Genomic DNA, 57,671 nt, shown 5'->3' with positions numbered 1-57,671 from the left:
GAAAAATATAGTGTGTTAAGAGCTCTCAGAGCCATTGAGCGATCAGATGTCGTCCTCTCAGTCATAGACGGTGAAGAAGGAATCATCGAGCAGGACAAGAAAATCGCAGGGTATGCACATGACGCCGGTCGTGCTGTGGTCATTGTCGTGAATAAATGGGACGCCGTGGACAAAGATGAGAAAACCATGAATAAATGGGAAAAGAATATCAGGGAACATTTTCAATTCCTTGACTATGCTCCAATCGTCTTCCTTTCTGCGAAAACAAAGAAGCGCATTCACACATTGCTGCCGATCATCAATACGGCAAGTGAAAATCACGCCATGCGTGTACAATCCAGCGTGCTGAACGAAGTCGTCATGGATGCTGTTGCCATGAATCCGACACCGACTGATAATGGAAAGAGATTACGGATATACTATGCGACACAAGTGGCTGTAAAGCCTCCTACATTCGTTGTGTTTGTCAATGATCCTGAATTAATGCACTTCTCTTATGAACGATTCTTGGAAAATAGAATACGTGATGCATTTGGATTTGAAGGAACCCCTATTCGTATTATTGCGCGTGCTAGAAAATAATAAGGTGGGTGTAAAAATGAAAAGTTCAAAAAAAGTAACGGTAGTCGGAGCAGGAAGCTGGGGTACGGCTCTAGCGATGGTGCTGGCTGATAATGGATTGGAAGTAAGGCTTTGGGGCCACAAAAAAGAACAAATCGATGAAATCAACTCTAAGCATACCAATCAAAAGTATTTGAAAGAAATCGAGCTCCCTGAATCCATTATAGGGCATCATGACCTTGGGGAGTCATTGGATGGCGTTGATACCATCATTCTGGCTGTGCCAACGAAAGCGATCCGCGGGGTCCTGGGGCAGATTCAAGAGGTTCAACGTGCGCCATTGACCGTTGTCCATGTGAGTAAGGGAATTGAACCTGATTCCCTCCTCAGAATTTCAGAATTGATTGAAGATGAAATGTCACCTGAGAATCTACATACAGTAGTGGTGTTATCAGGACCAAGCCACGCTGAAGAAGTGAGCTTAAGGCATCCAACCACTGTGACCGTTTCGTCTAAGGATATGAAGGCGGCTGAAGAAGTTCAGGATCTCTTCATGAACATGAATTTTCGTGTTTACACGAATCCGGATCTCCTTGGTGTTGAAATTGGTGGGGCGTTAAAGAATATCATCGCCCTTGCTGCCGGAATTACTGACGGCTTGGGGTACGGAGATAATGCCAAAGCGGCTCTCATTACACGGGGGCTTGCTGAGATCGCCCGTTTAGGAACGAAAATGGGGGCAAATCCGCTGACGTTTTCAGGGTTAACGGGAATCGGCGACCTCATCGTGACGTGTACAAGTGTGCACTCAAGAAACTGGAGAGCCGGGAATATGCTCGGGAAGGGTCATAATCTGGATGAGGTGCTGGCCAATATGGGCATGGTCGTAGAAGGGGTCCGCACGACGAAAGCTGCCCATCAGCTGGCTGAAAAGTATGAAGTGAATATGCCTATTACCGATGCACTATACGATGTCCTCTTCAATAAAGTTGAAGCGAAAGAAGCGGTTGATCACTTGATGGGTCGTGGGAAAACGAATGAAATGGAAGACCTTGTGAATATTTTGGGTGAACGTTTAACCTGATTTGAGAATATAGACATGCTTGAATGATGATTTTTATCCAATACACAATTATTCCTCAATTTATAGGCATTCGAGGATGCGAACACTGATCGTTCTGCATACACTGTCATGAATATATACAGCTTTGCCTATGGATGGGTAGGTCTCCCTTATTAGAGCTTCTCTTAGTATGTTGACGTCTATGATGTTGAGATACTTGAGAAGCTTTTTTTTGATTTTATCCATAAGCCCCCCTTTGAGGATTGTATCAGATTCTTGAACAACCATTCTTTTCTATTCTTTAATAAAAATCTTATGATATAATACATTCGATAACAGGAGGGATGTACTTTGGATTCGATGATGAAGATGTGGATTTCGTTTGCCTCGATGGGATTCATGTTTTTTGCCATATTGACGATTTATTTCAGCAGATATAAGATTAAGCAGAAATTCCTGCGTTTTATCACAGCTTTCATGGCATACATACTGATGATCGCTGGTGGGCTCATGATGATTTATATAGTATTAAGCGGACCTACCAATTAGGACCGCCCGATTGAAAGGACGTTTTAGATTGAAGCGCTTTAGTATAACAGCACTACTCCTCATATTTACGATGAGCATACTTTCCGGTTGTTTGTATCCGGATGAAGAATTAAGTCAAAATCAGATACCGTATGAAACCCAGGTAAAGGCTGTACAACAAGCAGTGGAAACCTATCAGAAAGATAATAGCGGACTGCTTCCGATTAAGACACGGGATCAGGATACTCCCATCTATCAGAAATATCCGATTGATTTTAGGAAATTATCCCCCAGATACTTACCCGAAATCCCGGGGAACGCCTTTGAAAATGGCGGAATCTTTCAATATGTTCTGGTGAATGTGGAAGAAAAGCCGGAAGTCAAGATATTTGACCTTCGTATGGCTGAACAGATAAGAGAATTGAAAATCAGGATTCAGACCCAAGACTATCCTCCGTTTGATAAAGAGGTAGCGCATAATGTTTATACCCTGAATTATAAGGAGCTTGGCTATGATGAAGAAGTCTACGTGAATAGCCCTTATTCCAATAAAAATCTTCCCCTTGTCATCAACGGGGATGGAGACATTTTTGTGGATTACTCAATGGACTTATTTGAAGAACTCAAATCGGGAGATAAAGAAGTTAAAAAAGGTGAAGATATCCGGCATTTACTTGTAAAAGATACATACTTTGTTCCTGCATATTCTTTACCGTATACGGTCGATGAAAATAACGAACCTGTCTTTATGACAAAATAGGCATAACCCTTTTCTTGCAAAATATATTGTAAGGGAAGGGTTATTATTTTTATGTCATCCTTTATAGGGTTATTTCATCAAAACAAATGATCATAAATGCTAAAGACATAATAAATTTTTCACTTTTCATCATAAGGGGGGAAAAAAAGCATATTAATAGTCATAAGTCATTGGGACAACATCATAAATATAGAATGTGAGACACAGAATACACGGATGAAACATCCCTGGAATATAAGATGGGAGGGAATCTCTTGGAAAGAGTCGATCTATTTAAAGACATTGCCGAAAGAACAGGCGGAGATATCTATTTAGGTGTGGTGGGAGCAGTCAGAACAGGAAAATCAACATTCATCAAGAAATTCATGGAACTTGTGGTCCTTCCTAACATCGCAAGTGAATCAGAACGGGCAAGAGCGCAGGATGAGTTACCTCAAAGTGCGGCTGGCAGGACCATCATGACGACTGAACCGAAATTTGTTCCGAATCAAGCCATCTCAGTTCATGTCGATGAAGGACTCGAAGTGAATATTAGATTGGTAGATTGTGTTGGATATACGGTCCCTGGTGCGAAAGGATATGAAGATGAAAATGGGCCCAGGATGATCAATACTCCATGGTATGAAGAGCCTATACCATTCCATGAAGCAGCAGAGATCGGGACCCGGAAAGTCATCCAGGAGCATTCTACGATCGGAGTGGTTGTGACAACGGACGGCTCCATCGGGGAAATTGGAAGAGGGGACTACATTGAGGCGGAAGAGCGCGTCATCGAGGAACTGAAAGAAGTAGGTAAACCATTTATTATGGTCATTAACTCGGCGAGGCCTCATGCTCCTGAGACAGAAGACCTGAGAGTGAAACTTCAAGTTAAGTATGACATCCCTGTCCTCGCCATGAGTGTGGAGAGCATGAGGGACTCGGATGTTCTCAATGTACTTAGAGAAGCGCTATTTGAATTCCCGGTACTGGAAGTGAATGTCAACCTTCCAAGCTGGGTAATGGTATTAAAGGAAGAGCACTGGTTGAGACAGAACTACCAGGAAGCCGTGAAAGAAACGGTCAAGGATATTAAGCGACTCCGGGATGTCGATCGGGTTGTCCACTACTTCAGTGAATTCGATCATATCGAACGTGCGGGACTTGCCGGTATCGATATGGGTCAAGGGATTGCTGAAATCGACCTTTACGCACCCGATGAACTGTATGACGAAGTTCTGAAGGAAATTGTTGGGGTGGAAATCCGAGGGAAAGATCATCTATTGGAATTAATGCAGGATTTCGCCCATGCGAAAGCCGAATATGATCAAATATCAGATGCGCTGAGAATGGTGAAGCAGACAGGATATGGAATTGCTGCCCCATCACTGAACGATATGAGCCTGGATGAACCTGAAATCATTAGGCAGGGAGCAAGATTCGGTGTCAGTCTGAAAGCGGTGGCCCCATCCATACACATGATCAAAGTGGATGTACAGTCTAAGTTTGAACCGATCATCGGGACGGAAAAACAGAGCGAAGAACTGGTGCGCTACCTGATGCAGGATTTTGAAGATGATCCACTGTCCATCTGGAACTCCGATATTTTCGGGAGAAGCTTGAGTTCCATCGTAAGAGAAGGTATTCAGGCCAAACTCTCCTTGATGCCGGAAAATGCAAGATATAAACTTAAAGATACATTAGAAAGGATCATCAACGAAGGATCGGGTGGATTGATCGCCATTATATTATAAATGTCTTTGACCTTCTTAGGAGGGTCATTTTTTTGTCTTTTCATTTCATAAGCAAATGACCCTCCGGCTGTAGATTTTCGCATTGTATAATTATAAATTTTCAAGAGTCATTAAAAAGTTTTTGAAACTATGATAGATGATGTGAACACTTGGTATATATGGGTTTGTGGAAGGGAATGCTGTAGAGGGATGCCATCTTAAAAGGTATGCAAACCTGATGAGTGAAGGGTATGGATGTTTACGGGATTCCAAGGTTGGGAACTAAAATAGAGTACCTGGCAGATGAGGGTATTGGTTGCAGTCATCCGAAAGAAGTGATAGGTTGATTAGAGTGCGAGAATAAAGGCATGGATGGTGGTTCTATTACATTTGTGTTGCAAATAAGAAAAGATTCCCATTATTTCTTGATTTGTTCTTGCTAAGGTTAATCTATTGTGATAATCTTTTAACAGAATTGTTGTTGAATATTGATTCAGCAACGTTTTCAAGCGTTTTTTTTACACATCATGTATAGAATTCGCTAAAGTTGTTTACTAATGATATTAAAGTAAATGAATCATGACTGAGACATTTCCTTGGGAGGAGGTGAATGGCATGAACAAGACAGAACTTATCAATGCTGTTGCAGAAGCTGCTGAGCTATCTAAGAAGGACGCTACTAAAGCGGTTGACGCTGTTTTCGATACAATTCAAAATTCACTTGCAAACGGTGATAAAGTACAATTAATCGGATTCGGTAACTTCGAAGTACGTGAGCGTGCAGCCCGTAAAGGTCGCAACCCACAAACAGGTGAAGAGATCGAAATCTCAGCTAGCAAAGTACCTGCTTTCAAACCAGGTAAAGCGCTTAAAGAAGCTGTAAAATAATTACATACTTTGAGCGTAACGGGAAGGTCGCATAATTATGCGGCCTTTTTGTTTTTTCACTTTTAGTATGAAATGTTCTCCCGGAAATTATGTATGAATTTTTCTTCTTTTATTGTGTGATTTATATTAATATAAAACTTCTAAAGCACTAGTCTTTGATGACATTATGGGCTTGTGCTAATATTAACAATGTTACTATTTCTTTAGTTATTTTAGGAGGACAACATTATGGCACAAGTCAATCATGGCCAAATAGAAGAAGCAGTTCGATTAATATTAGAAGCTATTGGAGAGAATCCTAATAGAGAAGGCTTATTAGATACGCCAAAGCGAGTGGCGAAAATGTATGCAGAAGTATTTTCAGGTCTTGATCATGATCCGAAAGAATACTTTGAAACCATATTCAGTGAAGAACATGAAGAACTGGTGCTGGTAAAGGATATTCCGTTCTATTCAATGTGCGAGCATCACCTTGTCCCATTCTTCGGAAAGGCACATGTTGCGTATATTCCAAGGGATGGTAAGGTAGCAGGATTAAGTAAACTTGCAAGGGCAGTTGAATCCGTTGCCAAACGCCCTCAGCTTCAAGAAAGAATTACGTCGACAGTAGCGGATACGATCATGGAAACCCTTCTTCCTCACGGTGCCATGGTAGTCGTTGAAGCGGAGCATATGTGCATGACGATGAGGGGCGTGAAGAAGCCGGGTTCAAGTACAGTGACAACAGCTGTAAGAGGGACGTTCAAAGAAAATGCTCAGGCACGAAGTGAAGTTCTTTCTTTTATAAAGAATTAGGAGTGACGACAAATGAATTCAAATGATTATATTGTCATCAAAGCAATTGAAGACGGCGTGAATGTGATCGGACTGACAAGAGGGACGGACACCAGGTTTCATCATTCAGAGAAGCTGGATAAAGGTGAGGTGATGATCGCCCAATTTACGGATCACACATCCGCCATTAAAGTAAGAGGGAAAGCGACGATCGTCACCAGTTACGGCGAGGTTGAGAGTGATAATAAGAAATAATCTTCTATTCTGCTTTTGGCTGATAGAGAAAAATAAAGGAGGGACGGACTAAGGAGTTTTCGGCTTCGTGGTCGTCCCCTTTGTTATACTCTCCTTAAGAGGGATAAGGTCAAGTTCCCTATTGTGGAGTATTTTATGGTATAATATTTATTGCTGAAATTTTTAGACCGATACATAGTAGAAATGGGGATTACAGGGTATGAAATTCATTGATTGTAACCATCAAGCGAATATCATTCATCAATACATAGAAGAGCAGTTGCATCACTCTTATCTAAAGGAATACATCGATCAACCGTATATTGACCGGGACCGGATCTATTTTCTGCTCCTGCCTTTCTTAAGCGAAGGACGGACGATGAGTAAAGAAGTTGTACAGTGGATTTCGACTGCCATGTTATTGCAGATAGCCCTTGATACGCATGAAAAGGTTACAATCTCTGAACGTGATTCCTTGAAGGAAAGGCAACTGACAGTACTCGCTGGAGTATATTTCAGCAGCCTCTATTATAAAATCCTCGCAGAAACAGATGATGTTGAACTGATCTCACATTTAGCAAAAGCGATCAAAGAAATAAATGAAAGCAAAATTTCCATATACAAGGACGAACATAAGAGCATCGCTGAACTCATGAAGAAATTAAAGACGAGAGAATCAGCGATTGTGTCCAACTTCTATCGTTCCTTTGAAGGCAATCAATGGATTGAAATCGTAGAAGAAGCCCTGCTTTACAAGAAGCTCGTTAAGGAGAAAAGCAGTCTCGGGCATTCTCAGTATACGAGCTTTATACGGGCTTTGACCACTTTGTCCAACCGAACCGGCCAGGATGCACCGGACTTCCACTTAACGAAGGAAGAAAAGGGTCATCTGCTGTCTCAAATAGATGAACTCATAGAAGTGACAAAGAGAAAGGTCCAAGCGAAGTTAGAGACCATCGAGCCGGACACGCCCTATTTTAAGAAGCTTATCGTAGAGCTGATACCTTATATGGAGCCTGAACCAATGACCAAACTATACGCGGAAGAAGGGTAAAACGACATGCAGCAGTCGAAAGAACAAAAAGTCCACGGAGTATTTGAAAAAATTTATTCCAATTATGATAAGATGAACTCCGTAATCAGTTTCCAACAGCATATAAAATGGAGAAAAGATACTATGAAGCATATGAATGTGAAGCCCGGCTCCAAGGCTCTTGACGTGTGCTGCGGTACTGCGGACTGGACGCTTGCCATGGGGGAAGAAGTTGGTGATTCCGGCAGTGTGGTTGGTCTTGATTTCAGTCAAAATATGCTTTCGATCGGTAAAGAGAAAGTCGAAGAGTCCCACCTGAATAATATCGAATTGATTCATGGGAACGCCATGGAGCTCCCTTTCGACGATAACACGTTTGATTATGTGACCATTGGCTTCGGCTTACGTAATGTACCCGACTATCTTCACGTCTTGAAGGAAATGAACCGCGTAGTGAAACCTGGAGGGATGGCTGTCTGCCTTGAAACCTCCCAACCGACCATGTTTGGTTTCAAGCAGATGTATTACGCTTATTTCCGTTTTGTGATGCCCGTGTTCGGGAAGATATTTGCCAAGAGCTTTAATGAGTATTCCTGGCTGCAGGAATCTGCCAGGGATTTTCCGGGCATGAAGGAGCTTGCACAGATGTTTGAAGAAGCCGGCTTTAAAGACATACATGTGAAGCCATATAGTGGCGGGGTTGCTGCTATGCATGCCGGCAGAAAGTAAGAAATTCGTAAATTAGGTGGAAAAACTATGAAGCTAAACAGGATGTATTCGTTTCTTAAAACGGATATAGATGAAATTGAAAAGGAATTGGAAGTAGCGATAGAGTCAGAATCCCGGCTTTTACAAGAAGCCTCCCTTCACCTTCTTCAAGCAGGTGGGAAGAGAATCCGGCCGGTGTTTGTATTACTGTCTGCAAAATTTGGACAATATGATATTAATATTGTGAAAAATGTAGCGGTAGCATTAGAGCTGATGCACATGGCTTCCCTCGTACACGACGATGTGATCGACGACGCAGAGTTGAGAAGGGGAAAACCGACGATTAAAGCCCAATGGGATAATCGTATTGCGATGTATACAGGGGATTATATTTTTGCACGGGCCCTTGAATATATGACATCTATAAAAGTTCCTGAAGCACATCAGATTTTATCACACACACTGGTGGAATTATGTAAGGGTGAAATCGCTCAAATCGAAGATAAATATCGATTTGATCAGAACCTGCGGGATTATCTTTTACGGATTAAAAGGAAAACCGCTTTGCTTATTGCCGTAAGCTGCCAGCTTGGTGCTATTTCTTCCGGAGCGCCTGAAGAGATTCACAGACGCCTTTACCGATTTGGTTACAATGTGGGAATGAGTTTCCAAATCACGGATGATATCCTGGACCTTACAGCAAGTGAGGAAGAACTGGGGAAACCTGCGGGAAGTGACTTGTGGCAAGGAAATATCACCCTTCCGATTCTGTATGCCATGGAAAACCCGGAGTTGAAATCAAAGATTGAAAGAGTGACGGAATATACCACCCCCGACGAGATGAAAGAGGTCATATCCTCCATCCTGGCTACCGATGCCATTGACCGGTCCCATGAGCTCAGCAGGATGTATCTTGATAGAGCCTTGAAAGATCTGGAGCACCTTCCATATAACCGTGTAAAGAAAACCCTTAAAAATATCGCAAACTATATCGGCAAGAGAAAATATTAAGAAAATTTAAAATGGAAACGTTGCCAAAACCCCCAATCAGTGTTACTATTTTCGTGGGATGTCCTTAAGAGTTCCATATATACATATTAGGAGTGGGGAAGATGGAAAAGACATTTTTAATGGTAAAGCCGGACGGCGTACAAAGAGGGTTAATCGGTGATATCGTATCACGTTTTGAAAAAAAGGGCTTTCAATTAGTCGGTGCCAAGCTTATGAGCATTTCAAACGAGCTTGCCGAAGAACATTATGGTGAGCATAAGGAAAGACCATTCTTCGGGGAACTTGTTGACTTTATTACTTCAGGACCTGTATTTGCAATGGTTTGGCAGGGTGAAAACGTCATCACTACTGCACGTGGCATGATGGGGGCTACTAATCCTAAAGATGCCGCTCTTGGTACGATTCGCGGTGATTTCGGTCTGACTGTCGGCAAGAACATCATCCACGGTTCTGACTCTGCTGAAAGCGCTGTAAGAGAAATCGGTCTATTCTTCAAAGAAGAAGAACTGGTTGAATATTCCAAGTTAATGAATGAGTGGGTTTACTAATATTCGTAAGCCTTTACAATTTAGAAGCAGGTCGTAATCAGCGGCTTGCTTTTTTCTATGGATAAAGGTTTAACATTTCATTGAAACGTTCGATATAGATAATATAGCTTTATACCTTTATCGCAGCAAAGAGAGTGTGGATCCGAATGTCAAATGATTATAGAGAATTTATTCAAGGGATTAAACGAAAAACGGGTATTGATCTTTCTCTTTATAAAGAAGCACAGATGAAAAGGAGACTGACTGCCCTTTATGAAAAGAAAGGATTTGGAAGCTTTCAGGAATTCTTTGGTGCGTTGAATCGGGATAGAGAGGAAATGGAAGGGTTCCTGGATCGTATGACCATCAACGTGTCAGAATTCTTTCGGAACTACAAGCGTTGGGAAATACTCGAGACAAAGATCCTCCCGAGACTGTTAGATGGGACTGCAACTTTGAAAGTATGGAGCGCAGCATGCTCAACCGGTGAAGAACCTTACACCCTTTCCATGATGCTGTCAAAGTATATTCCCCTTTCTACCGGTTCCATCATCGCCACAGACATAGACAAAAATGCCCTTCAACGGGCCATGAACGGGGTCTATCCGGAAAGGTCACTATCTGAGATTCCGGAAGAAATGAAAAAAATCCATTTCACCCAGGAAGGACCCTTGTTCAAACTGAAGGACAAAGTGAAGAGAACAGTGACCTTTAAGCAGCAAAACCTGCTCTCGGACCAATTCGAAGGAAAATACGACTTGATCGTGTGCAGAAATGTAATGATCTATTTCACAGAAGAGGCCAAACACCTTCTTTACCATAAATTCAATGCCTCACTAAAGCCAGGCGGCGTTCTCTTCGTAGGCAGCACAGAACAAATCTTCAATCCCTCACAATACGGCTTCGAAACAGAAGACACCTTCTTCTACAAGAAAATATAAACAACGACGATGTCAATCCGCATTACTTGAATGCTTTCTTGATCCCTTAAAAGATTAAGAATAGAATTCTAAGAATGCTGGGTTAACATCGTATTTATTTTTAAGAGCTATTATTACTAAGGCTCTATTTTATGGGATTTTTATAAAAATCTTTCTCAGAATAAGTGATTGAAGCGGAAGGTGCTCGACTCCTGCGGGAAAAGCTGGACAGAACGAAAAGCGGAGGCGGCTTGCTCAGGCCCGACAAGCATAAGCTGAATGGGCCTAAGAAGGCGTTTTTTGCCTTCTTGGCCCATTTAGCTTATGACCTCGAGGGACTAGCCGCCGGAGCTGGACAGGTGAGACCCTACAGGCGTAGCCGAGGAGGCTCACCGCCAGCCCCGCGGAAAGCGAGCACCTGGAGCGGAAATCAACCACCACTTGCTAATATTAGTTTGAATAGAACTTCTATATAGGAAAATAGAATATTAGAAAAGTTTTTAAACGTAAGGACTAGGAAAGAATATAAATTCTATGTTATATTGGTACATAATTCTTTAACGAGTTGAAGGGGGAAAGTAAATGAGATACTTAACATCTGGAGAATCACATGGACCACAGTTAACCACCATCATTGAAGGGCTGCCGGCAGGAATGCCGCTTGAAGCTGAAGATATAAATGAAAACCTGGCAAGAAGGCAGAAAGGCTATGGACGCGGACGAAGAATGCAGATTGAAAAGGACCGTGCCTCGATTGTCGGCGGGGTGAGACATGGATATACTCTCGGCTCCCCATTAGGCCTGGTGGTGGAGAATAAAGACTGGACTCACTGGACGAAGGTGATGGGCATCGAGCCCCTTCTTGAGGGCGGAGAAGAAGAAGTAAAGAGAAAGATCTCAAGGCCGAGACCCGGGCATGCGGATCTCGTCGGAGGAATGAAATATGGACATAGAGATCTCAGAAATGTACTGGAACGGTCTTCTGCAAGGGAGACGACTGTAAGAGTGGCAGCAGGAGCTGTTGCCAAGAAGCTATTGAAACTATTGGATATTGAAGTCGTCGGACATGTTCTTGAGATTGGGGGCATTAAAGCCGGGAAGCTTCATTATAATTCTATGAATGAACTGAGAGAGATCACAGAAGAATCTCCTGTTCGCTGTCTGGATGAAGAAGCCGCAGGGAAAATGATGAACCTGATTGATGAAGCGAAGCAGAATGGGGATTCCATAGGCGGAGTGGTGGAAGTCATCGTTGAAGGGATGCCTGCAGGAGTGGGAAGTTACGTTCACTATGATCGTAAGCTTGATGCGAAAATTGCAATGGCGGTCATGAGTATCAATGCATTTAAAGGAGTCGAATTCGGCTTGGGCTTTGAAATGGCCAGAAAGCCTGGTAGCGAAGTGCATGATGAAATAGCATGGAGTGAAGAGCAGGGGTACTACCGGAAAACGAATCGATTAGGTGGATTTGAAGGCGGTATGACAACAGGAATGCCGATACGTGTCAAAGGGGTCATGAAGCCGATCCCTACTTTGTACAAGCCTTTACAGAGCGTGGACATCGAAACGAAGGAACCCTTTAAAGCAAGCATCGAAAGATCGGATAGCTGTGCGGTTCCTGCTGCAAGCGTAGTGGCAGAAGCCGTAGTGGCATGGGAACTTGCTTCTGGCATCGTCGAACAATTCAATAGTGATCAGTTTGAGAAACTTCGTCAGGATATCGATAGACAACGTCAGGATTCAAAGGAGTATTAATGAAATGAAACAGGTAACCATTCAAACTGCTTCCAAGACATATGACGTGAATATTGGAGTGGAGATCACGAATGAGATTGTTTCTTTTATTGAGAAGTCCTTCCCTGATGTATCAAAGCTATGGCTCATTGCCGATGAAGCAGTATATAACCTCCATGGGCAAACATTCTCAGAAGATCTCGGTCAGTCCTTTGATGTAACCATTTATCAGGCTCCCAAAGGGGAAAAAGCGAAGAACTTTGCCACATATGAAGAAGCGATAACCCACGGACTCAAGCATCATGTGGATCGTAAATCCATCGTAATTGCTTTCGGTGGCGGTGCCATAGGTGATCTTGCGGGCTTTATCGCTTCCACCTATATGAGGGGAATCCCTTTCATCAGCGTACCCACAACGATACTGGCCCATGACAGTGCAGTGGGAGGGAAAGTGGCAATCAATCACCCGCTGGGGAAAAATATGGTCGGTCAGTTTTATCAGCCGGAAGGCGTATTCTTTGATTTGAATTACTTTTCAAGCCTCTCCAACACGGAAATTCTATCGGGATTCGCTGAAGTGATCAAACATGCCTTCTTATCGGATCATCATTTCTTACAGAATCTCATGCATTCTTTCCGATCTCCCGCAAAACTGGATGAAAGCTTTTTAACGGATTGCCTGATTAAAGGAATACAGGTAAAGGGTGACATTGTATCAAAGGATGAACGGGAGTCAAATATCCGGGCTTTCTTGAACTTTGGACACACTTACGGGCACGCAGTTGAAAGCGCAAGCGGCTATGGTAATCGGACACACGGGGAATCGGTGATGATCGGGATGGTCTATGCTTTGTATCTCAGTAAACGCTACTGCAACCTCTCATTTGACATGGAGAGTTTCATAGGTTGGATCAAGTCTCTTGGGTACGATCTGAAGGTTCCTTCCACCATCGGTTTTGAAGCATTATATGAAGGGATGAAGCGTGATAAGAAGTCCCTGAACGGCAATCCGGTTTTCGTGTTATTGAAGGATATCGGTGAACCCGTATTGACAGACGTTACGGAGAATGATTTAAAGCAGGCGGATGCATACATTCGGAAGTTATAGATCCCGGCGTTAAAGAATGTATAGAATATCAAGAAAAAAGGGAGAGTGGAAGAATGATCAGGGGAATTCGAGGCGCCACTACAGCAGATCGTGATAATGAAAAGGAAATTCTCCTTTCAACTGAAAGTCTCTTAAAGGAAATGATTTTACATAATAACATTACGGCAGAAAATGTCGCATCCGTTTTTATTTCTGCAACAGATGACATTACAAGCGTGTTTCCAGCCAAAGCATTAAGGGGATTTGAAGAGTGGAAATATGTCCCCGTTATGTGCATGCAGGAATTGGACGTACCTGATGGACTGTCGCGCTGCATCAGAGTGATGATTCACTATAATACCTCAACACCTCAGAGTGACATCCAACATATTTATATGAAAAATGCAGTTAGCCTTCGTCCTGACTTGAATAAGAAATAGGCGGCCATTATGAATACGACTGAAAGGAAGTTAAACATGAAGTGGAAATCCCAGATTCAAAATCTTAAAGCATACCAGCCAGGAAAAACGATGGATGATGTAAAAGAGTTATTCAACCTTGAAAAAGTAGTGAAGCTTGCATCGAATGAAAATCCCTTTGGATGCTCCAGGAACGTTGAAACATATCTGAAAAACAATGCCCTTTCACATGCGCTCTATCCTGACGGTTATGCGAAGGAGTTGCGTTTTAAGGTGGCAGAACATTTATCTGTGGAACCTGGACAATTATTGTTTGGAAATGGCTCGGATGAAGTGATCGAGATCATCTCAAGGGCTTTACTGGATGGAAGTAAAAGCACGGTTATGGCAACCCCTACCTTCCCTCAATATAAGCATAATGCCATCGTTGAAGGAGCAGAGGTCCGTGAAGTTCCCTTGGATGCGGAAGGAAAGCATCAACTGGCCAAAATGCTGGGAGAAATTGATGATACCACTTCGGTCGTCTGGTTATGCTCGCCCAATAACCCAACAGGGGAATATATCCGTAATAGCGAACTCATTTCCTTCTTGGACGCAGTCCCTCCCCATGTCCTTGTCGTATTAGATGAAGCTTATTATGAATATGTAGTAGCGGATGATTATTATGATTCTCTGGAATTGTTAAAGTCATATCCTCAATTATTGATTACACGCACTTTTTCAAAAGCATATGGCCTTGCCGGGTTCAGAGTGGGATTCGGTATCGGCAATAAAGATGTGATCGGGAAACTGGAGCCGATCCGTGAACCTTTCAATAATAATACACTGGCTCAAGGCGCGGCTTCAGCGGCCATCGAAGATCAGACCTTCATCGAGGAATGCAGGAGGGAGAACCGAAAAGGACTAGAGCAGTATTACCGCTTCAGTGAGGAATACGGCCTCGCCTATGTCCCATCTCAAGCGAACTTCGTATTGATCGACTTCGGCGTAAGTGGAGACGAAGTATTTCAATACTTGATGAGCAAGGGCTATATCGTCCGGTCCGGAGAAGCACTTGGATACCCTCATTCTGTCAGGATAACAGTCGGATCCCATGATCAAAATAAAGAAGTCATCGAGAAAATGACGGAATTTCTGCTGCTTCAGAAACAAACATGATGAGCGGTCGGAGGGGCGTTGGTCCTTTCCGGCTTCTTTTAAATAGAAGGCTCTTTTCGTAAACTTTGTTGCTATGTAAGGTAGCGAGTAGTGGTTGATTTCCGCTTCAGGTGCTCGCTTTCCGCGGGGCTGGCGGTGAGCCTCCTCGGCTTCAAGTGGTGTCCTACCCTTGTCCAGCTCCGGCGGCTAGCCCCTCGAGGTCATAAGCTAAATGATCCAAGAAGACAAAAAACGCCTTCTTAGGCCCATTCAGCTTATGCTTGTCGGGGCTGAGCAAGCCGCCTCCGCTTTTCGTAGTTTCCCGCAGGAGTCGAGCACCTTCCGCTACAATCAACTTTATTGGTATGGAGGATTAATCTACTTCTGTACTCCTCTAAAAAACAACATTTTCTATGTGTGGAGTGGTCGATTTTAGCTTGAAAAGTAAATGCTGTTTCATTCACTGGTAAGCTCTGTCACGCTATCTCATATAGATGGGGGGGAACGGCGTAGACTCCTGCGGAAAAACGGGCGAGACAAGACCCCGCAGCGAATGCGAGGAGGCTTGGCCGTTCGTCCGCCGGAAAGCGAAGCCGTTCCCCTCACCATCTATCCATACACACATAGACAGAACCTTAGTAGTTCCTATAGAAAACAACAATCCTTGCGAAAAGAGCTAAATAGAAAAATGGAGGGGAAACGATGAATGGAACAGTGTTGATCATTGGGATGGGGCTGATCGGTGGCTCCCTTTCACTCTGCATAAAAAAAGAACATCCACATGCCACAATCATTGGTCATGATGTGAATCATAAAGAATTAAGGCTGGCAAGATCACTGGGGGTAATCGATGAGATGTCCCTTTCTTTACAGACTGCCGCTGAACAAGCGGATCTCATTGTTATCTCTACACCTGTTTTTCAAACAGAAAAGATACTTACGCAATTTGAGTCCTTTTCCTTGAAAGAAAATGTCTTGATCACCGATACAGGCAGTACAAAGGAACAGATTATGAGATGTTCGGAAAGGCTGACCAAAAACGGAATTCAATTTATCGGGGGCCACCCGATGGCAGGCTCTCACAAGAGCGGTGTGGCAGCTGCGAAAGAAATCTTATTTGAAAATGCCTTCTATATGCTTACGCCGGGATCCGGGGTGGCAGAGGAAAACGTAGGCAGGCTTCAAGACTGGCTGAGGGGAACTCATGCAAAATTCTTAATAGTAGAACCAAGGGAACATGATGAGTTGACGGGTATGATCAGTCACTTTCCTCATATTGTTGCGGCTTCACTGGTTCATCAGGCGAAGGGTTCTTCGACTGAACACCCCTATTTGAGAAGGCTTGCTGCAGGAGGCTTTCGTGATATAACCCGTATAGCCTCATCCAACCCAACGATGTGGAAAGATATCACGATTCAGAACAGAGGGGTCCTGCTTTCCCTCTTAAGGGAGTGGAAAGTGGAGATGGATGAGGTCGTATCACTCATCGAACTGAATGATTCACAGAAAATATACGATTATTTTAACGATGCGAAGACATTCAGGGATGAGCTGCCGATCTTAGAAAAAGGGGCCATTCCTTCATTCTATGATCTATTTGTGGATGTCCCGGATTATCCAGGGGTAATCTCCGAAGTGACAGGGTATCTTGCACAGGAGAAAATCAGTTTGACGAATATCCGGATAATGGAAACCAGAGAAGATATATACGGAGTATTAGCAATCAGTTTTCAAACATTGGAAGATAGAGAAAGAGCTTTGAACTGCTTAAGAGAACAAACAAATTATGAACTATTCTTAGGATAAAGGGTGATAAGGATGGAAGCGAAGAAAAGACTTTCAAATCCAAACAGTGGTCTGAATGGAGAGCTTCAAGTACCCGGGGACAAATCGATTTCCCACCGCTCCATTATGTTTGGGGCTGTTGCTGAAGGCAAAACGGTTATACATAATTTTCTTATGGGAGAGGATTGTTTAAGCACGATTTCCTGCTTCCGTAAATTAGGCGTTGAGATAGAGGTCTCTGAAGGTGAAGTAATCGTACATGGTAATGGCTGGGATCACTTGAAAGAACCCATTGACATTCTTGATGTGGGGAATTCAGGGACCACGACCCGTCTCATTATGGGAATTCTGGCGGGAAGACCATTTCATTCGGTTCTGATAGGTGATTCCTCGATTGCCAAAAGGCCCATGAAGAGAGTGACAGAGCCCTTAAAGCAATTCGGGACAGTGATAGATGGCCGCTCGGGAGGAAACTTCACCCCAATATCCATTAGGGGCGGAAATCTGAAAGGAATCCATTATTCGTTACCTGTGGCAAGTGCCCAGGTGAAATCCGCCCTCATACTTGCCGGGCTTCAGGCGGAAGGAATCACTGAAATAGTCGAAAGAGAGCAGACGAGGAACCACACAGAAAAGATGATCGTAGAATTTGGCGGAACGATTGATAAGCACGGAGATACCATTAAAGTTAAGGGAGGACAGGTATTGAAAGGCACAGAAATCTATGTACCCGGAGATATCTCTTCTGCTGCCTTTTTCATGGTGGCCGCAGCCATTGTTCCTGACAGTAGAGTACTGTTGAAGAGTGTCGGACTAAATGAAACGCGGACCGGTATTGTGGAAGTGATGAAGAATATGGGTGCGTCCATTGAGGTCATGGAGCAATCAAACGAAGGTGAACCGGTCGGTGATATACTGGTGCAAACGTCCAAACTTACAGGGATTGAAATCGGAGGGGACCTGATTCCTTCTTTGATCGACGAAATTCCCATCATTGCCCTTTTGGCTTCACAAGCGGAGGGGAAGACCGTCATCAAGGATGCCGAGGAATTAAAAGTGAAGGAAACCAATCGTATCGATGCCGTTGTGAAGGAGCTTGGAAAGCTTGGTGCAAACATACAGGGTACGGATGACGGGATGATCATCGAGGGGAAAACCCCTTTACACGGTGGAGAAGTCCATTCCTGGGGCGATCACCGGATTGGCATGACATTGGCTGTCGCGTCCCTGTTGACTGATTCAGATGTATATTTGGAAGATGCAGAGGCCGTAAAGATCTCGTATCCGACATTCTTTGAACATATCAACAAACTGTTGACGAAATAATACTGAATCCATAATGAGAGAGGTGGTTGGTCTGAAAGGGCTAAATCCGCCTCTCTTTTTAATGAGCAGGTGGCATGAATTCTTCCTTCCCTTCATAGCTTGTCTATAAAGGAAGGTGATGACGGGTTGAGCACCTATATTATTGAAAATGCCAATTGGGTAAAGGACACCAGGCTTACTCACACTTCACTATTGGTAAAAGACGGAAGGATTTCAGCCATCAGGGACAGCTTTCAGTACTACAAGTACATGAAAATGGATGCTTCACATTTTCTGATGACTCCCGGACATGTCATGTGTGACTTGATGGTACCCCAAGGGAGTGATTTCATCTCCGTAAAGAACTATTACCTTGAAAAATTTATTATAAGAGGATGCACCACGGTTTTGACGGCTTTTTCAATACAGTATGAGTATGAATTCCTTAAACAATTAAATGAACGGAAAACATCGCTGCTCAACAGTCCACTTGATTATACAATTGGCTTAAAAACATCTGTGAATCTGGTTACACCGAACATCATCCGGGCATGTAAGCGGCATAAAGTTCCTGTCATCTGGATCGATCTGGATGAAGCAGGTGGATTCAAAGATATTCCGTGGGGATGGATAAAAGGATTATTGTTTCATTACCCTATTACTTTTGTCCCTTTTTTTACGACAGACATAGACAATAAAACCAAAATGAAGCATCTTAAAATATGGCAGAATACGATGAAAAGCGAGGGTATTCCCCATATTCCCGTTGAAATTCCCGAAAAAGAACCACTGAACTTAAACATATTGAAGAAAATTGGAATATATCCCCTTAGAGGAAATTTTTTGGTGGGTGGAGAAATATGTTATAACCTCTATTTGAAGCCTGAAGGTGAGTCGGGTACTGAGCCATTATCATTTCATTATGATCATCATGTGCTAAAATGTACTATGAACAAAGGGAAATATCATTATATAAATAATAGAGGTCATTTTTATCCTGGAGCGGGTGAAGAACTGATCATACAAACGCCGGGATATTTTACTTAATTGAATACAAGCTTTTTATAGAAAGGGATTGACCATGACATACAAAGAAAAAATGTTATCTTCTTTAGAAGAAGGTAATTTAGAGGAAGCAAAGAAACAGTATAATCAAGTGCTGAAATTTGGAAGTCATGAAGAAAAATTCAGTCTTGCCGAAGAATTACATCATTTAGGGTTTCTGGAGGAAGCAAAAGAGCTGTATGGGAATCTCCTTCAATATTATCCAGGTGAGGGTGAGCTTCTCATTGAACTGGCAGAAGTGCTGGTGGAGATGGACAAAGAAGAAGAAGCCATCGAGACGCTTGCAGAATTGGATGAGGGGGACCCCACCTATCCAAGGTCGCTTCTTCTGTTAGCAGACCTTTATCAAATGCAGGGTTTGTTTGAAGTAAGCGAACAAAAGCTCCTTAAAGCTAAGAAGTTATTACCCCATGAACCCGTCATCGATTTCGGACTGGGGGAACTGTATTCAGAAACGGGCAGATTTCTGGAGGCGATCAGGCATTACAATACCCTCATAGAAAATGGGACTACCGAGCTTGGTGGAACCAATGTCCACCAGAGATTGGCAGAGGCCTATAGTGTAGGGGGAGCATTCGAAGAAGCTTTAACTCATTATGAAAAAGCCCTTCAAGAACATCTCGAAATCAATACACTGTTCGGCTATGCCTTTACTGCCTATCAGGCAGGTTATTACGAAAAGGCGATTGAAAAATTCGAATCCGTCAAGGAACTGGATCCTGAATATCATTCTGTCTATTTACTGTTGGCGAAGTCGTATGAACGTGAAGAAAAGCTTCAAGAGAGCCTGGATGCCGTTCAGGCGGGGGTGAATCAGGATGAATTCAATAAAGAACTGAATGTATTCGGAGGGAAAATTTCATTGAAGATGGGCCTTGAAAAAGAAGCCGAAGCGTTTCTGCGGGAAGCCTTGGCCCTTGACCCCGGTTATGTGGAGGCTGCCCTTATCATCAATAAATTATTCTTTACACAGGACCGGTATGAAGATGTGCTGGAAATAGCCCAGATGCTGACGGTTGAAGGAGAAGAAGAGCCTCAGATCAACTGGGATCTGGCAAAGGCTTATGAAGGGCTTGAACAATATAATCATGCATTAAAACAATACCGTATTGCATATACTTACTTTAAGAATCATCAAGAGTTTTTACTAGAGTTCGGACAATTTCTAGTAGAAGAAGGACTCAGAGGTGAAGCAGTAGAAGTATATAAACACCTGATTGAAATGGATCCTTCAAATGACGAATGGCAGGACCTGATTGAAAGATTACAAGACTGACCAGTGACGTTGGATTTAATGGACTTGGACGTTGGGAAATGAATATGGCGAAGAGCTTAATGTGACTTAAACTTAATGATGAAAGAAAAACGGACCTTTTAAAAAGGATTCTGCAGAGGAGGGAAAACCATGACCACCCCTGTTTCTGTCAACGAGAAGAAAGAATTTATCCGCTGGTTTTTGAACCGATATCAATTAAAACGAAGAGAATGCGTGTGGATCTTGAATTATCTGATGAGCCATGACCAACTAATGAAAAAGGTTCACTTTGTTGAAGAATCCCAGTACTGCCCAAGAGGCCTGGTGATGTCCACGCATTGTGTAGAAGATGTGCCATTCCGTTTCTACAAAGAGAATATCATGACAACGGACGCAGAAAAGTCATTTCATGATATCCGATTGAACAAGGATGAAGATATTTACATTCAGCTTAACTTCAGTAAGGCCAATTCCAGTTATCAGTTTGCAGCCGTACTGGAAGAAAATCCGTTTATGCCGAAATACTTACTTATCAATGAAAAAGACAGAGTGGTAGCTGAACAGTTTCTAGAAGACAGCCTGCAGACGTTCAGGAAGGACCGCTTGTTAAAGGCCATCGACCAAGCATTGGATACCGGAGATCAAAAGACTTTCAATAAATTGACCAAGGAATTGAATAGCTTGACATGATAAGTCGAATGAAGAGAAACACCCTCTCTTCATTCGATTTTTTATTGTCTTTTTTAGATAGTAAGATTAAGAATGGTGCATACTATGAACGAGGCTCTTTTCGTGCCCTTTAGCGAGTATTTCACCGGGAAGCACGTTTTGTATGTAAAGCGTTTGGATAAAAAAGTGAAATCGCTTTATATGAGAGGATATAAAGTGATAAGATTGGAAGTGGAAAATGAAAGAAAAAAGTGAGGGCGTTATACATGAATTGGAACGTAAAGGATATTGAAGTGTTTGAAGCCGAAAAAGCATATGTAGATACGGCTGTCATTCCCGTTGTCCCTGTTGATTTCGGGAAGGATATAAGAGTCTCAGCAGCACAATCAGAGTTTATCAATCTACTCACCTTACACCTGGAAAGGCAATTCAAAGGAAGAATGATGGTGACCCCTTCATTTACGTATAGAATGTCATCATCGATGGATCGCGAGGTATCCGAATTATCCCAGTGGGCCGACGAATTAACCGGGAGTGGTGTGAAGCATGTCTTCTTTCTCACTTCAGACAGCGGGTGGAAAAAGGTCGAGGATAAACTAAGTGAAGGCTTAATCTGGGTCCCATCCATCCCACTTGAAAATCTGGACGAACAATATAAGCATTCAATCATGGAAGATCAGGTAAAGCAGCTGTTAAATGTGATTGTACAAAAATGGCAAAAAAATTCATAAAAACTTCACATTGTTTCCATCTTTTAGATTAGAGAGTTATTGACCTTGTATAGAGTTTAATATATCATAGTTATGTCCTAGTTTTATATTTGTGCGAAATATGTCCGACGGACTTACCTTACGATAGAGGGGGGAAAAGGATGAGCAAACATCGTGTATCTAGACGTCAATTCCTTAACTATACACTTACGGGTGTAGGCGGTTTCATGGCGGCGGGAATGTTAATGCCGATGGTTCGCTTTGCAGTGGATCCAGTGTTGAAAACGGAAGCTGCAGGAGATTTTAGAGCGACTAAGCAAAAGGTTTCAGAATTATCGAATGAACCAGTACGTGTCGATTTCTCATATGAGCAAAAAGATGCGTGGTACACATCAGAAGTTACACAAACCGCTTGGGTATATAAGAACAAAGAAGACAAAGTCATTGCTCTTTCACCGGTTTGTAAGCACCTCGGTTGTACAGTTAACTGGAATGGGAATCCGGATCATAAAGAAATGTTCTATTGCCCATGTCATGGTGGAATGTATCACAAGAACGGTGAGAATGTACCAGGTACACCACCGACAGCACCGTTGGATTCATATCCGACAAAAGTAAAAGATGGAATTCTTTATCTTGGACAACCAGAACCAAATAAATTTGTTAAGTAAGGGGGCGTAATCTGTGCTGAACAAGATCTATGATTGGGTTGACGAGCGTTTAGACATTACGCCTTTGTGGCGCGATATCGCGGATCACGAAGTTCCTGAACATGTAAACCCTGCGCATCACTTTTCTGCGTTTGTTTACTGCTTCGGAGGATTAACATTCTTCGTAACCGTCATTCAAATTTTATCCGGAATGTTCTTAACGATGTACTATGTTCCAGATATTAAAAACGCTTGGGAATCTGTGTATTATCTGCAAAATGAAGTTGCATTTGGACAAATTGTCCGCGGAATGCATCACTGGGGAGCCAGTTTGGTTATCGTAATGATGTTCTTACATACACTGCGTGTCTTCTTCCAAGGTGCATACAAAAAACCTCGTGAATTGAACTGGGTTGTTGGGGTTCTTATTTTCTTCGTAATGTTAGGGCTTGGTTTCACAGGCTATTTACTGCCGTGGGATATGAAAGCGCTATTCGCGACGAAAGTAGGTCTTGAAATAGCAGGTGCCACTCCATTTATCGGAGACCAGGTGAAAATGTTATTAGCGGGAGATGCCCATATCGTCGGGGCACAGACTCTGACTCGATTCTTCGCTATTCACGTATTCTTCCTGCCTGCTGCTCTACTTGGTTTGATGGGAGCTCACTTCCTGATGATCCGTAAGCAGGGTATTTCCGGACCACTATAAGAAACGATTGTAAATGATTAACCTAATAAAAGGAGGGGGACACTATGCATCGAGGAAAAGGGATGAAGTTTGTAGGGGACTCCCGGGTTCCTGCAGACAGAAAGCCGAATATACCGAAAGACTATTCGGAGTTCCCTGGTAAAACAGAAGCTTTCTGGCCAAACTTCTTATTGAAGGAGTGGCTGGTAGGAGCTGTTTTCCTTATCGGATATCTTTGTTTAACGGTTGCTCATCCATCACCGTTAGAACGTATAGCCGATCCGACAGATACTGGATATATTCCATTACCTGACTGGTATTTCTTATTCTTATACCAATTACTTAAGTACACATATGCATCAGGACCTTATAATGTTATCGGAGCGTTCGTCATTCCTGGAATCGCGTTTGGGGCACTTTTACTTGCACCATTCATCGATAAAGGACCTGAACGCCGTCCAACAAAACGTCCTTTTGCAGTAGGATTCATGTTATTGGCTTTGGCAGCTACGTACTTCCTGACTTGGGAATCCGTTGCGACTCATGACTGGGAAGCGGCAGAGGAACAAGGGAAGATCCGTGCAGAGGTAGATATCGATAAAGAATCTGAAGGATATAAAATATTTGCTGATCAGAAGAATGGCTGTATCAACTGTCATGGTGAGAACTTGCAAGGTGGGGCGGGTCCTTCCTTAATCGGAACGGGTCTTGCACCTGAAGAAATTGCGAAAATTGCTAAAAACGGTAAACCACCGGGCATGCCTGCAGGTTTATTTAAAGGGACAGATGAAGAGTTGAAGAAACTCTCTGAATTCATCTCTGGTTTAGAAGAATAATGTTGAGAAAGGGCCGGCAGCTGTTGGCCCTTTTTTTCTACTTGAAAGTGAGGTACTAACATGCTCTGGATCATGACGATCTTAAGAAATAAAACATTTTTATGGTTGCTGCTTATAGTGAATGTTTTCGGTACCGTCTACGGATACATATGGTATATTCCACAACTCCAAAATACTCCTCCCCAGTTTTTACTGTTTGTCCCGGATAGTCCGACAGCCAGTCTGTTTTTTTGCTTCGTATTGATCGCATTTATACTGAATCGGAATTGGCCGATTTTCGAAGTGCTTGCCATCATCACCCTGTTTAAATACGGTGTTTGGGCAGTGATCATGAATCTGTTGACCCTCATGGTATCAGGTGACTTGCCTTGGGAAGGATATATGCTGATGGCTTCACACGGGGCAATGGCCGTACAGGGTATCCTATACTCTTCATTTTATCGGGTGAAGTTGTGGCATATTGCCGCAGGGGCTGTCTGGACCATCCATAATGATATCATCGATTATGTTTTCATGCAGTTTCCGGTATACTCAAAACTCTATATGTATATTCAGGATATAGGATATTTCACTTTCTGGCTAAGCATCATCTCCATTGCCATTGCGTATTATTTCACTCAGAAAACAAATCGTCTCTCCCTTGACTATTAGTTTAACTGATTTATGGTCTACTCTTGTCCACCCCTTCATACACTTTATTAGTAGTTTTAGGGGGGACAAGTATGAAATTAATCCAATTTTTTATCACGCTTTTCTTATTTCTCATTTTAGTACCTCACCCATTAATCGCTGTAGAATCTCCGTCTCCAATCAACGAGCTCGATGAAATATCAGATCAGGCTTTACAGATGACTAAGGCCGGAAGATATGAAGAAGCCAAACATCTGTTGGTTTATTTCTCCGAAGAATTTGCCTCATTGAGTGCCCAACAGTCCTTCTCAATGGATGAGCTTAGAATTCTTACCATTTCACATAATCTTGCATTGGAAAGTATCAACCAATCCTCCCTTGCTCTTGAGGAAAGGGTGAACGCCGTTACGAAGTTCCGCCTGGTGATGGATGCCTTAAACAGTCAGCATCAGCCTTTATGGGTCGAAATGGAAGACCCGATAATGGAAGCCTTTAATGGTGTAAAGGTTGCGGCGGAAAATGGAAACGTTAATGAATATCAAACGACATTGAATGTATTTTTATCAAAATATAATATCATTCAACCGAGTATTAAATTGGATATTCCAGTTGAGCGTGCTCAATCACTGGATGCTAGGATCACTTACTTAGATCACTATCGCCAGGATGTGCTGGAAGGGGAGCAAACGATGAGCGAGCTGACGGCTTTGGAAACGGATCTCCAAAACCTATTCGAGAACATGACAGAGGATGAAGCGGATCCTTCCCTTTGGTGGGTCATCATATCGACTGGCAGTATCATTGTTTCTACATTATCTTATGTAGGTTGGAGAAAATATAAGGGACAGGGTGAAGTGAAAAAGTCTGAACGTCAAAAAAATTGACAGTGCGATGATGGCGCTATAAAATTTAGTTAATCTAAACATCTGGAGGTTTTTGCGAAAATGGCAGGATTTTTGATTTACTTTTTACTGATTGCTCTTATTCCCATCGGAGCACAGATGCGTGTAAAGAGTACGTTTAAGAAATATTCAAAAGTGGCCACCACTTCGGGGATGACCGGCAGGGAAATGGCCAGAAGGATTCTTGATGAAAATGGTTTGCATAACGTAAAAGTCGTGGAGGGCAGAGGGTTTCTGAGTGATCACTATAATCCCTTGACCAAAACGGTTGCCCTATCACCCGATAACTACCACGGGCATTCGGTAGCCGGAGCGGCAGTGGCTGCGCATGAAGTGGGACACGCCATACAGGATGCTGAAAGCTATGCGTTTCTAAGATTCCGCCATGCCCTCGTACCGGTAGCAAATATCGGTTCTAATATGTCCTGGATCTTCTTGATGATTGGTATTTTCACTCAATTGTCCGGTATGTTCCTGCTCGGGATCGTATTGATGGCTGCAGGGGTTGTGTTCCAATTGATCACGCTTCCTGTTGAGTTCAATGCTTCATCGAGGGCGATGAATCAAATCGTTTCCCTTGGATTGATCCGTAATGAAGAAGAGCGTCATGCCAGAAAGGTGCTGAACGCAGCTGCCATGACGTATGTAGCGGCAGCGGCAGTGGCAATCATTGAACTGTTAAGACTGGTACTTATTTTCACCGGGATGAATGGTGACGATTAAGAATACAATTAAAGCAGCCGGACTCGAGGATTCCAGAGTCCGGCTGCTTTTGGTTTGAAGTAGAATCTCTCTAGTCCAGTATAGGGTTCTTATCTGCATCGAGTGTGAATCCTTCGCCGAGAACGTCATGGACAACAGTGACGGATACGAAGGCGTGAGGATCAACGCTTGTGATGATGTTTTTCAGTCTGACGATTTCGTTTTTCCCGACTACGCAGTATAGAACTTCCCGCTCTTGTTTCGTAAATGAGCCGTGGCCGCGTAACACGGTCACTCCACGGTCCATTTTCTCATTGATGACAGTGGCGATTTCTTCATTGCGTTCTGAAATGATCATGGCCCCCCTTGCAGAGTAAGCCCCTTCCTGCATGAAATCGATGACCCTTGCAGCCACAAAAACAGCGACCAGAGTGTACATCGCTTCCCGGTATTCTAAATACGTAATGAGTGAGACGCCGATGACGACGGCATCAAACATGAACATCGTCTTTCCCATGCTCCACCCTATGTATTTATGGGCAAGTCTTGCGATGATATCGACCCCGCCTGTCGTACCTCCGTATCTGAAGATGATCCCCAGTCCAATTCCAATGAAAACACCCGCAAATAAGGCCGCGAGAAAAAGGTCCCCTTCCAGGTTGATGGTCATTTGATACCGTTGGAAAATCCATAGAAATACGGATAGAGCTACAGTCCCAATCACAGTATAATAGAAAGCTTTCTTCCCGAGGAGTTTCCATCCCAGGAAAAATAGGGGTATATTTAAGGCAAGGTTGGAGTATGACGGATCGATATCAAATAAGAAATAAAGGATGAGCGTTATTCCCGTGAATCCACCTTCAGCCAGTTTATTTTGGATATTAAAATGTACGAGTCCAAAAGCAAATATAGCCGAACCTAATAAGATGAACAATATATTTTTAATACGTAATCCCAACATCTGTGTTTCCCTCCTTTTAAAGTATTATCTAAGTTGACAGAGACATTATATAAGAAGAAAAACAAACTGGCAACGAAGACTTTCAAAATCAAACGTAATATTTGTCAAACGGGAAGGATTTAGCTAACATGATAGGAGATAATGAAGGAGTGAGGCTTCTTATGGAAGAAAGTAAAACGATGAAGCAATTACAAAAAGAAGTGGACCAATACATAAGTCAATTCAAAGAGGGTTATTTCAGTCCATTGGCGATGGTGGCACGTCTTACCGAGGAACTTGGTGAATTAGCGAGAGAAGTGAATCATTACCATGGTGAAAAGCCAAAGAAACATACAGAAAAAGAAAACACCATCGAGGAAGAGCTGGGGGATCTGTTGTTTGTCATCATCTGTCTGGCCAACTCCCTGGATATCAGCCTTGAAGAAGCCCATAATACGGTAATGCATAAGTTTAATACAAGAGATAAAGATCGATGGACCAGAATCGAAAGTGGGGATAAAGATGGAGCAAATTAACATCACGATTGCAGGACCGAGAGGAAGAATGGGGAAGGAAGCTGTTCAATTGGTGGAGGACACCGACCATTTTACTCTTATTAGCGTAATCGATCACAAGATGGAAACGGATCTGGATGTACCGGTGTATACAGATATAGAGGCATGTTTTCAAGATGAGGCTCCACATGTGTTGATTGACTTGACGACTCCTGAAGTCGGGTATCATCATACTAAAACGGCCTTGGAATACGGGGTCAGGCCGGTTGTCGGGACAACGGGCTTTTCTGCAGATGAATTGCATGAATTGAAGGAACTGGCAGAATCCAAGTCAATTGGATGTATCATTGCTCCCAATTTCGCGATTGGAGCCGTGCTTATGATGAAATTCTCGCAGATGGCTGCAAAATATTTCGATGATGTAGAAATCATTGAATTGCATCATGATCGAAAATTGGATGCACCATCGGGTACGGCGGTGAAAACGGCGGAAATGATCAGGGAAGTAAGGCAATCAAAGGAGCAGGGGCATCCTGATGAAAAGGAAACCCATAGCGGTGCCAGGGGAGCAAATGTAGATGGAATGCATATTCACAGCGTCCGACTTCCGGGCCTCATTGCCCATCAGCAGGTAATGTTAGGAGCGGAAGGACAAACATTGACGATACGCCATGATTCCTTTAACAGAGGAAGCTTCATGTCGGGAGTGAAGGTTTCAGTGGACACGGTCATGAAACTGGACACATTAGTGTATGGACTTGAAAATATATTAGACTAAAGGGTGAGTGTTATGAATATTGCGTTGATTGCTCATGATAAGAAAAAAGATGATCTTATTCGTTTTGTGCTCGCATACAAGTCAATCATAGGGAAACACTCCCTCTTTGCCACGGGGACAACGGGAAAAAGAATTTGCGAAGAAACGGGTTTATCCGTCCATCGATTCCGTTCAGGCCCTTTGGGAGGGGACCAGGAAATAGGTTCATACATCGCTAATAATAAAATGGACCTTATCCTCTTCTTCCGGGATCCCCTGACCGCACAGCCCCATGAACCGGACGTGTCGGCTTTGATCAGGCTTTGTGATGTGTACGCCGTACCGCTCGCGACCAATATGGGTACTGCTGAAGTACTGGTAAAGGGTCTTGAAAGAGGGGACATTGCGTGGCGGAGTGTAGTGAAAGAGAAGGAGGGATAACGTGGATCAACAAATAGACATCCTTGCGTTCGGAGCGCATGCAGATGATGTGGAAATCGGTATGGGAGGTACCCTGGCGAAATATGCTGCTGAGGGAAAGAATATTGTCATCTGTGATATGACAAAGGCAGAGCTGTCTTCCAATGGGACGGTTTCCTTGCGAAAAGAGGAAGCGCTGAGGGCAGCAGACATATTAGGGGCATATAAGAGAGTGACCCTCGATATACCCGATCGGGGAATATACATAACGGACGATCACATTGAGAAAGTCGTCAACTTGATTAGAACGTATAAACCGAAAGCAATATTTGCGCCATTTGATCAAGATCGCCATCCTGATCATGGAAATGCTTCCCGACTGGTGAAAGAGGCATTTTTTTCTGCGGGAATCCGGAAGTTTCATTCTGAAATCCCGGTCCATAAAACGGATCACCTTTATTTCTATATGATCAACGGCTTTCATAAACCTCAATTTGTCGTGGATATCGAGCCTTATATGCAGGAAAAGATTTCCAGTCTTCAAGCGTATGGAAGCCAATTCTCTAAAGGATCCGACGGGGTGTCGACACCTTTAACAGACGGATACATCGAAGCCGTCGAAGCAAGGGAGAGAATGATGGGGAAAGAAGCCGGTCTCCGTTATGCAGAAGGATTCTTTTCCTATAACACCCTTATCTTGCATCATGATTTGTTAGGAGATTAAGTGTATGAAGAAGTTAAAGATAGGAATTACCTGCTATCCGACGGTGGGAGGATCAGGAGTAGTGGCAACGGAGCTAGGGAAATTACTGGCTGAGAAAGGTCATGAAATACATTTTATTACCTCGAGCATCCCGTTCAGATTGAACAAAATGTATCATAATATTTATTTTCATCAAGTGGAAGTGAGTCAATATTCAGTGTTTCAATATCCTCCTTATGATCTCGCACTGGCGAATAAGATGGCGGAAATCACGGAACGGGAAAACCTGGATATCCTGCATGTTCATTACGCGATCCCCCATGCTGTCTGTGCCATATTGGGGAAACAAATGTCCGGGAAAGACGTAAAGATCGTCACCACATTACACGGCACGGATATTACGGTTCTTGGGTACGATCCATCTCTGACCGGTGCCATTCGCTTCGGCATTGAAAAGTCGGATGTCGTGACCGCGGTTTCTTCCGCTTTAGTAAAACAGACCCATGATTTGATCCAGCCTGATAAAGAGATCCAAACGGTTTATAATTTTATTGATGAGAGGGTATACAGGGAAGTGGATTCCCGCCATCTGAGAAGCGAATATGGAATTAAGGATCATGAAAAAGTCATCATCCATGTATCAAACTTCCGTGGTGTGAAAAGGGTGAGCGATGTTGTCGCTTCTTTCAACCTCATCCAGAAGGAAATTCCATCCAAGCTTCTCCTTGTAGGGGACGGACCTGAAATGACACTCATATGCAAACAGGTAAAGGAGCTCGGATTAGAAGACCGGGTTTTATTCCTTGGAAAACAAGATAATCTGGAAGAACTATATTCGCTCAGTGATATCAAACTATTACTTTCAGAAAAAGAGAGCTTCGGCTTAGTCGCACTCGAGGCGATGGCTTGTGGTGTTCCAAGCATCGGCACGAATGTAGGGGGTATCCCTGAAGTGATAGAGGATGGATACAACGGCTTTATCTGTGAAATCGGAAACGTCAAACAAATTGCCGGAAAAGCATTGCAATTGCTGAAGGATGATGAGCTCCATATGGAATTATCGAAGAATGCCCTCCAAACAGCACGGACGAAATTTCACTCGAGCAAAATAGTCGAACAGTATGAACGAATCTATAAGAATCTTTTGTGAACAGTCTGGGATCTGTAAAGACGATTGAAGAAAAGCAGGTGTTAAGAATGTTACCGACCATATTCCAACAAGCTGTTCCCGTATTGAAAAAGCTTGAAAAGGCAGGGTTCGAAGCCTATTTCGTTGGAGGATCCGTCCGGGATCACTTACTTGGCAGAACGATCAATGACGTAGATATCGCCACTTCTGCCTACCCGGAAGAGGTGAAAGCGGTTTTCCATAGAACGATTGATATCGGTATTGAACATGGCACGGTCCTCGTTTTGGAAGAAGGCAGAGAATATGAAATCACCACGTTCAGAACCGAGTCTTCCTATACGGATTATAGAAGGCCTGATAAGGTAGAATTTATCCGTTCACTCGTCGGGGATTTGAAGCGCCGGGATTTCACCATGAACAGCATGGCAATGAACGGGGATGGCTTGATCATTGATCCTTATCATGGTAAAGAAGATATACATAATCGGTTGATACGGACCGTAGGCTCACCGGAAATGAGGTTTACTGAGGATGCCTTGCGCATGATGAGGGCAGTCCGGTTTGTCAGTCAGCTCGGCTTCGGTCTCGAATCCTCTACATTAACAAACCTTAGGGAGCACTCGCGGTTGCTCGAGCATATAGCAGTCGAAAGAAAAACAATGGAATTCGAGAAAATACTGGCTGGCCAATGGAAGCAAGAAGGGCTGAATCTCCTTGTGGGCACCAATTTGTATAAGGAGCTTCCCTTTCTAAGTGGATACGGTGCAGAGCTCAAAGCGTTGGCGGACCTCCCTTGTTTGGACACATTAAATAAAGATCAAGCCTGGCTGATTTTACTGACATATATAGGGGAGGTAGATGTGCAGGGCTTCCTGAAAGGGTGGAGGCTTCCTGTCAAAATGATCAGGGGCCGTTCCAAAGAGCTTGATATTTTAAAGGAACGTAAATCTGGATGGACAAAGCCATTACTATATCGTGCCGGGCTAGAAGCTGCACTTAATGTTGAAAAGGTATACGGCTGCTTGGAACCGTCATCAGACTTTTCTCTGGAAAGAGTAATGGAGCAATATCAGAAGCTCGCAATCTTGTCCAGGCAGGAACTCGATGTAACAGGTACGGACTTAATGGAATGGGCTGGCCAAAAGGGTGGTCCATGGGTGAAAGAACGATTGCTTGAAATTGAATCAGCTATCATTAATGAGACAATCCCCAATGATAAAGAAGAGATAAGGAGGTGGCTCGCAACATGCAATCGACTATAAGAAAAAAAGTTCTTCAAGCGTTATTCGAATCGGATCAGGAATTTTTATCCGGACAAGCCCTGGCTGATATTGCAGGTTGTTCGCGTACTGCGATCTGGAAACATATCGAAGAGCTTCGTAAAGAAGGTTTTGTATTGGAAGCGGTAAGGAAAAAAGGATATCGGATTATTGAGACTCCTGATAGTGTCACAGAAAGTAAAATACGTTTAGGCCTTCAAACCCATATGTTAGGGACCGCGATCCATTATGAAGAATCTGTTCCAAGTACCCAGCGGATCGCTCATACCCTTGCAAGTGACGGAGCGGAAGAAGGTACGTTGGTCATCGCTGACGAACAGACTGCCGGAAGGGGCAGATTGATGAGGGAGTGGCATTCCTCGAAAGGTACGGGAATTTGGATGAGTTTAATCTTAAAGCCGCACTTGCCGCCTCAAAAGGCCCCTCAATTCACACTCATTGCAGCCGTGGCCGTGGTCCAGGCGATCGAGGAGGTTACCGGCCTCCATCCAGAGATCAAATGGCCAAACGATATACTCATCGACGGGAAAAAGGTGACGGGCATCCTGACGGAACTTCAGGCGGAATCGGATAAAATCAATTCCATCATTATCGGGATCGGGATGAATGTCAACCAGACGAAAGACCATTTCCCCGATGAGATTCAAAAGATTGCAACGTCCCTATCCATCGAGGAAGGAAGTACCTTATCAAGGTCTGTCATTGTCCAAAGATTACTGGAACGGATAGAGGCGTTGTATTCACTCTACATGAAAGAAGGATTCACACCGATCAAGCTTTTATGGGAAAGCTATGCCATCAGTATCGGGAAGAAGATCCGGGCAAGGACCATCAATGGAACCATTGAAGGCAGGGCACTCGGAATCACGGATGAAGGGGTACTGAAGATCGAAGACTCAGGCGGGACAATCCATCAGATCTACTCCGCCGATATTGAAGTGAATGTTTGAACTTGCAGCGGGATGGAAATCTGTGTAGCCATCCCGTACTTTTATGGTATAATCCAATTGGGCAGTATCCTTGGAACTGCACCTCGAAAGAACGTACATTCAATTTTCAATACTATTTCTGCCTTGATCCATTGTGGACTGGGACAGAGGGTCGAAACAATGATATAAAACACTTATGATCCTTCTGTCATTTTTTCAGGAGGTTTTTTTGTATTCATCATGAAAGTGCTTTCATTTCGTTTCGTCTCCTCTGACTGAAAAGAAGGAGGATCACATGAAACAAACAACAGATTTTCTTAAGATGAAGAATGAAAAAGAAAAGATTGCCATGGTTACAGCGTATGATTATCCAAGTGCGAAAGTAGCCGAGGAAGCGGGAATCGATGTCATTCTGGTGGGAGACAGCCTGGGTATGGTCGTGTTGGGATATGATTCTACGGTACCTGTGACGGTATTCGATATGATTCATCATACGAAGGCGGTAAAAAGAGGGGCACCGAATACGTTTATCGTGACGGATATGCCGTTTATGTCATATCACTTATCGAGGGAAGAAACCCTTAAAACAGCTGCGGACATCCTTCAACAGGGAGGGGCAAATGCTGTAAAGGTCGAGGGAGGCGCCCACGTCATCGATCGAATAAGGGACCTTACAAGTGCGGGGATTCCCGTGGTGGCCCATTTAGGATTGACTCCTCAATCCGTTGGGATACTTGGAGGATATAAAGTGCAGGGTAAGACAGCAGACTCAGCAAAGAAATTGATCGAAGATAGTATCAAATGTGAAGAGGCAGGTGCCTTCGCTCTGGTACTGGAATGTGTACCGAAACAAATCGCAAAGGAGATATCAGAGGCCTTAACGATACCGACAATCGGCATCGGTGCCGGAGTCAACACCGACGGTCAGGTTTTAGTTTTCCATGACCTAGTGACTTATGGTGTGAACCGCGTGCCTAAGTTTGTCAAACAATATGGGAATGCATCTGACGTCATGCATGACAGCCTTAAGAGTTATATTGATGAAGTAAAGGATCAGAGCTTTCCGACAGATGAATATTCCTTTACTATGCGGGATGAGGAACTCCATTCTCTCTATGGCGGGATGAAGAAATGAACGTCATAACAAAGATAAGTGATTTGAGACAGAGTATAGGATCATTGAAGAAAACGGGAAAAACGATCGGATTCGTTCCAACAATGGGATATCTTCATGAGGGGCATTTGACCCTGGCGAAAGAAGCAAGGAACCACAATGAAGTCGTCGTGATGAGTATATTTGTAAACCCCCTGCAGTTCGGGCCGAATGAAGATTTTGACCGCTATCCCCGAGATGTGGAGAGGGATACGGAGTTGGCAACGATGTCAGGGGTGGATATCCTTTTCATTCCTGAAGTGGCTGACATGTACAGGGGGAGTCAGTCAGTGACTATGAGGGTGAAAGAGCGTGTAGATGTACTGTGTGGCCGGAAGCGGGTAGGTCATTTTGATGGAGTCGTGACCGTCCTTGCGAAATTGTTTCATCTTGTACAGCCGACCAGGGCCTACTTTGGCCAGAAGGATGCGCAACAGGTTGCTGTGGTGGAAGGGATGGTGAGCGATTATTTCTTCCCTGTTGAAATCATCCGTGTCCCGACCGTCCGGGAAGAGGATGGACTGGCCAAGAGCTCGAGAAATGTCTACCTGTCTCAAGAGGAGAGACAAGTTGCCCCTATCCTTTATAGAAGTTTGAAAGAAGCGGCTAAACGTGTTGAAGATGGAGAAAGGACTCCATCTGTCATTACGGGGGAAATGTATAGAATCATTCAGGAAAACACTTCAGGTACCATTGATTATGTTGAAGTGTATTCATACCCGGAGCTTGAGGAAATGAAGCGGCTGGAAGGTGACATCATCATAGCTGTAGCCGTTCAATTCCAACAGGCCAGATTAATAGATAATATAATCATCAGTGTACCACCGGAGGAGGATTACCATGTTTAGAACGATGATGAGTGGGAAAATTCATAGAGCGACTGTAACCGAAGCAAACCTTGAGTATGTCGGGAGCATTACCATCGATCAGGATATTCTGGATGCTGTCGGAATGATGGCTAATGAAAAGGTTCAGATTGTCAACAACAATAACGGCGCACGCCTGGAAACCTATATCATACCGGGTGAGAGAGGGAGCGGCGTCATCTGTCTGAACGGTGCGGCTGCAAGACTCGTGCAAAAAGGGGATATCGTCATCATCATATCGTATAAACTTGTTGCTGAGGAAATGGTCCATGACCATATCCCGAAAGTGGCGATCATGGGAGAAAATAACAGGGTGATCGATATGATTGGAACAGAACCGGAAGCGACAATACTATAAAAAATGGGCAAGTCTTCTAATTTGGGAATAGGAGACTTGCTTTTTTGTTTATGGTACACTTATTTAGAAAATCATAAGAGTAGGATCTATATAAAGGCAGTGAATAACATGTACCCATTTAAACTGGTTGTCATCGACTTGGAGACAACAGGAAATTCCCCGAAAAAGGGAGAAAAAATCATTCAACTATCAGCGGTTATAATAGAGGGCGGTAAAATCATCGATCAATTTACGTCCTTTGTATCTCCCGGGAAACCTATTCCCGCTTTTATAGAGGAGTTAACGGGGATCAACGATGACATGGTGAAGGACGCCCCGTCCTTCCATGAAATTGCACCGAAAATCCTGGAAATATTGGATCATGGTATCTTTGTGGCCCACAACGTCCAATTTGATCTTTCATTTCTTCAGGCAGAACTGGAAGAAGCAGGGTATAGCCCATTTAAGGGACCTGCCTTTGATACAGTGGAACTTGCAAAGGTGGCATTGCCATCTGCGGACAGCTTTAAATTGACGGAGCTTTCCAATTCATTGAGTTTGAGTCATGTCAGGCCCCATCAGGCGGACAGTGATGCGTATGTGACAGCTGAAATCCTTCTTTATTTTATCGAAGAACTTTCAAAGCTGCCATTGGTCACGCTTGAAAAACTTCATAAACTCTCGAACCACTTGAAGAGTGATCTTGATTTGTTGTTTGACAGCATTGTGACAAAGAAGCAGAAACATGTAGAGGATCTCTCAGACGAACTGGAGGTATACCGGGGTCTTGCCCTTCGTAAAAGAAAGCAGCATCTCACAACCCATGAAGAAATTGATCTTAATATACCGGATATAGAAGGTCACTTGGCTCAACATGTTCCTTTCTACGAAAAAAGAGAGCAGCAAATGGAAATGATGAAAGAAATAGGACATGCCTTCGATGAATCACAGCATATTGTCATTGAAGCCGGTACCGGTGTTGGTAAGTCACTGGGTTATTTATGGCCAGCCGTTCTGTTTGCCAAACGTACTCAGGAAAAAGTGGTCATCAGTACATATACCATTCAATTACAAGAGCAACTGCTCCATAAAGAAATTAAATTACTGGAGAAAATCAGTCCAACCCCTTTCAGGACGGTTCTCTTGAAAGGGAAGAATCATTACATAAATCTGTTTAAATTCGAGCAGTCCCTCAGGGAAGATGAGTCCCAATACGATGTGGTCCTGACAAAGATGCAGATTCTTGTATGGCTGACACGGACCGAGACAGGGGATATGGATGAATTGAACCTCACTTCCGGAGGGCAATTGTTTTGGAATCGATTAAAACACGACGGCTGGCACCTCACCCATGCAAAAGATCCCTGGGTCGGAAAGGATTTCTATCTTGCTGCAAGAAAGAATGCCCAGGAAGCAGATATCATCATCACAAACCATTCGATGCTTTTAACCGATATGGTGAGGGAGAGCAGCATGCTTCCTTCCTACGATTATTTAGTGATCGATGAGGCACACCATTTGGAAAAATCAGCACGACAGCATCTGGGGGTAATCATGGATTATCTCTCCATTAAATTCAGTACGTCACAATTAGGGATGCTGGATCACAAACAACTGTTTTACCGGCTGGATCAACTTCTTTCGAATCACTCAGTAGGTCTGCTTACCCATCCCTTTGAGTTGGATAAGATCATCGGTCAGTTTTATATGGATCTGGAAGAGGCCTTTTCCGTATTGACAAGTGTATTCTATAAAAAGGCTAGAAAGAGAACGGGGATACAGAAGATCCAGCTGCGCATTACCGATGAAATGAAAAACAGCAGTTATTGGCAGCCTGTCATTATGTCCATGGAACGCGTGATTTCAGGAATGAAGCATATTGAAAGGGAGTTTCAACGGGTGCTGGATACCATCAAGGAAAAGAAAATCAAACTCCTTGATAAAGAGAAGGCGCTCATTGAAGAATTTTATAGCTTTCTGGTGGATTTGACAGAATTAAGAACAAACTTTCAAACTGTGTTTCTTAAAGACCTGAACAACCATGTTCTCTGGCTGGATGGAGACACAAGATCACTCCCGAACAGCCTGACTATCCAGGCTCAACCAATCACAGTCGACGTGAATCTCCAAAATGAAATTTTCGCCAAGAAGAAAAGTGTGGTGATGACATCTGCCACGTTGACCGTCAGCGGGTCATTCCATTATTTCTTGAATGAAATCGGACTTACAGACAATGTGAAAAAGTTGCAGCTAACTTCCCCCTTCGACTATCATGAGGTCTCAAGGCTTTTCGTTCCGACGGATGTACCAGAAATTCAACAGGTTCAAAACGAGGAATATATCGAGGCTATCAGCTCCCATTTGATAGGGGTCGCCCAGGCGACAAAAGGGCGGATGCTCATATTATTCACGTCTTACGATATGCTGAGGAAAACATATGAGCTCATGAAAGAAAGTGGCTTATTGGAAGAATATGTGCTGATGGCACAGGGTATCACATCAGGGAGCCGTACCCGGTTGACAAAGAACTTCCAGCGTTTTGATAAGGCGATATTATTTGGGACAAGCAGTTTCTGGGAAGGTGTGGACATCCCGGGAGAGGACCTGTCCTGCCTTGCGATGGTGAGACTGCCGTTTACCCCGCCGGATGAGCCGGTCAATCAAGCGAAATCGGATATCCTGAAAGCCCAGGGGAAGAACCCATTTTCTTCCCACTCTTTACCTGAAGCCATCATCCGCTTCAAGCAAGGGGTAGGAAGACTGATCAGAAGGAGCAGTGATCGGGGAATCGTGATTGTGTATGACCGCAGAATCAAGACAACAAGGTACGGTAAAGCATTTTTACAGTCGATTCCTTCTATGGAAGTCCAAGAAGGAGATCTATTTGATCTGATTTCCTGGATTGAAGATTGGCTCTGAATCCGTTTAAAATTCAGTGATAAAATCTCTCCATTAACACACTCTAAAGGGTAGATGTGAAACTGGAGGATTTTAAATGAGAGTGATTCTACTGGTAATGCTGTCCTTTCTCCTGATGCTGTCAGATGCCTATGGAATGAAAGTCCCCAAAGTGGATTTGAACGTGTCCCAAGAGGAGTATGCGATTAGTTTCCTCCCTGTTCAAAAAGGGGAGGTAGCTGTCCTTCATCTGTCATCCGGGGAACATTATTTGATCAATACGGGATCATATAAGGACCGCAGGCAACTTTATTATTATTTCAATCAAATTCACATAGACAACATCAAGGGTTTGATCATTACGGAGAAGAGTGAAGTGGATGAGAAAATGATTGCTGAACTGGTGAAAAAGTTCGGCATTGAAGAAATTGTGGTAGGGAAATCCCTCGAACCATTCATGCCGAAACAATTCTCACGATTCATTCATACCATCCAAGAGGACAAGACCTTTACATTCTCTGATGAATTAACCATTAAGGCTGTACACGAAGGAAATGAAAAGAGAGAAGGGTTGGATTTTTCCATCACCTTTTTTCAGCATCGCTTCCTCTGGTTGAGTTCTCAATCATCTCATGCTGAAGGAATATTGCTCAGGAAACCTCTGAAAAGTGTCAACATCGTTAAACTGCCTGTCCATGCCAAAACAGAAGGCATGTCTCACGAGCTTCTTAAACATGTTGACCCACAAACCGCCATTTTATATCGGTCGAAAGAGAGGCTCCTGAATAGTGATATGCTTGAAGCCATCAATGAAGCATGGATCGATCTTTACTTAACGGGGCAACATGGACTGATAGCTGTGAAATTTAACAGGAGAAACTACGAGGTCCTCACATTTGATCAGGAAGATGGAGTATTCAAGGAGGGAGGCTGACAGTTCAGCCTCCCATATGAATTCATCATCGTTTTTATGATATCCCCCTACCAAGGTGACCCCTTATGTTGTTATAATATGTGTAGAGTTTTTTATTCGAAATAGGGTAGTAGTTAAAAGGAGGAGCAACATGGAAAGTCGAATTGAAGTTCTTTCCACCGTTCGTATCGAATATACGGATAACTTATATAAAGTGGTTGATACATTGAATAGAACGTTGAAAAAAGATGATTATATGTTTGGTTTAGCATTAGATCCGGAAGATCAGAATCAAGCAGTATTAACAATTTATCGTACATAAAGAGTGATTGTAATGAAAAAATGGATAACCATCATCGTACTATTGTTCATCGTCATTGGAATATCGGCCTCCGTCCTGTTGTATCAGGTTTCCCGGAATCCTCTCGATCATCAGAGAGACCTTGCCCTGAAGCGGGTAAAAGACGAAACCGGCATCGTGAAAGTGGAGGAGACGAGCTTTTATAATGGCTCTACATCATATGTAGTGGTTACGGGTGAAAATGAACAGAAGGAAAAGCTGGTCGCATGGGTTCCCGATAAGAAAGGGAAAATTATTGAGGAAAAATGGGCCAATGGCATTACAAAAGATCAGGCAATCAATAAACTAAATGATGAAAAGGAACCGAAAGAATTATTATCGGTCCGTTTAGGGTATGAATCTGTCGGTCCGGTATGGGAAATGACCTACTTAGATCAGCAAGACAATTTAAATTATTATTATCTGCTGTTTTCTTCAGGGGAATGGTGGAGGAAAATTGAAAATTTATGATCAGGGGGAACACGACAAATGAAATTCACATTAGCTGATAGAGTCAGTGCACTAACTCCATCCACGACGTTAGCGATCACGGCTAAAGCGAAGGAAATGAAGTCACAGGGAATCGATGTCATCGGTTTGGGTGCCGGAGAACCTGACTTTAATACACCGGAACACATCATCAAGGCAGCCTATGAATCCATGGAGGAAGGTCATACGAAATATACTCCCTCCGGGGGAATGGCCAAACTGAAAGAAGCGATCATCCATAAGTTTGAAACCGATCAGCACCTGACATACAAACCTTCTGAGATCATCGTGACAAGTGGTGCAAAGCATGCTTTATATACATTATTTCAGGTCTTATTAAATGAAGGGGATGAAGTCATCATCCCTACCCCTTACTGGGTCAGCTATCCTGAACAGGTGAAGCTCGCCGGTGGTACTCCTGTTATTGTTGAGGGAAAAGAAGAGAATGAGTACAAAATCACTCCACAACAGCTGGAAGGGTCAGTCACTTCGAGAACGAAGGCAGTCATTCTCAACACACCAAGTAACCCTACAGGTATGCTGTATTCCCGTGAAGAGCTTCAGGCTATCGGGGAAGTTTGCTTGGAAAAGGGCATCATGATCGTGTCGGATGAAATATACGAGAAGCTGGTTTATGATGGGAACACCCATACTTCCATCGCAGAATTGTCCCCGGAATTGAAAGACCAAACCATCGTGATCAACGGTGTCTCTAAATCACATTCCATGACAGGTTGGAGAATCGGGTATGCGGCAGGAGACGAATCGGTCATCAAAGCGATGACCAACCTTGCCAGCCACTCAACCTCCAACCCGACTACGACCTCACAATACGGGACAGTTGCAGCGTATATGGGAGATCAACAGCCTGTAGAGGATATGAGAGAGGCATTCGAAAGTCGCCTAAACATTGTGTTTGATAAATTGAACTCTATTCCAGGGTTCCATTGCCTGAAACCTCAAGGTGCTTTCTATCTTTTCCCTAATGTGTCGGAAGCTGCTGAGAAAACCGGCTACAATAATGTAGATGAATTCACGAAAGCCCTGCTGGAAGAGGCGAAGGTAGCCGTCATCCCGGGTTCTGGTTTCGGGGCAGACAACAATATCCGTCTTTCATATGCCACAAGCCTTGATGCCCTCGAAGAAGCAATCGAGCGCATGCACAAATTCGTTGTCAATAAGAGCAAATAATATTGGGGATCCGCAGACCGTATGCCGGTCTGCTTTTTCCTTAAAATCATCTCGTTTTGCTCTATCTATTGCGACGGGATAATGGTAAATGTATAATAAATAACGATACATAAGCGTCTTAGTTTTTTTGGAGGGAAAAAATCGTGAAAACTACTATATCTCAAGTAAGTAAGTTCGTTGGTGAAGAAGTAACCATCGGGGCATGGCTTGCCAACAAACGTTCAAGTGGGAAAATTGCCTTTCTACAGCTTCGTGACGGTACTGGATTCATTCAAGGTGTTGTCGTTAAAAGTGAAGTGGAAGAAGAAGTCTTTCAAAAAGCAAAATCATTGACTCAAGAAACGTCACTATATGTAACAGGAACGGTTTCTGAAGATTCCCGTTCACCGTTTGGATACGAACTGCAAGTGAAAAGCGTGGAAGTGATCCACGAAGCCGTGGATTATCCAATCACGCCGAAGGAGCATGGAACTGAATTCCTGATGGACCATCGTCACCTTTGGCTTCGTTCCCGTAAACAGCATGCCGTGATGAAAGTGCGGAACGAAATCATCCGTGCTACATATGAATTCTTCAATCAAGAAGGGTTCGTTAAGGTGGATCCTCCGATCCTCACTGGTAGTGCTCCGGAAGGAACGACTGAATTATTTGCTACTAAATATTTTGAAGAAGACGCATACCTTTCCCAAAGCGGTCAGCTATATATGGAAGCTGCAGCCATGGCGTTAGGAAAAGTATTCTCATTCGGCCCTACATTCAGGGCGGAAAAGTCAAAGACCCGTCGTCATCTGATCGAATTCTGGATGATCGAACCTGAAATGGCATTTTATGATTTCAAGGATAACCTGGAAGTACAGGAGCAGTATGTTTCTTATATCGTTCAATCCGTTCTGGATAATTGCAAGCTTGAATTAGACCGCCTGGGAAGAGACCTGTCTAAACTTGAGCAGATCAAAGCTCCGTTCCCGCGCATCACGTATGACGATGCCCTGAAATTATTGCATGAAAAAGGCTTTGATGATATCGAGTGGGGAGATGACTTCGGTGCTCCGCACGAAACAGCCATTGCTGAAAGTTACGATAAACCTGTGTTCATCACACATTATCCGACTTCCCTAAAGCCCTTCTATATGCAGCCGGATCCGGATCGTGATGATGTAGTACTCTGTGCAGACTTAATCGCTCCGGAAGGGTATGGGGAGATCATCGGTGGATCAGAACGTATCCACGATGCAGAACTGATGAAAGCGCGCATTGAAGAGCATGAACTGGCTACAGACGCATACAAGTGGTACCTGGAATTAAGGGAATATGGATCTGTGCCTCACTCAGGCTTCGGTCTCGGACTTGAAAGAACAGTAGCCTGGATCAGCGGAGTAGAACACGTAAGGGAAACCATCCCATTCCCACGTCTACTAAACCGTCTGTATCCTTAATTACACTGACCTTAGAGCTGGCTGGATTGCTTAAGAGCATTCCAGCCGGTTCTTTTCTTTTATAACTGTCGTTAGGATCTTAATTTAGAGCATAAGGGCTTTGGCTAATGGGAGAACCCCTGCTCCATTTGATTTCAAATTCTTATAACATCAAGGTTTTCGAATTTAAAATTCTGTGCAAAGCGATCTCTTTTAGTTAGGTTTATAATTTGACAGTCAGTATGTAGAAGCACAGAGTGGATTGAAGCGGAAAGGAACGGTCGATGTTTTACACTAAACTTGGAAATAAATGAATCATGAGATCTTTTGTTTTTCCAACTTTCTTCTAATCCATAACCATGTCCACATATATTGAATCATGATATACTAATGAGTGAGGTGTACTGAATATGGATTATAAACATTTAATGGTGTCCTGGATCGAAGAGGGGACACTGAACATCCCGCAATTATTATTATCAAATTACCATACACTCGGTTTAAATGAATCAGAGTTTGTTCTGCTATTGCATATTTACGGCCATTTGGAAAAGGGAAACTATTTTCCGACACCGGAAGAGCTTTCAAAGCCCATGAGCATTTCCAGTGAATTTTGCTCATCCTTATTACGAAAGCTCATTCAACAACAATTTTTATCGATTGAAGAAGGTTCTTCAGCAGAAGGAATTTTATTTGAGAAGTATTCTCTCAATCCACTATGGGAAAAGATGGCGGAATTCGTCATCCAGGATTCGAAAATGAAACAAATGCAGCAATCAATGGAAGAAGAAGCAGATATCTATACGACATTCGAGCAAGAATTCGGCCGTCCTTTGTCTCCATTAGAATGTGAGACCCTGGCCATGTGGCTTGATCAGGATGATCACAATGCCATAATCATTAAAGCAGCATTGAGGGAAGCGGTCATTTCAGGGAAGCTGAACTTCAGATACATCGATCGGATTCTTTTTGAATGGAAGAAAAATGGTGTGAAAACCATCGAAGATGCACGGAGCCAAAGCCAGCGCTTCAGGTCCCACCAAAAATCGGCTGCTTCAAATGAATCAGCTTCTTCTCCAAAACGAAAATCAGTACCATTCTATAATTGGCTTGAGCAATAAAACAATGAAAGGGGACTGACTCTCACATTTTTTGGGTTGGTCTCTTTTTTTGATACAATTCATTCCTTGGGTTGGAGGTAGCAGGATATATGTTAAATAAAAAACAAATCCACATTTGTCTCGATGAAATGAGAAAGATGTTCCCCGATGCACATTGTGAACTCCGTCATGACAATCCTTTCGAACTCGTCATAGCAGTTCTTCTATCGGCACAGTGTACGGATGTCCTTGTGAATAAAGTGACAAAAGGTTTATTTGAAAAATATAAAAGACCTGAAGACTATCTGGAGGTCACGTTGGAAGAACTTCAACAGGATATACGCTCTATCGGTCTGTATCGAAATAAGGCAAAAAATATCCGGAAATTGTGTGAAATTCTCCTTACTGAGCACGGGGGAGGAGTACCGAATAGACATGAAGAGTTAGTGAAGCTTCCCGGCGTGGGCAGGAAGACGGCGAACGTCGTGGTTTCCGTTGCCTTTGGAGAACCGGCCCTCGCCGTCGACACTCATGTTGAACGGGTCAGTAAAAGATTGGGGATCTGCAGGTGGAAAGACAGCGTATTGGAAGTAGAAAAAACGTTAATGAAAAAAATTCCGAGAGAAGAGTGGTCCGAAACCCATCACCGGTTGATTTTTTTCGGGAGGTATCACTGTAAAGCGCAATCTCCTCAATGCGAGGTCTGTCCCTTGGTAGACCTGTGCAGGGAAGGTCAAAAAAGATTGAAGAAAAAGGGCAGCATATGAGTGGTACCTTCCTCAATGTCCCTAAACAATTGAGGGATCCCTTTTTCTTTTCCGAGGATAGAGTAGAGGTCGATTCCCACATCGATCCTTGTGATCCGTTTTTTGCATATGAGATTCTTTATTACAATGAGATGAGTCCAGATTCACTGCCCTGGCTGGTTCAAGGGGAATGGGTAATAGACATCATCATGGAGTGGAAAAAAGAAGAGGACCATCTTAAAGGGCTATTCAAAAGCCGCTCAAAAGACATATTAGAGTCAATGAGAAAAAGTATCGGCAGGTTTTATGTACTTTTGTATTGGAGCAATAAGCATCCGGTTAATTTGGATAATTGGCAGTCATCAATAGTACACTTTTCCTTAAAGCCTGTAAATGTCATCGAACGTTTAACCTTCATCAGAAATAATCCGGCACTCTATCATTCATTTATTCAGCTGTCTCAGCTTTTTGAAGAACAACATAAACTATATGCCAAGTATCAGGCTTTGAATCACTCAGCAAATAAATAAGGCAACGAGAGAATTCTCTCGTTGCCTTATTTTTATTATTGATCTCTTCTAGGTTCTGATTGAGTAGCAGGTGTACCAGTGCCATCCCCGGTCCCGGTATCATCTCCGGTTCCTGTTCCAGTGCCATCTCCGGTCGTGCCACCATCACCGGTTCCAGCGTCACCGCCACCACCTGTTCCTCCGTCTCCGGTCCCGTCTCCTTCAGGAGGAGGAGTGGTGCCATCCTCGTCACCTGTAGTACCGCCATCATTGCCGGAGTTATCATCATTTCCATTATCTTGACCGTTTCCGTTCCCTTGGTCATTTCCTGTCCCTTGATCATTCCCGTTTCCTTGACCATTCCCGTTGTTACCTTCGTTGTCATCTTCCGGTTTTCCTTCATCCTTTTTATCCGCTTTTACTTCTACGTTTACGGATGCAGGATTACTTCGTTGATCACCTGATATGGCTACAACTTCAAAGGTGAAGGTGCCTTCGGATTGAATGTTTTCGACATTTAATCCTTTTTTGTCTGTAGTCGTCAAGACTTGTTTCGCTTCCCCATTGATGGATACGGAAACCTCAAACTGAACGTTTTTCTCTTTCCCGTAATCCCATGCAAGGGTGATTGTTTTATCCTTCTTATTAAATTTACCTTTCAGTTTGGAAGGAGCATCGATTTTATCGAATTCCTTGGAAACCTTGGAAGGTTCCGTTCCCTTAACGAACAGCTCTGTGATGATTCTGTCATCAGGTGTATATTCGCTTGGCAGTCTCGCAGGATCACTTCCCATTTCCACTTTCGATTCCACTACGCTGTCAGGCTTTTTAAAGTCAGATGTATCGACACCATCATGAACATAGCTCATCAAATCACTTACGATATACTGAGCGACATGTCGATCAGTAGGGGAAAGTGGGATGGATTGAGTCTTATAGCCGGTCCAGACGGCTGCCGTGTAATTTGTTGTGTATCCTACAAACCATGAATCAGGTGCTCCTGATTTAGCGATGCCATATTTATCACGCTCTTCTTGGGAATAGTTGGTCGTACCGGATTTACCTGCCATCGGTAACCCGGGCACTTTAGCGAATTTACCCGTACCTTGAGGGTGATCGATGACGCTTTTCAGCATATCGGAGACCATATAAGCCGTGTATTCCTTCATCGCCGGTTCCGGTTTGTTTTCGTTCTTAATTTCTGTTTCACCGTCACGGAGGACGACTTTCGTTACAGTGTGAGGCTTATTATAAACCCCTTCATTACCGAATGCAGCATACGCGCCAGCCATTTGTACGGAGTTTACACCAGGTGAAACCCCTCCAATGGAGGCAGATTCATAGTAATGATCGAACTTCAGTCCCAGTCCGTTGACGAAATCTGCCGCTTTCTCAGCACCAACTGCCTGGAAGGCTTTTAAAGCTGTGATATTCCTGGAATCCCACAATCCTTCACGGATGGTGATCGGTCCTTTGAATTGACCGTCGTAGTTGTTGATTTCCGTTCCGTTTGAATATTCATAAGGCTCATCTTTTAAAATATGGTAGGTTGACCATTTTAGATGTTCGATGGCAGGAGCATAATCAAGCAATGGCTTGATGGTCGATCCGGGCTGACGCTTTGAGTCGATGGCATAGTTAAAGCCACGCTTGACCTCGGGATCCTGTTCTCTTCCTCCTCCAATGGCCCTGATTTCACCGGTTTTCGTATCCATGAGGGTTACACCGGCCTGCATGGCCTCCTCCGCATTTTCCGGATAGCTGAAGCTCGTATTTTCACCTGCCAGGATTTCTTCCAATCGTTTTTGTGCATCCGGGTCGACAGTAGTATAGACTTTTAACCCGTCAGAGAATAAATTGTAATCTCCCATTTTCTGAACTTCATCTATCACGGCATCCACAAACGCAGGATACTTATCTCCACTTTTCTTTTCCACATCTTCCGCCGATACCAGTCCTTTTGTAATCGGGACGGCTTGTGCAGCTTTCTTTTCTTTTTCCGTAATTTTACCGTGCTGAGCCATTAATGACAAAACGATATTACGTCTTTTTTCTGCACTTTCTGGATGTTTAAGAGGATTATAATTGTTCGGACTTTGAGGAAGTCCTGCAATCATAGCTGCTTCGTGCAGTTTGATATCCTTGATCTCTTTCCCGTAATAATGATCAGCAGCTGTCGCCATACCATTGATGCCGTCAGACATATATACTTTATTGAAGTACATTTCAAAGATTTCTTCTTTTGTATATTCCTGCTCAAGTTTCAAAGCAAGCCATGCTTCCTGAGCTTTTCTCTTTAAGGTTTTCTCAGGGCTTAAAAAAGAGCCTTTTATGACTTGTTGAGTAATCGTAGAAGCACCCTCTGAACCGAATCCTCCTGTTATATTAGCTATGACGGCCCCGCCTAACCGTATCAGGTCGATCCCGTTATGTTTATAGAATCGGTTATCTTCCGTGGCAATGACGGCGTCCTGCATGACCTGAGGGATGTCGTCGAAGTTTGCATACTCCCGTTTTTCTTTTCCCACAGTCGTGATCAGGTCTCCGTTCATATCATAAATTTCAGATGCAATCGGATCCTTCAGCAATTTTTCGTCGAGCTTTGGTGCGCTTGATGCGTAATAGGCAAATAACCCTGCACCTGCGAGCATCCCGATGATCCCGATAATAAATAATGATATAATGACGCGCTTAACCATAGAGCCTTTTTTCTTGCCCTTAGGGGATTTAGACTTCTGTTGGGCCAGGCGTTTTTCTTCCCTTGACTTATATTGACCAGCCATATTGTTTCCTCACTTTCAGGTCTTCTCTGTTTTTAGTATTGTCTAAGATTAAAAATATACTACTCATATTGAGATAAAATATAGATTAACTCATTTTTCTTAAACTAAAAATATAACTGATGGACTATTTTTAAATAATCGACTCTTGGATGGAGTCCCAATGGAATGGAAAACCCTTTCTCTTCCATTTCCTCCCGCTTGATTGATTTCCTTCCGCCACCTGCCATGCGGTCCCAGTAAACACGCAGTGCCTCGTAGGGGAGAAGGAATACTTCTTCTGAGACGGAGAACCTTATAAGTACGAAAGTGATGCCTTCCTGCTTATGGACCGACTCCATGTGAAGAATCTGGTGTTCATGAAAATTTTGAAGGGGGAAGGACGTCTTATTTTTCGTTTCCTTCGCTTCAAAGTCAATGTATCTTCCATTGTAGACCCCGTTATAGTCTGTCGTTGACGGTTGCTTAAAGTACGCTTCCTTTATGACAGCAGCACTCCTTGAAGGGTAGTGAACATCCACAATTTGAACCGGGGTGGGTTTTTTATGAATCACCGCTTTTTGAAACGTCAAGTAATATTGATTGGTTTCATTGATATCTTCTTCGAGTGTCATCCCTCTGTTGCTATATGATATTTGTTTCGGTTTGGCCTTTGTTTTTTTTGAGGGTAATGTCGCTTCCACATATTTCTTTCCATTGGGATAATGGAATTTCATGGTAATTCACCTCGCAGACTAATCTATATCATAACAGAAACCACTCCATTTTGTGTGAATAATTGTTTACAAATCTCCTCATTCTAGGACTAGATGGGAAGGAGGGATAAAAAGGATGAAAAAATTCAGCAATACTTATCGCTTTTTACCCCATATACCTGAACTTAAACGTAGAAATGATTGGATTGAATTTGTAAATCAACTGGTGGATGAATACAATCAGGATAATATATCGCGCACAAAAGCTTATCAAACATTTTTTCTCCTTCATCCCGAGATCAAATGGTCGTTCCTGGCCTCTATGGTATCAAGGAATGCAGGTTGGAATATGACCGATTTGAAGGGGGAGATCTTCCCGGGCCTTTTGAGCCGTAAGACATGCGATCTTCTATTTAAGACCTATGAAAGAGCGAATTGGAGCATCTTTCAGGATGCTTTTCCCCAACTTCTTCTCTATCATTATTCGACGTTGTATAAGAAGAAAATGTTTCATTTCTTTAAAGACTTTCACATTTCGCATTTTATGGAAGACGAATGGAATCGCTTCTGGGAGGAGAGGGATGAAAGGAGATTGGTGCAGTCGCTCATCATAAATGAACAGCACCTCATACAGGGGCCGGTCATCGAACATGGGCTTTATAAGAGAAAGGTGTTTGGCACTTCGCTCTTCTTTATTGAAGATCATCTGCACTTCAGTTCCGTCCTTTTCCCGACTTTATCTGGAGATCTGTACGGGGCAAGTGTACATGGTTTCAGAAAAGTTGAAAATAGAATCAAGTTGGGCAACCTCTTATTTGAACTACTATTTCATCCTGATTGCCATAGTTTCTTTCTTGAGTTTGCTTTAAAAGTCGAGCATACAGGTTCCAGGATGGATTACGAAAAATATTGCCGCGGAGCACCTGATACGAATACACCTCTTCTTAAAAAGGCATACGGTCAAATAACCCATAATTGGGCGGTTCACAAAGACTGGTCCGTCGACAAAATCATTGAGGGGAATTGGTATAAAAAGCAGGAACTTCCTGTAGATGTCATCATGACAAAATGGTTTTTCCATAAGCAGCGGCAACTGCAGAAACTGGCAGTCGCCAAGAAGTTTTTCAAGGGGATATGGCCCGGTACAAAGAAAAAGAAGATGCGGACATTTTGAAACTGTCCGCATCTTCTTTTTGAAATTGAACTGGTCAGAGTTTTCCAGCTCCTGCGGCTAGACCCTCGAGGTCATAAGTCAAACCATCCAAAAAGGCAAAGGGCGCCTTTCCGTGTGGTCCGCCTTATGCTTTTCGGGTCTGACCAAGCCGCCTCCGCTTTCTTATTTAGTCCAGCTCCGGGGCTTAGAGGCTCGAGGTCATAAGTCAAGAACACCAAAAAGGCAAAGTGCGCCTTTCCGGTGTTCTCGCCTTATGCTTGTCGCCTCTGGGCAAAGCCCCTCCGCTTACTTAAGTCGAAGGTCTGTTTTCGCCTTCTAGTTTGGGGTTGCCTTTGGATGCTTTGGTTTCGGCTTGCTGTGGTTTGGTTTGTTTGTTTTTTTGATTTTTCATTGAGTAACACCTCCACTCCTATTATTTTGAGTTTTGGTTCCTTTTATTCAGGAGGTGTCGAAACATCCTTTCAGGAATGTCCTTTTTGCACTTTCTTTGGCGAAACGCTTCTAGTTTTGTCAGGGGGGAAGGGAAAGGAAAAGGGACGGAGAATTACTGTATTAATCCAAAAAAAAGGTGGGAGGATTCACATGCTTCCAAAACAAGATATTATGTTAAAGTTAGCTGAAATCGAAGAAAGCCTCAATCAATTAGAGCAAAGCCTGCATGACCGAATCTCAGTTGAAGAGCAGGAGGGATTGAGAACCCTAACAGATCAGATACAGAAAATGGACAGTCATTTAAGCTCTGTGGAAAGAAACACAGGTACAAAATCAGTCCTTATTAAGAATAGAGAAAAGTCCTATGTCTTACAAAAACTTGAATTATCCTTTAAGACATCTTAAACTGATTTTATAAGAAAGTAGCATGGTGCTACTTTTATTTTTTGTCTAGAATTTCCATGGAGGGCTTTTTTTGAACGAATTGAAACAAGTAACGGAAGAGCTTCTCGTGCTGGTCGAGAAGATGATGAATGAATATAAAAGCAGGCGCGAGTCAGGTGAAAAAGGGGAATTTTACACTGAAGTGAAGCCCTTTGCAGATGAAGTAAAAGAAAAGAATGATCGATGGAAAGACTTGTCACTGAATTGGATTAAAGATTGTAAGCCGAAGCATATCCATTTTCCACAGATTGTCAATACTTTCGACAATATAGAAATGTTATCGGTCCATTGCTTCTTTCCTGAGTCCAGCTACAATCGGTTCATCAGTCATTATCAATCTGTTTCGTATGTACTCGGGACAGAGCTCGATGAACTGAAAGAAAAATAAGAGGCTGCCCTTGGCAGCCTCTTTCTTTATGGGGTTTAAATCGCATTTTCTTCTATTGTATTGATCTCTTTCGCTAACCCTTTGTAATGATGAAAGGAGATTTCATTTGAAATATAAAGTTTTTTAGCCAGTGTAAGAAGTTCTTGTTGGTCGGTTGCTTGATACTGTTTACTGCTTTCATATCTTTTCAGCAATTCGTTTAGGTCCATCTTGATTCCTCCCAATACACATATTTCATATGAATGATAATAGCTCTCTATCTACCTTCATCCTATCATATAAAACCCTTTCCTTAAGTTGTAAGAATAGTGTAACTTCCGACATTTTTCTCAGGGGATTGTCGAAAGATCTTTATGGGTTCTTTCACCATTTTTCTTTATGTACATAAAGTATAGTAACCACTAACAGTAGGGGGGCTAAGTATGAATTCTTCACCTTATTCGAGACAGATGCGATATCAGCCATACCCATATCACCATTCGCAGACTCAGAATATGGGTCCCTTGGTGAACTATCCTTTACAAGGGATGAGACCGCCGAATTATGGACCTTATCAACCCAATTATTTACCACAGCCGGATGGGCCATATACAGGTTCCGGGAGTCAGATAAACCAATATCAGCAAATGAATCAGCCTCAGCAGATGAATCCATATTTTGAAAATCCTCTTCAGCACAAAGAATACAATCCATATCAAATGAAAGCGATGGAACAGCAGTCATACGCTAATCCCTACCCGAAAGCCTCTTTTATGGCGAAACCTTCTTCAGGTGGGGTGAGCGGCATCATGAATTCTTTTAAGTCGCAGGACGGATCGTTGGATTTCAATAAAATGATGAATACGACTGGACAAATGATGGGTGCCATCAATCAGGTTTCATCTCTTGTAAAAGGCTTAGGCGGGATATTTAAATTCTAGACCAAAAAGGAGCTGCACTCCCGCAGCTCCTTTTTCAATTTATTCAATTTGTATTCGCTTCCCTGATTCCTTGTTCACTTTTACTGATAATAAACCATCTTTATAAGAAGCTTTCACATTCTTTTCATTTACAAGCCTTGGAAATGGAACGGTTCTACTGGTTTTTCTCATGGATTGCTTCCTTCTGATCGTCTCGTGCTTCTCATTTTCTTCTGAATATATTTCTTTATTTGTCACTGAAATCGTGATGTACTGAGGGAACACATCGAGTTGTATTTGCTCTTTATTTACACCGGGAAATTCTGCAGTAACGAGATAATGATCATCCATTTCCGTCAGTTCAACGGGGAATGAACCAAAAGGGTTGGCAGAGGACGTGAAGAACTCATCGATACTTTGTAACATTCCTCTCATCGGTCTTTCATGAAAGAATTCATTCATGGAATGCATCAGGTCTCCAAAACCGCCTTTGTTTGAATCCTTGGACATGGGTATGCTCCTTTCACGCGAACGTATTCATACTAGCCTATGCCCCGCTCGAGAAAATGTGCATTTGTCCTATGCAACCAATGGATAAAAAAGGGGAGAGTGTCTCTCCACTAAAGCTCACTCATTTATTGATAAAAGGATGAATATGGAAAGGTGGTTTTTTTACTTTAGTTTCGAACATAGATTCGGTAAAATGAGTAGGAGAGGTGATAGAGATGTTCAAGAGAAATAACCTTCAGCAGTTGATAGAATATTTTAAGAAAGATCCGGATTTCAGTAAACAGATTATTCATTGGCATACCATTGATGAAAAACCGGCTCAATTGGTAGAATTGCCATTTGAAATAGATGAAAGAATTAAAGAAGCATTGCACAAGAGAGGTCTGGAAAAGCTTTATACCCACCAATATTCAGCCTTCCAGCTGGCAATGGAAGGGAAAAGCTTCACTGCCGTCACACCAACCGCTTCCGGTAAGACGCTTTGCTATAATCTCCCTGTACTTCAAACCATACTGGATAATCCTGATTCCCGGGCTTTATACATTTTCCCGACGAAGGCACTTGCACAGGACCAGAAGAGTGAGCTGAACGAAATCATCGCAGAAGCAGAGGTTGCCATCAACAGCTATACATATGACGGGGACACGTCTGCAAATATCCGTCAAAAGGTGAGGAAAGCGGGGCATATCGTCATCACAAATCCAGATATGCTTCATTCAGCTATCCTCCCTCATCATACGAAGTGGGTGTCCCTGTTCGAGAACCTGAAATATGTCATTATCGATGAGCTTCATATATATAGAGGGGTGTTTGGCTCCCATGTCAGCAATGTGATCAGAAGATTGAAACGAATTTGTGAATTCTATGGGGCCTCACCCATATTCATCTGTACATCGGCAACAATCGCCAACCCAAAAGAACTGGCGGAGCAATTGACTGGAACAGAAATGAATTTAATCGATAATAACGGGGCGCCTAGTGCAAAGAAGCATTTCGTCTTCTACAATCCACCCATCGTCAATAAACCCCTCAATATCCGTCGGAGCGCGACTCTGGAGGTAAGGAGGATCGCTGGCGAGCTATTGAAAAATAAGGTGCAAACCATCATATTTGCGAGAAGCAGGGTACGGGTGGAAATCATTCTTACGTATTTACAAGAGTTGGTGAAAGGCCAATTAGGTGCGAAATCTATCAGGGGTTATCGTGGCGGGTACCTTCCCACCCAGCGAAGAGAAATTGAGAAAGGCTTAAGGCAGGGTGACATATATGGGGTTGTCAGCACAAATGCCCTTGAATTGGGTGTCGATATTGGACAATTGCAAGTATGCATCATGACAGGATATCCCGGGACGATCGCAAGCGCCTGGCAGCAGGCAGGAAGAGCGGGAAGAAGGCATGGGGAGTCCTTGGTCATCATGGTGGCGAGCTCCAGTCCACTGGATCAATTCATCATCGAACATCCGGATTATTTCTTTGAGCAGACTCCCGAAACCGCTCGGATCAATCCTGATAATTTAATCATTCTCATTGATCATATCAAGTGTGCGGCTTACGAGCTGCCCTTCAGGGAAGGGGAGCAATTTGGCAGACATGAAATGGAAGATATACTGGAATTTCTAGTAGAAGAGCGGGTCGTGCATAAAAATGGTGACAAGTGGTATTGGATGAACGATGTTTTCCCGGCACATAACATCAGCCTTCGCTCGGCGTCACAGGAGAATGTCATCATCATCGATCAAACCGATATTTCATCCGTAAAGGTAATTGGGGAAATGGACCGTTTCTCTGCCATGACATTATTGCACGATGAAGCGATTTATTTACATCAGGGTGTTCAGTTTCAGGTTGAAAAGCTCGACTGGGAAGAAAAGAAGGCGTTTGTACGAGAAGTCGATGTCGATTATTTTACGGATGCCAATCTCGCTGTACAATTAAGGGTACTAGAAACCGACAAAAAGAGAGAATCGGACATGTTCGATGTGGCGTACGGGGATGTAACCGTTCAAGCGATGGCCACGATATTCAAGAAAATAAAATTCGACACCCATGAAAATATCGGTTCAGGTCCGATTCATCTTCCGGAAGAAGAGCTGCATACGAGCTCGAGCTGGATATCGTTAAAAGACGCTGCCTCTTTAAGTCAGGAACGACTTGAAGAGGGGCTTATCGGGGCTTCCCAAAGCCTAAAATCGATCATCCCTCTCTTTGTCATGTGTGACCCAAGCGACATTTTCGTTGTGCCACAAATCAAGGCTGCCCATAATGAACTTCCCACCATCTTTATTTACGACCGCTATCCGGGCGGAATCGGGCTCAGTGAAAAAGTATATGAACAGATAGAGAAGATTCTTCTTGAGACATCTTCCATGATCGAACGATGTCCATGTCAAAATGGCTGTCCCTCCTGCATCGGTATGGAGCATTCTATGGATACAGCCAAACTCGATTCATTGAAACTTCTTCGTCAGTTCCTTCAATGAAGAATGGAAGGAGGGAACCGGGATGTCATTGAAAAATAAATTAACAAGAATGAAAAAGCATATTATCCGGGAAGAGGAAGGTGAGCCTGCACCGCAATCGGAAGACCATTCGTCGGATCTGCCCTTTTGGGATCTATGGAGAGAAAATGGAACGACTGCGTATTATATTGATGATGATTTTTGCCTGGTAAAGGAAAAACGTTATCCCATTCATCACCAACATGGGGATTACACGTTTAAAGATTTTATAAAAGCTGTAGAGGCATGGCAGGGGTTTACAGGCGATCATCCCCTGTCTTCTAAGGGGCTTCACCCTGAAGATCTGTTCTTTTTCGATACGGAAACGACCGGACTTGGCGGAGGGGTAGGAAATACCATCTTCCTATTGGGACATGGTAGGGTAACGGATAATGAAGTGATCGTGACCCAGCACTTCCTGCCACAGCCGGGAAGTGAGATCCCTTTATATCACAGCTTCTTGAGCAATGTAGATTACAATACGCTTGTAACGTACAACGGAAAGGCTTTTGATTGGCCACAGGTTAAGACAAGGCATACCCTTATTAAAGATCATGTACCGAAGCTGCCTGCATTTGGCCATTTCGACCTTTACCACGGTTCCAGAAGACTCTTTAAACATAAATTGGACTCTGTCAAGCTCATGAACGTAGAACGGAATATCCTTGGGTTTAACAGGGTTGATGATGTACCAGGATACCTTGCTCCGATGATATATTTCGATTATATCGAGCGTAAAGATCCTGAAGGTATCTTCAAGGTCATGACTCACAACGAACTGGATATCTTATCCCTCATCACGCTCTATACTCACCTGACGTTCCAGCTCTTGAACGTCCATGAAGAGGCGACCGGGCATGAACGGTTTGAAGTCGGCAGATGGCTCGAATATACGGGTAACAGGAAAATAGCCAGGGAACGCTACGAGGAAATCATTAAAGAGAATCATGACCCAAACTTTAAGGCAGTACATCAGCTTGCCCTTCAATATAAAAAAGAAAAGCAGGAAGAAAAGGCGATTGAGTTGTGGGAGGGCATCCATGAAAACGCACCGGTTCCCATACGGAAAGCTGTTCTGTTGGAACTGGCAAAATTGTATGAGCACAAAACGAAGGACCTAAAGAGGGCTCTGGAGATGTGCAATCGTCTTTTGGCCTTGACTGATGATACAGGGGAAACAAAAAATAAGCACCTGAAAATAATAGTGAATCTGAATCATCGCAAGGCACGGATAGAGGATAAATTAGACAAAAATATAGGTTTTGTTTCCCTGAGGAGCAAAGAGAAAAATTTATAGCATGAAAGTGGTTCCATCTCCTTATTTTTATATTGAGAATTTTCTAAAGTAGATGTAAAATAAATAATTGTGTTGAAAATTTTTAATGATAAAAGGAATGATGAAATGAACCGTGCAATCTTAATTTTGTTCTTTGTCGTCATTGGTTTAACAGCCTTTGTTTTTACCAATTATTCACAAAGTTTATATAGCTTAATGTAAGTCTTTCGAAATAACTTCCTAAAAATAGGTATTTTCATTAGTACATGTACCCTCTCTATTTCATAGGCTATTATTGTAGCAACCAAGAGATGAAAGGAGAGCGTTACAATGTATTGTAGACCAAGACCTAATCAAGTGCTTCCTGCAGTTATGCACCCGACGAAATGTTGTGTGAATCACAACATGACTACCTATGAGGTGCCTCATATTCACCCGACACACACAACAAATGTGAATAATGTCATGTATCAACATAAACATTATTTCCCACACACACAATCACAAGTAGACAGTGTGTCCCACCAACAGTTTAATTGTGGAGGCGGACCGGGAGGACCTCAAGGCCCAGGAGGACCTGGTGGCCCGGGATTCGGACCTCGTCCAAGACCACCATTCGGACCATACGGTATGGGAAGATAATAAAATCAATGATGTCAGAGGGATGATTCTAAAAGACTGGATTCAGTGATGCAGTGCCCTGCACTGTATCACTTTCTTAAGGAGAGACCAGTCTTATGGAGTCATCTCTTCTTTTTATGCTGAGAGATCGCAGCATGGATATTCCCCGTCTCAGAAATCCGTGAAATATGATACAATAGAGTGAGAAGGTTTGGGGTACGCTAATAAAGAGAATCAAAAGTGCCCAAAGTTTATTAAAGGGGTTTTCCATGTGGGGAATGTTGCATGCGTTACTGGATATAAATCCTTTGAATTAGGAATTTTCAAGCAGGATGACAAAGCGGTTCATTACATAAAGCAAGCATTGAAGAAAGAACTGGTTTCACTCCTGGATGAAGGATTGGAATGGGTGCTCATCAGCGGGCAGCTTGGCATAGAGCTGTGGGGAGCAGAAGTTGTATTTGAACTTCAGGAGGACTACCCTGATCTTAAACTTGCCGTGCTGACCCCTTTTATTTCTCAGGAGGAAAACTGGAACGAACAGAATAAGGAATATTATGAACTGATTCTTTCTCAAGCCGACTTTGTCGAAACCGTCTCGAAGGATCCTTATAAGAATCCTCAGCAGTTTCGCAACAAGAATCAACTATTTTTGCACAAAAGCCAGTCGTGTGTGATTCTATACGATGAAGAAAAAGAAGGCTCGCCCAAGTATTTCTATGAAGAAGCGAAAAAAAAGAAACAGTCCGATCCATCTTTTGATCTCAGGACAATCAGCTTCCATGATTTACAGTGGATCGTTGAAGAGGAACAGTGGAAGACAGACTGAAGAATCATGACTTACGGGACTTTTAGAGAAAATGGAATCATTGAAGTATGAAATACGATTGACAAATTGATGGTTATTTGAAAAAATGATAGTGATAAATATAGAGGTGAATAGAATGATCTCAGATAAAGTGAAATTAACGGCAAAGGATATTCTCGAAAAAGAGTTCAAAAGTGGAATGCGAGGGTATAAGCCGGAAGAT

At 43.1% G+C, this 57,671-nt stretch carries 61 protein-coding genes and 1 pseudogene (2 of these 62 only partly in view); 57 read left to right on the top strand and 5 right to left on the bottom strand.

What is annotated here, in order from left to right; all coding sequences use genetic code 11:
- The 29 genes from der to NQ095_RS00795 form a co-directional block, all read left to right on the top strand.
- Positions 1–582: the 3' end of a ribosome biogenesis GTPase Der gene (der, locus tag NQ095_RS00935; RefSeq protein ID WP_258261648.1), read on the top strand. The gene continues 729 nt to the left of window position 1, outside the view; the window shows 582 of its 1,311 coding nt (coding positions 730–1,311); the start codon falls outside the window, past its left edge; the stop codon is at positions 580–582.
- 16 nt (positions 583–598) lie between these two features.
- Positions 599–1,645: an NAD(P)H-dependent glycerol-3-phosphate dehydrogenase gene (locus NQ095_RS00930; RefSeq protein ID WP_258261647.1), complete on the top strand. Its 1,047-nt coding sequence runs from the start codon at positions 599–601 to the stop codon at positions 1,643–1,645.
- A 339-nt stretch (positions 1,646–1,984) separates the two neighbouring features.
- A complete protein-coding gene (locus tag NQ095_RS00925; RefSeq protein WP_079533131.1) occupies positions 1,985–2,173 on the top strand; it encodes a DUF2768 domain-containing protein in 189 nt (62 codons plus the stop codon).
- Between the two features lie 28 nt (positions 2,174–2,201).
- Positions 2,202–2,912, top strand: a complete 711-nt coding sequence (locus NQ095_RS00920) for a hypothetical protein (protein ID WP_258261646.1) — start codon at positions 2,202–2,204, stop codon at positions 2,910–2,912.
- A 254-nt stretch (positions 2,913–3,166) separates the two neighbouring features.
- Positions 3,167–4,645: a stage IV sporulation protein A gene (gene spoIVA, locus NQ095_RS00915; protein ID WP_258261645.1), complete on the top strand. Its 1,479-nt coding sequence runs from the start codon at positions 3,167–3,169 to the stop codon at positions 4,643–4,645.
- Positions 4,646–5,239: 594 nt separating this feature from the next.
- On the top strand, positions 5,240–5,512 hold the full coding sequence (locus NQ095_RS00910) for an HU family DNA-binding protein (protein ID WP_034758336.1): 273 nt from the start codon (positions 5,240–5,242) through the stop codon (positions 5,510–5,512).
- A 228-nt stretch (positions 5,513–5,740) separates the two neighbouring features.
- The gene (gene folE / locus NQ095_RS00905; RefSeq protein ID WP_258261644.1) at positions 5,741–6,307 is read left to right on the top strand and encodes a GTP cyclohydrolase I FolE; all 567 of its coding nucleotides are present in this window, start codon (positions 5,741–5,743) and stop codon (positions 6,305–6,307) included.
- Between the two features lie 12 nt (positions 6,308–6,319).
- Positions 6,320–6,541, top strand: coding sequence for a trp RNA-binding attenuation protein MtrB (gene mtrB, locus NQ095_RS00900; protein WP_034758340.1), 222 nt, complete (start codon positions 6,320–6,322; stop codon positions 6,539–6,541).
- A gap of 199 nt (positions 6,542–6,740) precedes the next feature.
- Positions 6,741–7,574: a heptaprenyl diphosphate synthase component 1 gene (locus NQ095_RS00895; RefSeq protein ID WP_258261643.1), complete on the top strand. Its 834-nt coding sequence runs from the start codon at positions 6,741–6,743 to the stop codon at positions 7,572–7,574.
- A 6-nt stretch (positions 7,575–7,580) separates the two neighbouring features.
- Positions 7,581–8,282 carry a demethylmenaquinone methyltransferase gene (locus NQ095_RS00890; protein WP_258261642.1) on the top strand — a complete coding sequence of 234 codons (702 nt, stop codon included), beginning with the start codon at positions 7,581–7,583 and terminating at the stop codon, positions 8,280–8,282.
- A gap of 27 nt (positions 8,283–8,309) precedes the next feature.
- Entirely contained in the window at positions 8,310–9,272 is a 963-nt protein-coding gene (gene hepT, locus NQ095_RS00885) for a heptaprenyl diphosphate synthase component II (protein WP_258261641.1), read from the top strand.
- A 101-nt stretch (positions 9,273–9,373) separates the two neighbouring features.
- Entirely contained in the window at positions 9,374–9,820 is a 447-nt protein-coding gene (ndk, locus tag NQ095_RS00880) for a nucleoside-diphosphate kinase (protein WP_034758349.1), read from the top strand.
- Positions 9,821–9,966: 146 nt separating this feature from the next.
- Positions 9,967–10,740: a CheR family methyltransferase gene (locus NQ095_RS00875; RefSeq protein ID WP_258261640.1), complete on the top strand. Its 774-nt coding sequence runs from the start codon at positions 9,967–9,969 to the stop codon at positions 10,738–10,740.
- 561 nt (positions 10,741–11,301) lie between these two features.
- Positions 11,302–12,474 (top strand): chorismate synthase, encoded by a 1,173-nt coding sequence (aroC, locus tag NQ095_RS00870; RefSeq protein ID WP_258261639.1) that lies wholly within the window; start codon positions 11,302–11,304, stop codon positions 12,472–12,474.
- A 4-nt stretch (positions 12,475–12,478) separates the two neighbouring features.
- Positions 12,479–13,561 carry a 3-dehydroquinate synthase gene (aroB, locus tag NQ095_RS00865; RefSeq protein WP_258261638.1) on the top strand — a complete coding sequence of 361 codons (1,083 nt, stop codon included), beginning with the start codon at positions 12,479–12,481 and terminating at the stop codon, positions 13,559–13,561.
- A gap of 53 nt (positions 13,562–13,614) precedes the next feature.
- A complete protein-coding gene (gene aroH, locus NQ095_RS00860; RefSeq protein WP_258261637.1) occupies positions 13,615–13,980 on the top strand; it encodes a chorismate mutase in 366 nt (121 codons plus the stop codon).
- A 36-nt stretch (positions 13,981–14,016) separates the two neighbouring features.
- Positions 14,017–15,117 (top strand): histidinol-phosphate transaminase, encoded by a 1,101-nt coding sequence (hisC, locus tag NQ095_RS00855; protein WP_258261636.1) that lies wholly within the window; start codon positions 14,017–14,019, stop codon positions 15,115–15,117.
- 681 nt (positions 15,118–15,798) lie between these two features.
- On the top strand, positions 15,799–16,902 hold the full coding sequence (locus NQ095_RS00850; RefSeq protein ID WP_258261635.1) for a prephenate dehydrogenase: 1,104 nt from the start codon (positions 15,799–15,801) through the stop codon (positions 16,900–16,902).
- Positions 16,903–16,914: 12 nt separating this feature from the next.
- Positions 16,915–18,207: a 3-phosphoshikimate 1-carboxyvinyltransferase gene (aroA, locus tag NQ095_RS00845; RefSeq protein WP_258261634.1), complete on the top strand. Its 1,293-nt coding sequence runs from the start codon at positions 16,915–16,917 to the stop codon at positions 18,205–18,207.
- Between the two features lie 99 nt (positions 18,208–18,306).
- Positions 18,307–19,233: a hypothetical protein gene (locus NQ095_RS00840; protein ID WP_258261633.1), complete on the top strand. Its 927-nt coding sequence runs from the start codon at positions 18,307–18,309 to the stop codon at positions 19,231–19,233.
- Between the two features lie 34 nt (positions 19,234–19,267).
- Positions 19,268–20,527 (top strand): tetratricopeptide repeat protein, encoded by a 1,260-nt coding sequence (locus NQ095_RS00835; protein ID WP_258261632.1) that lies wholly within the window; start codon positions 19,268–19,270, stop codon positions 20,525–20,527.
- A 129-nt stretch (positions 20,528–20,656) separates the two neighbouring features.
- On the top strand, positions 20,657–21,196 hold the full coding sequence (locus NQ095_RS00830; RefSeq protein ID WP_258261631.1) for a ReoY family proteolytic degradation factor: 540 nt from the start codon (positions 20,657–20,659) through the stop codon (positions 21,194–21,196).
- 245 nt (positions 21,197–21,441) lie between these two features.
- Positions 21,442–21,906, top strand: a complete 465-nt coding sequence (locus NQ095_RS00825) for a YpiF family protein (protein ID WP_258261630.1) — start codon at positions 21,442–21,444, stop codon at positions 21,904–21,906.
- Between the two features lie 140 nt (positions 21,907–22,046).
- Positions 22,047–22,556, top strand: a complete 510-nt coding sequence (locus tag NQ095_RS00820) for a QcrA and Rieske domain-containing protein (RefSeq protein WP_258261629.1) — start codon at positions 22,047–22,049, stop codon at positions 22,554–22,556.
- Between the two features lie 13 nt (positions 22,557–22,569).
- Entirely contained in the window at positions 22,570–23,244 is a 675-nt protein-coding gene (gene qcrB / locus NQ095_RS00815) for a menaquinol-cytochrome c reductase cytochrome b subunit (protein WP_032087896.1), read from the top strand.
- A 44-nt stretch (positions 23,245–23,288) separates the two neighbouring features.
- Positions 23,289–24,059: a menaquinol-cytochrome c reductase cytochrome b/c subunit gene (locus NQ095_RS00810; RefSeq protein WP_258261628.1), complete on the top strand. Its 771-nt coding sequence runs from the start codon at positions 23,289–23,291 to the stop codon at positions 24,057–24,059.
- A gap of 60 nt (positions 24,060–24,119) precedes the next feature.
- On the top strand, positions 24,120–24,710 hold the full coding sequence (gene lhaT, locus NQ095_RS00805) for a lipoprotein heptaprenylglyceryl N-acetyltransferase LhaT (RefSeq protein WP_258261627.1): 591 nt from the start codon (positions 24,120–24,122) through the stop codon (positions 24,708–24,710).
- Positions 24,711–24,781: 71 nt separating this feature from the next.
- A complete protein-coding gene (ypjB, locus tag NQ095_RS00800) occupies positions 24,782–25,573 on the top strand; it encodes a sporulation protein YpjB (RefSeq protein WP_258261626.1) in 792 nt (263 codons plus the stop codon).
- 60 nt (positions 25,574–25,633) lie between these two features.
- Positions 25,634–26,314, top strand: coding sequence for a zinc metallopeptidase (locus tag NQ095_RS00795; RefSeq protein ID WP_258261625.1), 681 nt, complete (start codon positions 25,634–25,636; stop codon positions 26,312–26,314).
- A gap of 70 nt (positions 26,315–26,384) precedes the next feature.
- Here the strand turns inward: NQ095_RS00795 and NQ095_RS00790 are convergent, their stop codons facing one another.
- The gene (locus NQ095_RS00790) at positions 26,385–27,254 is read right to left on the bottom strand and encodes a YitT family protein (protein WP_258261624.1); all 870 of its coding nucleotides are present in this window, start codon (positions 27,252–27,254) and stop codon (positions 26,385–26,387) included.
- A 101-nt stretch (positions 27,255–27,355) separates the two neighbouring features.
- On the opposite strand from NQ095_RS00790, the gene NQ095_RS00785 reads away from it, so the two are divergent.
- The 19 genes from NQ095_RS00785 to NQ095_RS00695 all read left to right on the top strand — a co-directional run bounded on the left by NQ095_RS00785 (position 27,356) and on the right by NQ095_RS00695 (position 44,944).
- Positions 27,356–27,769: a nucleotide pyrophosphohydrolase gene (locus NQ095_RS00785; RefSeq protein WP_258261623.1), complete on the top strand. Its 414-nt coding sequence runs from the start codon at positions 27,356–27,358 to the stop codon at positions 27,767–27,769.
- Positions 27,756–28,526, top strand: coding sequence for a 4-hydroxy-tetrahydrodipicolinate reductase (gene dapB / locus NQ095_RS00780; protein ID WP_258261622.1), 771 nt, complete (start codon positions 27,756–27,758; stop codon positions 28,524–28,526). The genes NQ095_RS00785 and dapB overlap by 14 nt, the downstream gene beginning before the upstream one ends.
- A gap of 12 nt (positions 28,527–28,538) precedes the next feature.
- Entirely contained in the window at positions 28,539–28,946 is a 408-nt protein-coding gene (gene mgsA / locus NQ095_RS00775; protein WP_258261621.1) for a methylglyoxal synthase, read from the top strand.
- A 1-nt stretch (position 28,947) separates the two neighbouring features.
- The gene (bshB1, locus tag NQ095_RS00770) at positions 28,948–29,649 is read left to right on the top strand and encodes a bacillithiol biosynthesis deacetylase BshB1 (protein WP_258261620.1); all 702 of its coding nucleotides are present in this window, start codon (positions 28,948–28,950) and stop codon (positions 29,647–29,649) included.
- A gap of 4 nt (positions 29,650–29,653) precedes the next feature.
- The gene (gene bshA, locus NQ095_RS00765) at positions 29,654–30,778 is read left to right on the top strand and encodes an N-acetyl-alpha-D-glucosaminyl L-malate synthase BshA (protein ID WP_258261619.1); all 1,125 of its coding nucleotides are present in this window, start codon (positions 29,654–29,656) and stop codon (positions 30,776–30,778) included.
- A gap of 47 nt (positions 30,779–30,825) precedes the next feature.
- Positions 30,826–32,019 carry a CCA tRNA nucleotidyltransferase gene (locus NQ095_RS00760; protein WP_258261618.1) on the top strand — a complete coding sequence of 398 codons (1,194 nt, stop codon included), beginning with the start codon at positions 30,826–30,828 and terminating at the stop codon, positions 32,017–32,019.
- A complete protein-coding gene (locus NQ095_RS00755) occupies positions 32,004–32,987 on the top strand; it encodes a biotin--[acetyl-CoA-carboxylase] ligase (RefSeq protein ID WP_258261617.1) in 984 nt (327 codons plus the stop codon). The genes NQ095_RS00760 and NQ095_RS00755 overlap by 16 nt, the downstream gene beginning before the upstream one ends.
- 274 nt (positions 32,988–33,261) lie before the next feature.
- Entirely contained in the window at positions 33,262–34,101 is an 840-nt protein-coding gene (gene panB / locus NQ095_RS00750) for a 3-methyl-2-oxobutanoate hydroxymethyltransferase (RefSeq protein ID WP_258261616.1), read from the top strand.
- Positions 34,098–34,967, top strand: coding sequence for a pantoate--beta-alanine ligase (panC, locus tag NQ095_RS00745; RefSeq protein WP_258261615.1), 870 nt, complete (start codon positions 34,098–34,100; stop codon positions 34,965–34,967). Before panB ends, panC begins: the two co-directional genes overlap by 4 nt.
- Entirely contained in the window at positions 34,960–35,343 is a 384-nt protein-coding gene (gene panD / locus NQ095_RS00740) for an aspartate 1-decarboxylase (RefSeq protein ID WP_224519640.1), read from the top strand. The genes panC and panD overlap by 8 nt, the downstream gene beginning before the upstream one ends.
- A gap of 108 nt (positions 35,344–35,451) precedes the next feature.
- Positions 35,452–38,241 carry an ATP-dependent DNA helicase DinG gene (gene dinG, locus NQ095_RS00735; protein ID WP_258261614.1) on the top strand — a complete coding sequence of 930 codons (2,790 nt, stop codon included), beginning with the start codon at positions 35,452–35,454 and terminating at the stop codon, positions 38,239–38,241.
- Positions 38,242–38,317: 76 nt separating this feature from the next.
- A complete protein-coding gene (locus tag NQ095_RS00730) occupies positions 38,318–39,154 on the top strand; it encodes an aldo-keto reductase family protein (protein WP_258261613.1) in 837 nt (278 codons plus the stop codon).
- Between the two features lie 130 nt (positions 39,155–39,284).
- Positions 39,285–39,455 (top strand): YpmA family protein, encoded by a 171-nt coding sequence (locus tag NQ095_RS00725; RefSeq protein WP_079533122.1) that lies wholly within the window; start codon positions 39,285–39,287, stop codon positions 39,453–39,455.
- A 12-nt stretch (positions 39,456–39,467) separates the two neighbouring features.
- Positions 39,468–39,944, top strand: coding sequence for a cell wall elongation regulator TseB-like domain-containing protein (locus NQ095_RS00720; protein WP_258261612.1), 477 nt, complete (start codon positions 39,468–39,470; stop codon positions 39,942–39,944).
- 18 nt (positions 39,945–39,962) lie between these two features.
- A complete protein-coding gene (locus NQ095_RS00715; RefSeq protein WP_258261611.1) occupies positions 39,963–41,153 on the top strand; it encodes a pyridoxal phosphate-dependent aminotransferase in 1,191 nt (396 codons plus the stop codon).
- A gap of 143 nt (positions 41,154–41,296) precedes the next feature.
- Positions 41,297–42,589 (top strand): asparagine--tRNA ligase, encoded by a 1,293-nt coding sequence (asnS, locus tag NQ095_RS00710; RefSeq protein WP_258261610.1) that lies wholly within the window; start codon positions 41,297–41,299, stop codon positions 42,587–42,589.
- Between the two features lie 389 nt (positions 42,590–42,978).
- On the top strand, positions 42,979–43,689 hold the full coding sequence (locus NQ095_RS00705) for a DnaD domain-containing protein (protein ID WP_258261609.1): 711 nt from the start codon (positions 42,979–42,981) through the stop codon (positions 43,687–43,689).
- 89 nt (positions 43,690–43,778) lie between these two features.
- Positions 43,779–44,435 (top strand): endonuclease III, encoded by a 657-nt coding sequence (gene nth, locus NQ095_RS00700; protein ID WP_258261608.1) that lies wholly within the window; start codon positions 43,779–43,781, stop codon positions 44,433–44,435.
- Positions 44,432–44,944 carry a YpoC family protein gene (locus NQ095_RS00695; RefSeq protein WP_258261607.1) on the top strand — a complete coding sequence of 171 codons (513 nt, stop codon included), beginning with the start codon at positions 44,432–44,434 and terminating at the stop codon, positions 44,942–44,944. Before nth ends, NQ095_RS00695 begins: the two co-directional genes overlap by 4 nt.
- Before the next feature lie 35 nt (positions 44,945–44,979).
- Here NQ095_RS00695 and NQ095_RS00690 read toward each other — a convergent pair whose 3' ends face one another.
- Together NQ095_RS00690 and recU are read right to left on the bottom strand one after the other, a co-directional pair.
- Positions 44,980–47,706, bottom strand: coding sequence for a transglycosylase domain-containing protein (locus NQ095_RS00690; RefSeq protein ID WP_258261606.1), 2,727 nt, complete (start codon positions 47,704–47,706; stop codon positions 44,980–44,982).
- A 104-nt stretch (positions 47,707–47,810) separates the two neighbouring features.
- Entirely contained in the window at positions 47,811–48,419 is a 609-nt protein-coding gene (gene recU / locus NQ095_RS00685) for a Holliday junction resolvase RecU (protein WP_258261605.1), read from the bottom strand.
- Positions 48,420–48,534: 115 nt separating this feature from the next.
- Between recU and NQ095_RS00680 the strand changes: the two genes are divergently transcribed.
- From NQ095_RS00680 to NQ095_RS00670, 3 genes are all read left to right on the top strand, one after another.
- Positions 48,535–49,572, top strand: a complete 1,038-nt coding sequence (locus tag NQ095_RS00680) for a DUF2515 domain-containing protein (RefSeq protein ID WP_258261604.1) — start codon at positions 48,535–48,537, stop codon at positions 49,570–49,572.
- A gap of 417 nt (positions 49,573–49,989) precedes the next feature.
- A complete protein-coding gene (locus NQ095_RS00675; RefSeq protein WP_258261603.1) occupies positions 49,990–50,409 on the top strand; it encodes a hypothetical protein in 420 nt (139 codons plus the stop codon).
- A gap of 70 nt (positions 50,410–50,479) precedes the next feature.
- A complete protein-coding gene (locus NQ095_RS00670) occupies positions 50,480–50,836 on the top strand; it encodes a YppE family protein (RefSeq protein ID WP_258261602.1) in 357 nt (118 codons plus the stop codon).
- A 35-nt stretch (positions 50,837–50,871) separates the two neighbouring features.
- Here NQ095_RS00670 and yppF read toward each other — a convergent pair whose 3' ends face one another.
- Entirely contained in the window at positions 50,872–51,045 is a 174-nt protein-coding gene (yppF, locus tag NQ095_RS00665) for a YppF family protein (RefSeq protein WP_258261601.1), read from the bottom strand.
- A 213-nt stretch (positions 51,046–51,258) separates the two neighbouring features.
- Between yppF and NQ095_RS00660 the strand changes: the two genes are divergently transcribed.
- Complete coding sequence (locus NQ095_RS00660) at positions 51,259–51,756, top strand: YppG family protein (RefSeq protein ID WP_258261600.1); 498 nt, start codon at positions 51,259–51,261, stop codon at positions 51,754–51,756.
- A gap of 39 nt (positions 51,757–51,795) precedes the next feature.
- Here the strand turns inward: NQ095_RS00660 and NQ095_RS00655 are convergent, their stop codons facing one another.
- A complete protein-coding gene (locus NQ095_RS00655) occupies positions 51,796–52,245 on the bottom strand; it encodes an Hsp20/alpha crystallin family protein (protein WP_258261599.1) in 450 nt (149 codons plus the stop codon).
- 215 nt (positions 52,246–52,460) lie between these two features.
- On the opposite strand from NQ095_RS00655, the gene NQ095_RS00650 reads away from it, so the two are divergent.
- The 5 genes and pseudogenes from NQ095_RS00650 to gpsB all read left to right on the top strand — a co-directional run.
- On the top strand, positions 52,461–54,725 hold the full coding sequence (locus NQ095_RS00650; protein WP_258261598.1) for a DEAD/DEAH box helicase: 2,265 nt from the start codon (positions 52,461–52,463) through the stop codon (positions 54,723–54,725).
- 22 nt (positions 54,726–54,747) lie between these two features.
- Positions 54,748–56,040 (top strand): ribonuclease H-like domain-containing protein, encoded by a 1,293-nt coding sequence (locus NQ095_RS00645; protein WP_258261597.1) that lies wholly within the window; start codon positions 54,748–54,750, stop codon positions 56,038–56,040.
- 309 nt (positions 56,041–56,349) lie between these two features.
- Positions 56,350–56,562: pseudogene (locus tag NQ095_RS00640) on the top strand (CotD family spore coat protein); the annotation flags it as partial.
- Positions 56,563–56,911: 349 nt separating this feature from the next.
- A complete protein-coding gene (locus NQ095_RS00635; protein ID WP_258261596.1) occupies positions 56,912–57,469 on the top strand; it encodes an SLOG family protein in 558 nt (185 codons plus the stop codon).
- Positions 57,470–57,584: 115 nt separating this feature from the next.
- Positions 57,585–57,671, top strand: the beginning of a protein-coding gene (gpsB, locus tag NQ095_RS00630; protein ID WP_034758475.1) for a cell division regulator GpsB. Its footprint extends 225 nt past the window's final position; only the first 87 of its 312 coding nucleotides appear in the window; it begins with the start codon at positions 57,585–57,587; the stop codon falls past the right edge of the window.

It is taken from the genome of Rossellomorea sp. SC111, from assembly GCF_024733565.1.
Lineage (GTDB): Bacteria > Bacillota > Bacilli > Bacillales > Bacillaceae_B > Rossellomorea.
This window is presented reverse-complemented; position numbering and strand designations above follow the sequence as displayed.

Bases quoted from the DNA above. Each gene is read 5' to 3' on its own strand.
- NQ095_RS00930 (WP_258261647.1), top strand. From the start codon at position 599: ATGAAAAGTTCAAAAAAAGTAACGGTAGTCGGAGCAGGAAGCTGGGGT.
- NQ095_RS00925 (WP_079533131.1), top strand. From the start codon at position 1,985: ATGATGAAGATGTGGATTTCGTTTGCCTCGATGGGATTCATGTTTTTT.
- NQ095_RS00910 (WP_034758336.1), top strand. From the start codon at position 5,240: ATGAACAAGACAGAACTTATCAATGCTGTTGCAGAAGCTGCTGAGCTA.
- folE (WP_258261644.1), top strand. From the start codon at position 5,741: ATGGCACAAGTCAATCATGGCCAAATAGAAGAAGCAGTTCGATTAATA.
- mtrB (WP_034758340.1), top strand. From the start codon at position 6,320: ATGAATTCAAATGATTATATTGTCATCAAAGCAATTGAAGACGGCGTG.
- NQ095_RS00895 (WP_258261643.1), top strand. From the start codon at position 6,741: ATGAAATTCATTGATTGTAACCATCAAGCGAATATCATTCATCAATAC.
- NQ095_RS00890 (WP_258261642.1), top strand. From the start codon at position 7,581: ATGCAGCAGTCGAAAGAACAAAAAGTCCACGGAGTATTTGAAAAAATT.
- hepT (WP_258261641.1), top strand. From the start codon at position 8,310: ATGAAGCTAAACAGGATGTATTCGTTTCTTAAAACGGATATAGATGAA.
- ndk (WP_034758349.1), top strand. From the start codon at position 9,374: ATGGAAAAGACATTTTTAATGGTAAAGCCGGACGGCGTACAAAGAGGG.
- NQ095_RS00875 (WP_258261640.1), top strand. From the start codon at position 9,967: ATGTCAAATGATTATAGAGAATTTATTCAAGGGATTAAACGAAAAACG.
- aroC (WP_258261639.1), top strand. From the start codon at position 11,302: ATGAGATACTTAACATCTGGAGAATCACATGGACCACAGTTAACCACC.
- aroB (WP_258261638.1), top strand. From the start codon at position 12,479: ATGAAACAGGTAACCATTCAAACTGCTTCCAAGACATATGACGTGAAT.
- aroH (WP_258261637.1), top strand. From the start codon at position 13,615: ATGATCAGGGGAATTCGAGGCGCCACTACAGCAGATCGTGATAATGAA.
- hisC (WP_258261636.1), top strand. From the start codon at position 14,017: ATGAAGTGGAAATCCCAGATTCAAAATCTTAAAGCATACCAGCCAGGA.
- NQ095_RS00850 (WP_258261635.1), top strand. From the start codon at position 15,799: ATGAATGGAACAGTGTTGATCATTGGGATGGGGCTGATCGGTGGCTCC.
- aroA (WP_258261634.1), top strand. From the start codon at position 16,915: ATGGAAGCGAAGAAAAGACTTTCAAATCCAAACAGTGGTCTGAATGGA.
- NQ095_RS00835 (WP_258261632.1), top strand. From the start codon at position 19,268: ATGACATACAAAGAAAAAATGTTATCTTCTTTAGAAGAAGGTAATTTA.
- NQ095_RS00830 (WP_258261631.1), top strand. From the start codon at position 20,657: ATGACCACCCCTGTTTCTGTCAACGAGAAGAAAGAATTTATCCGCTGG.
- NQ095_RS00825 (WP_258261630.1), top strand. From the start codon at position 21,442: ATGAATTGGAACGTAAAGGATATTGAAGTGTTTGAAGCCGAAAAAGCA.
- NQ095_RS00820 (WP_258261629.1), top strand. From the start codon at position 22,047: ATGAGCAAACATCGTGTATCTAGACGTCAATTCCTTAACTATACACTT.
- NQ095_RS00810 (WP_258261628.1), top strand. From the start codon at position 23,289: ATGCATCGAGGAAAAGGGATGAAGTTTGTAGGGGACTCCCGGGTTCCT.
- lhaT (WP_258261627.1), top strand. From the start codon at position 24,120: ATGCTCTGGATCATGACGATCTTAAGAAATAAAACATTTTTATGGTTG.
- ypjB (WP_258261626.1), top strand. From the start codon at position 24,782: ATGAAATTAATCCAATTTTTTATCACGCTTTTCTTATTTCTCATTTTA.
- NQ095_RS00795 (WP_258261625.1), top strand. From the start codon at position 25,634: ATGGCAGGATTTTTGATTTACTTTTTACTGATTGCTCTTATTCCCATC.
- NQ095_RS00790 (WP_258261624.1), bottom strand. From the start codon at position 27,254: ATGTTGGGATTACGTATTAAAAATATATTGTTCATCTTATTAGGTTCG.
- dapB (WP_258261622.1), top strand. From the start codon at position 27,756: ATGGAGCAAATTAACATCACGATTGCAGGACCGAGAGGAAGAATGGGG.
- mgsA (WP_258261621.1), top strand. From the start codon at position 28,539: ATGAATATTGCGTTGATTGCTCATGATAAGAAAAAAGATGATCTTATT.
- bshA (WP_258261619.1), top strand. From the start codon at position 29,654: ATGAAGAAGTTAAAGATAGGAATTACCTGCTATCCGACGGTGGGAGGA.
- NQ095_RS00760 (WP_258261618.1), top strand. From the start codon at position 30,826: ATGTTACCGACCATATTCCAACAAGCTGTTCCCGTATTGAAAAAGCTT.
- NQ095_RS00755 (WP_258261617.1), top strand. From the start codon at position 32,004: ATGCAATCGACTATAAGAAAAAAAGTTCTTCAAGCGTTATTCGAATCG.
- panB (WP_258261616.1), top strand. From the start codon at position 33,262: ATGAAACAAACAACAGATTTTCTTAAGATGAAGAATGAAAAAGAAAAG.
- panC (WP_258261615.1), top strand. From the start codon at position 34,098: ATGAACGTCATAACAAAGATAAGTGATTTGAGACAGAGTATAGGATCA.
- panD (WP_224519640.1), top strand. From the start codon at position 34,960: ATGTTTAGAACGATGATGAGTGGGAAAATTCATAGAGCGACTGTAACC.
- dinG (WP_258261614.1), top strand. From the start codon at position 35,452: ATGTACCCATTTAAACTGGTTGTCATCGACTTGGAGACAACAGGAAAT.
- NQ095_RS00730 (WP_258261613.1), top strand. From the start codon at position 38,318: ATGAGAGTGATTCTACTGGTAATGCTGTCCTTTCTCCTGATGCTGTCA.
- NQ095_RS00725 (WP_079533122.1), top strand. From the start codon at position 39,285: ATGGAAAGTCGAATTGAAGTTCTTTCCACCGTTCGTATCGAATATACG.
- NQ095_RS00720 (WP_258261612.1), top strand. From the start codon at position 39,468: ATGAAAAAATGGATAACCATCATCGTACTATTGTTCATCGTCATTGGA.
- NQ095_RS00715 (WP_258261611.1), top strand. From the start codon at position 39,963: ATGAAATTCACATTAGCTGATAGAGTCAGTGCACTAACTCCATCCACG.
- NQ095_RS00705 (WP_258261609.1), top strand. From the start codon at position 42,979: ATGGATTATAAACATTTAATGGTGTCCTGGATCGAAGAGGGGACACTG.
- nth (WP_258261608.1), top strand. From the start codon at position 43,779: ATGTTAAATAAAAAACAAATCCACATTTGTCTCGATGAAATGAGAAAG.
- NQ095_RS00695 (WP_258261607.1), top strand. From the start codon at position 44,432: ATGAGTGGTACCTTCCTCAATGTCCCTAAACAATTGAGGGATCCCTTT.
- NQ095_RS00690 (WP_258261606.1), bottom strand. From the start codon at position 47,706: ATGGCTGGTCAATATAAGTCAAGGGAAGAAAAACGCCTGGCCCAACAG.
- recU (WP_258261605.1), bottom strand. From the start codon at position 48,419: ATGAAATTCCATTATCCCAATGGAAAGAAATATGTGGAAGCGACATTA.
- NQ095_RS00680 (WP_258261604.1), top strand. From the start codon at position 48,535: ATGAAAAAATTCAGCAATACTTATCGCTTTTTACCCCATATACCTGAA.
- yppF (WP_258261601.1), bottom strand. From the start codon at position 51,045: ATGGACCTAAACGAATTGCTGAAAAGATATGAAAGCAGTAAACAGTAT.
- NQ095_RS00660 (WP_258261600.1), top strand. From the start codon at position 51,259: ATGAATTCTTCACCTTATTCGAGACAGATGCGATATCAGCCATACCCA.
- NQ095_RS00655 (WP_258261599.1), bottom strand. From the start codon at position 52,245: ATGTCCAAGGATTCAAACAAAGGCGGTTTTGGAGACCTGATGCATTCC.
- NQ095_RS00650 (WP_258261598.1), top strand. From the start codon at position 52,461: ATGTTCAAGAGAAATAACCTTCAGCAGTTGATAGAATATTTTAAGAAA.
- NQ095_RS00645 (WP_258261597.1), top strand. From the start codon at position 54,748: ATGTCATTGAAAAATAAATTAACAAGAATGAAAAAGCATATTATCCGG.